We start from the raw sequence: 45,835 nt of genomic DNA, 5'->3' as shown, positions 1-45,835 counted from the left end.
AGGCGATCGCTCTTAGGGATTTCCAAGTAAAAAAATATTCCGTCGCAGAGGGACAAGGGGGACAAGCAAGACAAGGGGGAAAAGGAGAATAACCATGCCCAATGACCAATGACAAATAACCAATGACAAATGACAAGATCCGTTGAGACATGACAATGATTTGGGATAATTAACTGCGTCCATCAGTGTTGATCTGCGGTTTTCAATCGTAACTGTAGGGAAACGCTGATGATTTTTGGATAGTTATCTGCGTCCATCAGCAGAAAGCCCGATCGCCGGCTTTTAGCGATCGCACTTTCTCTTTCAGCGTTGATATGCGGTTCAAAATCCACAATTCACTAAGGGTCATGGATTCTGAAAATTTGTCACAAGATACACTAGCCGAACAGTTGCTGGAACTAGCTATAAAATCTGGAGCAGAAGCTGCTGAGGTGTATCAGTCGCGATCGCTTTCTCGTCCAGTGTTTTTTGAGGCAAACCGACTCAAACAGCTAGAAACCAACCAATCTGAAGGTACAGCATTACGACTTTGGCGAAACGGTCGTCCGGGACTCACGGTGGCTTACGGTTCTGTCTTAGCCGAAGTGATGGTGGAAAAAGCTCTGGCATTAAGTCAACTTAATGAACCGGAAACTGTAGAATTAGGCTCTAACTTTCAACCCTTCTACCAAGATTTAGGGAAAATTGTACCAGTAGAGATTTTGGTAGATTGGGGCAAGGAAGCGATCGCACTCATCCGCGATGCCTATCCCGATGTTGTATGCAATGGTGACTGGGAATGTGATATTGAAACCACCAGACTAGTCAACACTAAAGGTTTAGATTGTCACTATACCGATACTACCCTTAGCTGCTATGTATCAGCAGAATGGGTGCGGGGCGATGATTTTTTAAGTGTTTCTGATGGTCAAACCAAGCGGGGGAAACTGCACCCGAAGATATTAGCTAGCCAAATTTTACAACGGTTAATTTGGGCCAAAGAAAATGTCTCACCCCCTACTGGTCGTGTCCCGATTTTGTTCACTTCTAAAGCTGCCGATATGCTTTGGGGTACTGTGCAAGCAGCTTTGAATGGCAAGCTAGTCTTAGAAGTAGCTTCCCCCTGGGCAGAACGCCTGGGGAGCCAAGTAGTTGCACCCAGTCTTACCCTTTACCAAGATCCAGAAGCCGGGCCTTACAGTTGCCCTTTTGATGATGAAGGCACTCCGACTAAATCTTTAGTATTTATCCAAAATGGTACTTTACAGAATTTTTATGGCGATCGCACCACTGGCCGCCAACTGGGTACTGACACAACTGGAAATGGTTTTCGCCCTGGTTTAGGTAGCTATCCCACTCCTGGATTATTTAATTTTCTGATCCAGCCAGGTTCGGGATCGCTACCAGATTTAATTACACAACTAGATGATGGTTTGATTGTGGATCAAATGCTGGGTGGTGACGGCAGTATTTCTGGAGATTTTTCGATCAATGTCGTAATTCGTAATTCGTAATTCGTAATTCGTAATTCGTAATTCGTAATTCGTAATTCGTAATTCGTAATTCGTAATGACGCTCTCTACGTCCCTTGCGCGTGTCGAAGACAGACGCTAAAAGCGAACGAATACTCGCCAACGTAATTTGTAATTGAGGAGAGTGCTTTTGCATAGCAATCCTAAATAAATCATTTGTGAACAATAAGATCCCTGATTTATCTGGGAAGTTGGGCATATAAGTCTTGAGTCAGAAATCAAATAGGATTTTCTGCTGTAGAAAGTACAGTAATTTTGGTCAGGGGTGCAATTCACAAGTGAACTACTAGCTTATTTACTTATGATAAAAAATACCAATAATCAAAGTAAAAATTATTGGTATTAGGATTGGAATAGCAACTATAAGTCCCCACTTACCAAACTTAATTTCTTCACCCTCAGATTTTAGAAACGCAATCCAACCTACAACTCCCATCAAAACCCAAATAAACCCAAAGGAAAGAAATATAATAAATACTGAATCTTCCATTTTTCACCAATTACATATACATACAAAAACTGGAAATTGAAGAATAATTTAAAAGTCAGAATGGGCTAAACCTTAGCTATCCCCTAACAGAAGTCCGAATCATTTTTAGTGAATCGTCTGCCAAAGCTTAAGAATATTCTCACCACTTCCACCACCGGCAATAGTTTGCCCATCTGGACTAATGGCGATCGCATAAATATATCCAGAACCCGTCTCTAAAGTGCGGATTTGTTTTCCTGTTACCGGATTCCACAGTTTAATTGTCTTGTCACTGCTGCCACTGACAAGGATTACACCATTCGGATTTACGCTGCTTGGCAAAAAGGCGACAGAATTAACCTTATCTTTATGCCCCTTTAAGGTGCGGATTTCCTTCTCTGTCTTCAGATTCCACAATTTAATTGTTTTATCTTTACTGCCACTGGCAAGAGTGGCACCATCAGGGGCAAAAGCAACTGAAAGAATTGAGTCTGCATTTCCCGCCAAAGTGCAGATTAATTTTCCTGTCTTCAGATTCCATAATTTAATTGTCTTGTCCCAGCTACCACTGGCCAGAGTTTTACCATCAGGACTAAAAGCCACAGATCCAACACCATTAGTATGTCCCTGTAATGTGCGGATTAACTTTCCTGTCTTCAAATTCCACAGTTTGATTTTCATATCCTTACTAGCAGTGCCACTGGCAAGAGTTTTGCCATCAGGACTGAAAGCTACAGAAGTCACTCCATCAGTATTTCCCTCTAAAGTACGAATTAACTTTCCTGTCTCCACATTCCACAGTTTGATTGTCTTATCCGCACTACCACTGGCGAGGATCTTGTTATCAGGACTGAAGGCTACAGTCCAAATCCAATTGGAATGTCCTTCTAAAGTGTGAATTTCCTCTTTACTGACCGGATTCCATAGCTTGATTGTCTTATCATCACTAGCACTGGCAAGGGTTGTACCATCAGGACTGAAAGCTACAGAATTGACATCGCTGGAATGCCCCTTCAGGGGTTTGGGCAGAAGATAATTTTCCGAGACGCTTTTTGGTGACGGAATCGGCTGAGAAATAGGCAAAGAAGGTTCAGTTTTTTGATTGGGGGGACTCTGGAAATACCAAACTCCTCCCAATCCCAACACCAAAATGCTAGAACCTAATAGCAGTTTACTTTTTAGCGTGTTATTTAGTTTTGGTGAAACTGGCTCTTGATTTGCTGCTGTAGCTGTAAATGTTGTTGAAAGTATAGTAGGGGGCACTGATGACGAAGGTGGTAGCCCAGGTGTCAAGTCAGCTATGACTTCATCAGCCGATTGGTAACGCTTTTGGATGTCTCGTTGCAACAGCTTATCCAAAACTTCACCCAACTCTATAGATACAGAAACCTTTTCCCTTCCGAGACTGCTCAAATGTTGTCGCCAAGATCCTACCCAACTATAGCCCTCCTGTATCCACAGGTTAGATGGGCGAACCCCTGTTAGTAAATGAAAACAAGTCGCCCCCAAACTGAATAAATCACTAGCTGGGTAAGCTTTTCCATCTTGCATCTGTTCAAGTGGAGTGTAACCGTGTGAGCCAATAACAGTGCCCATCTTAGTCTGCACTGTTGCCACCAACTGCTTGGAGGCTCCAAAATCAATTAGCACTAACCGCCCGTCACTTTGACGGCGAATAATATTTTGTGGTTTGATATCCCGATGAATCACTCCCTTCAGATGAATAAACTCCAGAACTGGCAATAAATCTAGCAAAAGTTCGCGAATTTTTGTTTCGCTATAGCTTCCCCGCATCTGCCATTCCTTAAGCAAGTTTTGCCCATCGATAAACTGCTGTACCAAAAACAGATAGCCATTTTGCTCAAAATAAGCCAATAAAGTTGGTATTTGCGGATGTTCTGCGAGTTCTTGTAGTCGGCTTGCTTCTTGTTTAAATAGCTCAATGGCCTTTGTTAATGGCCCAGTTCCCTGAACTTTTGGGGCAAATTGCTTAACGACACAGCATTCATTCAGCTTGTGTATATCTTCTGCCAAATAGGTTCTACCAAATCCGCCCTCATCTGACAACATCTGAGTCGGACGATAGCGACCTCCCAGCAGGGGGATCAATTCCGCTCTACAACTGTGGCAATAGTTGTTTTTATCAGGATTTAGGGGTTTTTGGCAATCGGGATTCACACAACAGAGCATACTGGGAATCCATTTCAATGGGAGTATATATTCATCTTAAGTCATGCAGTATAATCTCTGTTGTTAGTAAATATCACCGACATACTATACAAATCCCCAATCCCCTTACCTTATTAGGTATTGAACAATTTAAATAACTTGAGAAAAGTTGTAATTGAACGATGCCTTTTGAAGAATTGATTGGCGTAAATTCAAGGTATGAATTCCCGATTTCGTAGTCTGGCAACATCTAGCTCAATTGAGCAAAAATATATCAGCTTCTTGGCAACAATCCGAAAAGCCGCAATTTCAGTTTTTAGCTCAGTATATACTTCCAAAATTGATATTCACTCTAGTACAGTTTGGCAAAAATCCAGTTACCATCTCAAAAAAATTGGGCAAAATGCCCTTGTTAGAGGTAGATAAACTTTCACCACGATATATTAGTCTAAATTGGAATATAAACTTTTAGACTTCAAATTTGTCTATCTAGTCAAGACCAAATCATCAGCAAAGTTAGGAGCGTAATTATGCTACTAGAAACCAAAAACTATCGCCGCAAATTAAATCACATTTTAATTTGTTCCTTGAGTAGTAGTTTGTTGATCGCAAGTAATGTGCTGCCTATAAGTGCTTTGGCAAAACCTCAAAATCCTCAAGACTTGATAATTGCTAAATCACCAGATGAAAGACAACCAGAAGCAGTAGAAAAAGGAATTGAGCAACTTCCGGCTTCTCAAGCGTCAATATCTCCAAGAAAGAAGACATCGGTTGAGTCACCAATACAGGCTAATCGAACATCGTCTACTACAGAAAATTCTCAGCAAACTTCCAGCGCTTCAGATGATGATACCTCTAGACCATCTAGGCGTAGGGCTTCTAATTCAAATTCTAATCGTTCCAATAGTAATGCATCTAGATCGTCTGGAGATAGAGTTTCTAACTCGAATAGCAATCGTTCTAATACTGGCTCCGGGAGGGTTCGCAAGTCAGGTTCTAATATAGCTACAAGTGGAAGTTCGCCAGTTTATTCGCCCGTGACACCTACTTATAAGAAGATTAACTTTGTAGATGTCGCATTAGGCATTCTGAGTAGGAATGACTTTAAATCTGAAGGTAGATATTTTCATTTCTATGAGTTTGAAGGTAGAGAAAATCAATTAGTCCAAATTAGGCTGATTGGCAGTAATGATACACGTAGAACGAATAACTTGAGTTTAAATCCTTTGTTGTTTCTGCACGATCCTAATAACAATGTAATCGTCAAAAAAGGGACTTTGCAAAAAAGCGGTGATGGGGATGATGCTTTCATTTTTGCACGACTGCCGATGAACGGCACTTACAAGATTGCAGTTACTAGCCGAGATCCCGGAGAGATAGGTCGCTATAGTCTGGCTCTAAGGAATGACAGAGCTAGCTATACTTTAGATGAATCAGGTCAACTAAGTGCCAAAAGCTCAACCCTGAAACAAAATGGAGGCGCTTACAATGTTTCTAATTTCCAAGGGAAAAAAAATCAGCTTATAAGTATTCGTGTAGATAGTGTTGATGAAGAATTTTCTCCTTATGTAGCTTTGCTAAATTCTCAAGGAAAGACGATCGCTATAGATAAAGACAAAGACAAAAATGGAGTGTACAGCGCCTTAATTGACCGAGCTAGGTTGCCTGAAGATGATACTTACTATATAGTTGTTACTTCCAAAAATCCACAGGAAAACGGTAAATATAGATTGACTATCTTCTGATTATCCTCTACCAGAGGAGAGATTTTCACTGAGACAACTGCCAAATCTTAATGGTGTTGTCCTCACTACCACTGACAAGGGTCTTGCTATCAGGACTGAAGGCTACGGATGTCACGGTGTTGGTGTGCGCTGCCAATGTGAGAATTTCCTCTCCTGTGGCTGAATTCCAGAGTTTGATGGTGCGATCGCGGCTACCACTAGCAATCATTTTACCATCGGCACTGAAGGCTACGGTTGTAACTGTGTTGGCGTGTCCCGCTAGTGTGCGAATTTCTTTTCCTGTAACTAGATCCCAAAGTTTGATGGTGCGATCGCGGCTAGCAGTGGCTAAAATTTTCCCATCTGGGCTAATCGCTACTGATGTTACTGTTTGATAATTTCCCTCCAGCGTGCGGATTGAGTAACCTTTTGTTAAATTCCAGATTTTGATCGTCTTGTCAAAACTGCCGCTAGCAAGAATCACACCATCAGGGCTGATGGCTACCGATCGCACCCAGAATGTATGCCCTACCAGTGTCCGAATTTGCTCTCCTGTTGCCAAATCCCAGATTTTGATGGTGTTATCATCACTACCACTAACCAGAGTCTCGCTATCAGCACTAATAGCTAGGGCATGAACTGAGTCAGAATGCCCCTCTAAAGTGCGAATTTGTTTTCGCGTTCTTAAATTCCAAATTTTGATCGTGCTGTCATCACTACCACTCACCAGAGTTTTGCCATCTGGGCTGATCGCTACGGCATTTACCTGTTGAGAATAGGCGTTGAGTGAAGAGATTTCTTTTCCGGTTGCGAGATTCCAAAGTTTGATTGTGCCATCGCCCCCACTGCTGGCAATGGTTTTACCATCGGGGCTGATGGCGATGGATAAAACTGAGTTTTCATGTCCTTGGAGGGTATTAGCTAAGGAAACCTTTCCCAAAGTAATCTTTGGCGGTTGACCTAAAAGCGCTTCATTTTTGCCAGAATTATTATGCTGACTTAGCTTGGTGACTAAACTGGTTTGAATCCGGCGAAAATGTTTATACCAAGATTCTTGGAATCCGAACAACAAAATGAAAGCACTTACCAAGATTAAAATTCTCAGTAAGGGATAACTTTTTGGTAAATATGGGGCTTTCGTTGGTGGTATTTTCCCAGATGACTTACCGACTGGTGGTAATGCGAGGAGTTGTTTTGGAGTCAAGTCTCTAAGAACTTCTTCGGCTGACTGGTAACGTTCATAGATATCTTTTTTCAAAAGCTTGTCGATGACAAAATCCAATTCAGGATTTAACGGACTCCGCAAATATTCTCGCCAATTACTCACCCAGGCGTACCCAGATTCCATCCATAACTGAAAGGGCGAATTTCCTGTTAGCAGATGAAAGCAGGTAGCCCCCAAACCGAACAAGTCACTGGCGGGAAAAGCTTTACCGTCTCTAATTTGTTCTAGGGGAGAATAACCGTGTGAACCAATGGATGTGCCAGATTTCTGCTGAACTTTTGCGGTGAATTGCTTTGAAGAACCAAAATCAATCAGACTTAATCGCCCATCACTTTTATGGCGGATAATATTCTCTGGCTTGATATCCCGATGAATGACTTTGCGATCGTGGATAAATTTTAGAATGGGCAATAAATCTAGCAAAATAGATTGAATTTCCCTGGCGTTATAACCCTTGCGCTGTTGCAACTCCTTTAACAAATTCTCGCCATTGATAAACTGCTGCACTAAATATAGACAGCCATCTTGCTCAAAGTAAGCTATCAAAGTCGGAATTTGGGGATGTTCCCCCAGGTCTTGTAGTCGCTGTGCTTCTTCAGCAAACAACTCCATCGCCTTTTTTTGCGACCAAGTTCCTTGAAACTTAGGAGCTAATTGCTTGATAACACAACGTTCATTGAGTTTATCGACATCTTCTGATAGATAGGTTCTGCCAAATCCCCCCTCATCTGAAAGGACTCGGATGACACGGAAGCGATTTCTTAAAAGTGACACCAACGGGGTGCTACAACTTTGGCAAAACTTCTTTCCATTGGGATTCAGGGGATTTGGGCAATCGGGATTTAAGCAGCAGATCATTCTCTGACAGGCGCGACTGCATGATAACTTAGGCTAAGTTTGCCCCGAACTGTCCCTTAAGAAAATTGACTCTCGCTTACTTGTGGTAGAAAACCCTGTTCTGGGGATTGGGGAATTACTTATATAGTTAGCGTTTGTAAATAGTAGTCAGTCTTCCCGATCTGTGGAAAACTACGAGAGCCATAAAATTAATTATTCTTCCGATTATATAATAATCTGAATAAAAATATTTTTTTGAACTGCTAGCCCTAGTAATTTTGCTTGTATATTGACAAGCAACAATTGACTAAGTAATTAAGTGAAACCCCGATTAATTAACCATTACTGACTATTAAATATAGTCACAATGCTTACTAGATTTGTTTTTGATATTTTAAATCGCCAATACTTAAAGTAACAAAAGGTTGTTTGAAAAGTACACCATAGCTAAAAAGGGGGCAAAAACTACTCGAAGTCACCCAATTTATCGAGAGATTTCGGCGGATCTATAAGTCTTTGAGACATCACAAATAACTTTAAAACATCGTCTTTACTTAAGCCTTGCTCGCCATTTCCGAATAGCACTAGCAGTTCTGGCAACAGGTGGCAGGTACACATCAGGAGTTTCGTTAGAGTTTTCGTATTGTGTAATACTTTTATTACTTAATTTTTGGGTAGTTAGACAGTTAGCTAAAGTAGGCAAATAGCTTTCATAACTTAAAGCTTTCATCACTTCATCAGCAGCCTTAAACCGATCGGCTAAGGTCATCTTCACCATTTTTCCTAAAATCTGGGCGAAACTATCGGTAATACTTACTTCTTTTTGCCACCATATCTCACCAGTATTTGGGTGATAATCAAATTCTAAAGGACTTTTAGCGGTCAACATATAAATACAAGTTACACCTAGTGCATAAATATCACTGGCATAAACCGGACGCAGAGAAAATTGTTCTGGTGGCGCAAATCCTCTAGTACCAATAAAGTTGGTATTCATAGCTTGATTGGCAGAGTTTTCACAAGCATCAACCAATTGTTCTTTCACCGCACCAAAATCAATCAGCACTACCCGCCGATCGTACTCACACCGCAATAAATTTTGGGGCTTAATATCCCGATGAATCACATGATGTTTATGAAGATACTGTAATACTGGTAATAATTCTTGTAAGAACTGTTTAACTGAGGCTTCATTTTTAGGCCCAGTTCGCCGCATTTCTTGGGCCAAAGTCAAACCCGGTATGTATTCTTGAATTAAAAAAAACTCCCCATTGGACTCAAAGTAGTCTAATAGCATGGGAATTTGCGAATGACTACCGAGTTGACCTAAAGTTCTTGCTTCTTTTTCAAAACGCGCACATGCCTTTTGCCAACTTTGGGGACTAGTCACTTTCGGACAAAGCTGTTTAATGACACATAGAGGATTCCCTGGTAATACGGCATTTTTGGCTAAAAATGTAATGCCAAAACCACCCCTACCTAGAATTTGCAATATTTCATAGCGATCGCGAAACAGCTTCTTGGAACCACACATCTGACCAAGTTGACTTTGCTGTGAAATGCTCTCTTGAGAATTCGTTATTTTCTGAGAAAAGCGATTCATTTGTATAGAATATCTGCTCTGAAATGTCTCTAATCTTACGACGAATATTTCTTGATAACAGTAATCTTACTGTAACTTTGCTAAATCATCACTACTTTTCTGTTAAAAATTTAAAAAGCAAAAATAAATCTCTGTAGAACTAGCGCTTTTAAAGTAACTCCAAAAATCTCTTTTGTCTCTGCGTTCTCTGCGCCTCTGCGGTTTAAAAGTAATTTATTTGACTAGCAGACACGCAGATAGCACAGGGTAAGAAGTTAAAAACGGTATTGAGTTCTAAGGCACCTCAATAGGAATCAAAGCATTTTCCGGCAAGTAATTACAAAAACGCCCTTCATCTGCAAGCACCAAAATCAAGCGCAGAGGATAATCTGGCGGAACTTGCAAATCTGCCCACGGGACAGCTAATTCTAAACAATTATTTAAGGCTACTTGAGCGCGACTGAAACGGGGCTGCCATTGATAATTGTCTCCAGCTTCCCGAAACTGAATCGATTGCGTGAGCAAGTTAACTTCCAGAAGATGGTGAAAAAGGTAATTAAGTGGGGCTGCATCTGGTAAATCTGCCAAGGGAACCGGGCTATTAACCATTGTTTTTTCTGGATAAAACCACAGTATATTCAACTCTGTTGGCAAATCCTGCCCTGGCGTAGCGCCACTTTTAAAGTCCAGCCGCAAATAGAAATTGAGATGATCTACCCCATACCAAAGTCGCTGGATGACACTGCTATTGTGCATTGTTCCCCGCGCCCCGCCGATTTCTATGCGTCCAGCTTTGTCCCAATCTTGCTCGTCACCCTTACCATCAATGACAGGATGGATAAATCCTTGTGGGGTCTGGTTTGTCTGTGCTTCGTGGATTTCCACTGGTTGCTTGAGATAGGGCGGTACAGGTTCATTTAATGCTTTGTAAATCCCAAATAGGTGTTCTCGAAATAACTGGTCAAAAATGGCATCTTGATTTGAAGAGTGTCCTGCACCAAACCACCAAAACCAGTCTGAACCCTCTGCGGCATACAATGCTTCCCATGCTTCTGGGTTGTTTTCTTCCGTCGCTTCGGGATGACTTGCCAGCATAACTCTAGCTTCTGTCAAGTAATCCCAAGCCCGATTTTTGGCGCGATCGCCAATCCAGGTGGTGAAACTGCCATCCACCCAAGAACCACTATGTAGTTGCCCTGCGGGAATAGTGGCTGTGGCAGGAAATTCTTCCAAAAATTCGGAAACAGTGACGAGTTTAAGGCGCGGTTCATCGCTTAAACTTTGATACAAAGCTTCTAAGAAGGGTTTGCCGTCTTCGGGATAAAATTCCCAGCAATTCTCGCCATCTAAGGCAATGGTAACTAGCCAAGGTCGATCGCTTTGACTATCTCTTTGCATTTTTGCGATCGCTTGCAAATGTCCCACCAAATCTGCTGCTGCCTGCTTTGCTGGCATCGCACTGTAGGTAAAGCCAATCAAATCTGATAATCTGTGGTCGCGAAACACAATTGACAAATCACCCTCTGCGGTTTGCAGGCGATAGGGTTGATACAACAGTTCTGGCTGCTGTACATTCCCGGCCCCATCCCGATGAAAAAAGTGTTTCAGCGTCCACCCTAAGACTGCTTCATCTGAGCATATCCACTTAAATCCTTGGTTAATAATGTGTGGAAGGATTGTCGGGCTAACTGACTGTTCCGAAGGCCACAAACCACGAGGGATTTGTCCAAAGCGGTCTTGATAAAAGTTCCAAGCTTTCCGCAAGTGGCGGGGAATATCTTCTTCCCACTGAAAGCGCTGCTGAGGTAGTGTCATATTGGGCACAGCTACCCGACCAGAGTTAGTATCAGCTAGTAAGGGTAAAATTGGGTGAGTGTAAGGCGTGGTGGTAACTTCTAGTTGCCCCGCCTCTTGCATTTTGCGATGTTGAGGGATAATGCGGCTGAGAATTTCTCGTTGTTTGGAATAAATGCGCTGGCGATCGCTTAAAGTAAAATTCCGACCCTGTTTTAACCAAGTCGCAATTTCCGGGTCATCCCAAAACAGAGGATCGATCCAAGCCAAATTGTGCCAAGCTAGCAAATCACCATAATCTGGCAATTCCCAATTTGCTAAACACCAAGCTTGCCCCTTCTCCTGCCTTTGCTGATACAACTCGGCATAGCGAGGATGGGGGTCAATTAGCGTATGGTGATTGGCATCAAAAAAGTGTTGGATAATAAATTCGCGCTGTTGCTGGGTGAGTTGTTCATCCGGTGTCAAGCAGGCTGTGAGATAAGGGTCAAAAGCAGTCCCAGCAATATAATCTTCGAGTTGTAATATCAGCGATGGTACTAAATTTACAGTTTGGTGTAACTTAGGATACCGTTCTAAGAGCAATACCAAATCTAAATAATCTTTAGTCCCATGTAAACGTACCCAAGGTAGACGGTACTGCTGGCTTGCAGATAGTGAAACGCCACTACCAGGAGATTTGTACAGAGGCTGATGTTGATGCCAGATAAAAGCGATGTACAGAGGATGGGGCATAGCGAGTGACTAGGGGTTAGGAAATGGGGATTAGGTATTAATGATAAATTATGAATGAAAAAATCCATTCTTCCCCAGTCCCCAATCTCCAGTCCCCAGTCTCTACACTACTTGTTCAATTTCCGCAATTTCAGGAATCATTTCTTTTAAGCGACGTTCAATACCCATTCTCAGGGTCATTGCCGAACTGGGACAAGAACCACATGCACCTTGCAGGCGCAGTTTTACAACAGGCCCATCGAGTTCTACGAGTTCCACATTGCCGCCATCAGACATGAGATAAGGGCGCATTTCATCTAAGACTGTTTCAACGTTGTCAATTGTGAGTTCCATAGTTTTAGACCTGCTAAGTTAATGATGGGCATTGGGAATGGAGGTTTGGGAATGGGGAATGGGGCATTGAATAATGGTGATTACTGTACCCTATACGCCGTTACTGGTTAACCATTATCCAAAATTTTATTTTTCATGTTGTCTGGAACAGAGTTTTCGTCTGAGCCTCCTACTTTACTTTAGCTTTTAGGTTCTGCTTTGCAGTCTGACGGAAGACAGGATTTTAAGTAAAAGGGGTGAAAAATCTATTTTTCGCAAATTTGAGTAGAGCAAAACAAAAGCCAACATTTAGGTGTTTGTTGTGTTTTGTTCTTCACAACCCAGCCCATAATTATACAATTGTCTAAAAAACTTTAAAATTTAAAATCCAAAACCTAGTATTACTAATGACCAATGACTAATGACTCATTCAGCACTATTTATAGAGTCGCTATCATTAGACGAAACCATAACTGGTTGTTGATATAGTGGCACGGTGAATGTAACTGTTGAGCCAAGTCCTTCACCCAAGCTATAAAAATGTACCTCGCCGCCCATAGCCTCCACTAGCTTCTGGGATATTGCCAGTCCTAAACCTGTGCCACCATACTGGCGAGTGCGGGAGCCATCTACCTGAGAGAATAATTGAAACAGTTTATCTTGTTTGTCTAGAGAAACACCAATGCCAGTATCTGCCACACGGACTTTCACCATACCAGGAAATTCCTGGTCTTGAAAGTTCGGCTTTGTTTTTTTGAGTACTAAATCGGCGCTGACGGTGACACCGCCCTCATGGGTAAATTTGATGGCATTACCTAGCAAGTTGAGCATCACTTGTAGCAATCGTTGGTAGTTGCTTTGGACTATAATTTCATCGGATGTAGGAGGCATTTGCATCAAAAAGCTGAGGTTTTTCATTTCTGCTTGGGGACGCATGAAACTTTCTACATCGTTGAATAGCTCATCTAGCTTGACTGGAGCGTAAGCTAGCTCCATTTTGCCAGCTTCGATTTTGGCAATGTCCAAAATATCGTTAATGATATTTAGGAGATGTATCGATAAACTATGAGCTTCTGACAAAAATTGGTTTTGTTCTTCTGGGTCATCTGCCATCCCTTCCAAAATCAGCTTTAAAAAGCCAATCATACCGTTGAGGGGGGTACGAATTTCATGGGATACATTAGCCAGAAACTCGCTTTTGAGGCGGGAAGCTTCTTCGGCTCTTTGACGCGCGACTTCTAATTCTTTATATAAAGTAGCATGAGCGATCGCAGTTCCTAATTGATCTGCTGCTTCTTTTGCTAGTTCTAATTCCGATTCTGTTAATGTGTAACATTCATCCTGCCAATTCAAGGCAACCAATCCATTCGCTTGGTCTTGATAGCAAGTTGCAACCACCAAAGTTTTCTGCCGCCCAGACTCCTTGTATCCAGCGACTTCCATCACAACTGGTTCTAGGGTTGTCAAAGCCTGAGTAAAAGCAGGCTCAGAAGCTATATCTATTTCTGAGCCAAGCATTGATTTGAGTTCTGGCTGGCGATACTCAGCCTTAACTTTTACTTTTGAGCTAGAGGGTTGATAAGGACAAATAATACAGCGCTCTAGCCGCAGTGCTTTCCCCAAACTGTCAACTGTTTGCTGCCAAATTATATCTAAATCCAATGTCCTGCGGATATTTCTGGTAATGCGATTTACCAGTTTTTGGTGTTGCTGCGATCGTAAAGCCAACTCTATTTGTGTGGGCGTTTTGGATGCTACACGCGCTTGTTTTTTGTTCAGCGTTGCTTGCACTAACCGTCCCATCACTAAAACTGTAGTGGCAGTTGTTCCTAAACTCGGCATAATCGGACTTATAACTAAGTCCAACTCAAATAATTCCTGGTGGTAGCTAAACCAACACTGAAACCTTTCTGGCACCAAATTTGTCAAAATTCGGTGCAATCGTTCCAAATAATTAACCTTATCCACCGGGACAAAGGTTTGGGTCTGGTTCAGCTCGTCAACTATTTTTTCGGTATTTAACCCCAGGAGTTCGCTGTGCTGCCAACAAAAGGTCAGATAGCGCCCTGCCCCGTCTTGCGTATATACCAACTCGGCTCCTAGAGCTGGTAATGAGCCATCAGTCTTACTGGTAATAGATTCCAGATTTTGGGAAAATACATTTGGCAATTGGGAATTGGCAGTAATAGTCATTAATTGAGTTGGATAGACAAAGGGTATCCGACCGTGATTTTACTAAAGCTGCTCAAATTTTTGCATAAATTTTTACAGCTTTTTTATTTTTGATTATGTATTTCTTAATGTTTTGAAATCCGGGTTGGCAAACTTCACCTTTTTTAACTTGCATTGACTGATGAATGATGGCATCAATCGTTCCATTCACCTCGAGGAGGAACGGGGGTACGCACAGGGGTGCGCGTCAGTTCGTCATCTCTGAGGATTTCACCGCGCAACCACTGGCGAATTGCTACCTCAATCACTTTACTTGGATCGTTGGTGAGATGCTGAATTTGCTCTAGTAACTCGGAATCCAGGCGGACAGCAATTTCTACCTTATCGGCTCGTGTGTTTTCCGCTTCGGTAGTTCTCTCTTGCATATTCATAGGTTTGATATACTGTGAATTGGTTTTGTCTAAAGCTTTGTAAAGTAGTTATATTCATCATTTGGGCTAATTTACTGAAAAATCTTCAAGGGGACAGTTAAATAGTTCCCCAAAATAGCACCAAAGTAACAGCTTTAAGTTTCAAATCGCATTTTTCATATAACTGACTAGACAATGGCTCTAGAATTTTTGCCGATAAATAAGCGATCTTGGGTAATTACGGGTCGCAATTGTCCAAGATACTTACATGATCCCTACATGTAGTTATTTACATTTATTGTACGCTCCCAGATGTTGAATACTAGCAGCGACAAATAGACTTTCATAATATTCTTAAAAGTCCACCTATTTAGATCGAAAGTTAAAGATAGGGTGAAGAGGGGCATTGGGGATTGGGTACTGGGTACTGGGGATTGGGTACTGGGTACCGGGAAATAAATTCTTTTAAGATTTGGTTTGGGTCTGAATCCCCATCCAAATCTTCCCAATCCCCAGTCCCTAGTCCCCAGTCCCCAATCCCCACTAATTGGCTAAGAAAGCATTAAAATACATTAAGTAAATTGCTCTTTTAACTTTGGTTGCTGCTAAGGCAAAGATAGTATATGACTGACGTTCCCGCAGTTCGCATTCGCAATTTTTGTATTATTGCTCACATCGACCACGGGAAATCAACCCTCGCCGATCGCTTGCTACAAGCTACTGGCACTGTTGAAGACCGACAGATGAAGGAACAGTTTCTCGACAACATGGATCTGGAAAGGGAGCGCGGCATTACGATTAAGCTGCAAGCTGCCCGGATGAATTACACAGCGAAAGATGGTCAGCAGTATGTGCTGAACTTGATTGATACTCCGGGACACGTGGATTTCTCTTATGAAGTTTCTCGCTCTCTTGTTGCTTGTGAAGGAGCGCTATTGGTAGTAGATGCGTCCCAAGGTGTGGAGGCGCAAACTTTGGCTAATGTATATTTAGCGTTAGAGAGTAACCTGGAAATTATCCCGGTTTTGAATAAAATTGATTTGCCTGGGGCTGAACCAGAACGGGTAATTGGCGAAATTGAAGAAATTATCGGTTTAGATTGCAGTGGTGCAATTTTGGCTTCTGCTAAAGAAGGAATTGGTATTAATGAGATTTTAGAAGCAGTTGTCGAGCGGATACCGCCACCGCCAAATACCATAAATGAACGCTTACGAGCGTTAATATTTGATAGTTATTACGACAGTTACCGGGGAGTGATTGTGTATTTCCGGGTGATGGATGGCACTGTCAAAAAAGGCGATCGCATCCATTTAATGGCATCCGGTAAAGAATTTGAAATTGATGAATTGGGTGTCCTTTCTCCGACTCAAAAGCAAGTTGAAGAACTGCACGCTGGGGAAGTAGGCTATTTGGGAGCGTCAATTAGAGCCGTAGCTGATGCACGGGTAGGAGACACAATTACCCTCAGTAAGGCGAAAGCGGAGTCACCATTACCAGGCTACGCAGAAGCAAACCCGATGGTTTTTTGCGGGATGTTCCCCATTGATGCCGATCAATTTGAAGATTTGCGGGAAGCCTTGGAAAAGCTGGAACTTAACGATGCAGCGTTGCACTACGAACCAGAAACTTCCAGCGCGATGGGGTTTGGCTTCCGTTGCGGGTTTTTAGGTTTGCTGCACATGGAAATTGTCCAGGAACGCCTAGAGCGAGAGTATAACCTCGATTTGATCATTACGGCCCCCTCGGTGGTTTATAAGGTGATTACTCTCAAAGGAGAGGAACTGTACATCGATAATCCTAGTCGCTTGCCTTCGCCCAACGATCGCGAAAGAATTGAAGAACCCTACGTCCAAGTAGAGATGATTACGCCGGAAACTTATGTTGGCAGCTTGATGGAGTTGTCACAAAATCGCCGTGGCATCTTCAAAGATATGAAATATCTCACTCAAGGACGAACCACACTTACTTATGAGCTACCCTTGGCGGAAGTTGTGACTGACTTTTTCGATCAAATGAAATCGCGATCGCGCGGCTATGCCAGTATGGAATATCACATCATTGGCTACCGTGAGAATCCTCTGGTGAAGTTGGATATCATGATTAACGGCGATCCTGTGGATTCCTTGGCGATGATTGTCCATCGAGATAAAGCTTACAACGTCGGGCGGGCAATGGCAGAAAAACTCAAGGAACTAATTCCCCGCCATCAATTCAAAGTCCCAATTCAGGCATCTATTGGTAGTAAAGTTATCGCCAGCGAACATATCCCTGCTTTGCGGAAAGATGTGCTTGCCAAGTGCTACGGTGGTGATATCAGTCGGAAGAAGAAACTTTTGCAGAAGCAAGCAAAAGGTAAAAAGCGGATGAAATCTGTAGGTACTGTGGATGTACCCCAGGAAGCTTTTATGGCAGTACTGCGCTTGGATCAAAACTAATAGAAAGAAGAATTCAGGAGTCAGGAATCAGAATCGGCTAAACCTTAGCTATCCGCTAACAGAATGAATTGAAGTCCAAGTGGCGGATAGCGATGCGAAAAGCGAGTTTGCGTTAAGTTATGCGTAAGGGCTTTCCAAGAAATAAATTATCCATTTTGTGGGATGGGCAAGATGCCCATCCCAATATTAGTACGGGCAAGATGCCCATCCCACAAGAAAATTTGGGATATTTTTTTATTTGGAAGTCCCTAAGTAAAATATTCTGAATTCTGAATTCTTTTTCAACGTTATCCCTTCTGTGAATATTACGAATTACGAATAATTTGTTTAACAACAACAATAAAACGTTCCATGTCAGCTTGGGTAATAGCTCCCATTGTTGATACTCGGAAGATAGATTGGGCTAAATTTCCCTGTCCAGAATAAATGATATAGTTTTGTGCTTTGAGTTGGTCGTGAAATTCCTCATAGCTGAAACCATCGGGTAAGTAGTAGGCATTCAAGACAACGGATGAACTGCCAAGAGGAAGTAGGGGTTTAATTCCTATTGAGGCTAATCCGTCTCTGACTAGGCTGGCAAGTTGGTTGTAATGGCTGTGTCTGGCACGCCAACCCCCTGCTTCGGTCATTTCTTGCAAAGCTTCTGTTAAGGCATAAAATGTCTGTACTGATTGCGTAAAAGGTGTACCGCCTCGGTCTTGCTGCTGGCAATAAGTTCCTAAATCTAAATATAAAGTGCGGGGAATTGTGTCTACTGGTAGTGCATCCCGTTGCAGGATGACAAAGGACACTCCAGGAACCCCATGCAAACATTTATTGGCTGTTGCAGCGCAAGCAGTAATTCCCCAATCTGCAAAATTTAGTTCCTCTGCACCAAAGCTGCTGACACCATCTACTAATATTTTGATCTGGCGTTCTTGACAAATTGGCGCAAGTTCTAGCAAATTATTGAGGCGACCGGTGGTAGTTTCGTGATGGACAACAGCCAGGTGGGTGATATCGGTGTTTTCATCTAAAAGCTTGACTAAAGCGTTGATATCTATTTCGGCATTCCAAGGATGGGAAAGTGTGATGTAATTGATTTCGTGGATTTTGGCGATTTTGGATAGTCGTTCGCCGTAGACACCGTTTTCAATTACTAGTAATTTCCCATTTCTGGGTACTAAACTGCTGATCGTTGCTTCCATTGCGGCAGTACCAGAACCAGTGAGGAGAACTCCTGCCCAGCGATCGCTTCCAAGACCGTACACTTGAAGTAATTGTTCGCGGATTCTGCTTTGAAGTTGGGAAAATTCTACTTCCCGATGACACAAATCGGGACGTAACAGGGCATTTCTGACGCGATCGCTTAAATTTACGGGGCCGGGATTTAGTAAAATCATTTTGTCATTGGGCATTGGGCATTAATAAATTAAAAATTTGTATTTTGAACAAGAATATCTAGGACAATACGAGATAATTGCACTACCAGCGTTATGTCCATAGATTTACGGGAATTTTATCAGGCTACCGACCCCAGCAGAACTCTGTTTGTTAACAATAGTTCTGATGGCAAGTATTATATAGATTTTTCTTCAGTTCGGGGTGGTGATATTCTGGGCAAGCTGAAGCAGAAAATTACTTTTTTTAAGCCCAATGAACCCACTTGCACTTTATTTACTGGGCATATTGGTTGTGGAAAATCGACTGAACTATTACGGTTACAGGCAGAACTGGAAAAATTAGGCTTCCAAGTGGTCTATTTTGAGTCCAGTGACGACCTGGAAATGACCGATGTTGATATTGCTGATGTGCTGCTAGCGATCGCTCGGCGGGTGAGTCAAAGTTTGGATAAAATTACTCTGGAGCCACCTAACAAATTTAACGAGTTGCTGCAAGGTGCTTGGAAAGTCTTAAACTCCGAGGTGACGGGGGTAAAAGTTAAGGTTCCTAATGTCGGCGATTTTGGTGTAACCTCTGAAAAAGATAAGCTTTCTCTGTCTGTGGGCATTGGTGAAATCACTAGCAAGATGAAAAATGACCCAACGCTGCGAGAAAAACTCAATCAGTATTTAGCACCACAAAAAACTAAACTGCTAGAAGCGATTAATCAAGAATTATTGGAACCTGCGATCGCTAAACTCAAACAGCAGGGTAAAAATGGTCTGGTGGTAATTGTCGATAATCTTGACCGCATAGATAATCGTGTCAAACCTTGGGGTCGTCCGCAGCAAGAATATCTATTTGTCGATCAAGGTGAGTTTTTGACTAAGCTTAATTGTCATCTCATCTATACCATGCCCTTGTCATTGAAGTTTTCCAACGATTACGGAATGCTGACTCAGCGTTTCCCAGAAGATCCCAAGGTGTTACCAATGGTTCCTGTACAAAAGACTGATGGCAGTGTTCATTTACAGGGAATGGCACTGATGCAGCAGATGGTACTAGCAAGAGCTTTTCCTGACATCACACCAGAAGAGCGTTTAAATAAAATTACCGAGATTTTTGATAGTGCGGCTAGCCTAGAACGGTTATGTAAAATCAGCGGTGGTCATGTGCGGGACGTGCTGAGGCTGTTGAATACCTGGATTATGGAAGAAATGAGTCTTCCCCTCACCCGTGACACCTTAGAGCAAGTTATTCGTTCTCGCCGGAATGAAATCATGTTGCCAATTTCTGATGATGAGTGGCAATTGTTACGTCATGTCAAGGAAAGGAAAAAGGTGAGTGATGACCACGGATATCAAAAACTGATCCGCAGTCGGTTTGTATTTGAATACCGCGATGGTGGCGAGTCTTGGTTTGATGTTAATCCCATTTTGGCAGAAGCCAGGGAATTAAGTTTGTAGTAAGCACTTTAGTGCTTATTATTTCCTATCTTTGAAAGCACTAAAGTGCTTACTACGAACTAAACACATAAGCTTATGAGTTCACAGCAACCACCAGAAGATGACCATGTAAACAACGATGTCTACGACGGGCTACGCCAACGCTCTCTGAAACAATTAGCTTGGGCGATCGAATCCTCTGTGGGACAGTTTAAGCTGATATTGGCACGGTGTAATTATGGTAGCTTGCGCGATCGCTTAATCTCCAGACTGCAAGAAATTTGTCAAGTCGAAATTCGTGTATTGGCGGTGCAGCAATCTCGCAAAACTCTTTATACTGCGATTCAGGAAGAATTTGGCGAAGAGATACCAGCTTGTGTAATGGTTGTGGGTTTGGAATCAGTGCAGAATTTATCTGTGATGTTAACTTCTGCGAATCAGGTGCGGGAAGAGTTTCGCAAGAATTTTGCTTTTCCCTTAGTGTTGTGGATTGACGATGAAATCTATAAGCAACTAATACAGCTTGCGCCAGATTTGGAAAGTTGGGCAACTACGAGAAATTTTGAGATATCAACACAAGAATTAGTAGATTTTGTCACCGAAACGGCTAATTCTTGGTTTAGCGATCGCTTAAAATTTAGCGTAGATGTATATGTCAAGCTGGAAAATGAGTTAGAAGCAGCGCAAAGATATTTACTCAATCAGCCAGATGTTTATAATTTAGAACTTCAAGCTAATTTAGAATCTTTATTAGGTTTTCTCAAACAGATAACTAATCAAAAAGATTTGGCGCTACAGCATTATCACAAAGCTTTAGAGCTTTGGCAGCAAAGTAATAATTTAGAACGTCAGATAAAAATCCTCGGTGAAATCGGTTTTTGTTATTATCTCAAAGCTTTTAAACATCAAGATATTAATCATCCTGATTGGCAAGCAACTTGGCATTATGTCCAAGAGGATATAAATTTTATTAGCCGGTTGAGAAGTCCAGATTTAATTGCTAATGCAGTAGTTAAATTCGGTGATATTTTGCGAGACTTGCAAAAATGGGAAATTTTGCAGAGTCTTGCAGAACAAGCTTTAGTAGTACATCAAACTAATAACCAGCTAAGGGAATTAGCCAAAGATTACGGTTTTTTAGCTGAGGTGGCTTTGGCTAAAAGAAACTGGGTTGAAGCAAATCAGCTTGTTCAGCAAGCCTTGAAAATTTTTGCCGCTATTCCCAATGTGGAATCAGCGAGTATATCAGGGGTTGTATCGGAGATTTCCGCAAGAGATTTTAAATCAAAAGATTTGAGTTTATATCAGTTTATTTTAGGTCGTTCTCAATACCATTTGGGTCAAATTCAACAGGCAAATCTCAGCTTAGAAACTGCTAGAGATGTGGGTAATCCCCTAGAAGATGTCAGGCTTTATTTGGATATTCTCCGTTTTTTACAGCAGATTTATTTTGAACAGAAAGAATATCTCAAAGCATACAAAATCAAACAGCGACGGCGTTCTATTGAACAGCAATTTGGTTTGCGGGCTTTTATTGGTGCGGGTAGGTTAGAAGCTACAAAACAGGCGCTTGTAGAGACATTGCGCTCAAACTCTCCCCAAGGAAACATTGCCCCAGAAATTGCTGCATCTGGTCGCCTATTGGATGTAGAACGTTTGATTGAACGCATGGGTCGCCCTGATTATAAGTTGATAGTAATTCATGGGCAATCGGGTGTCGGCAAAAGTTCCCTGGTGAATGCGGGACTGATACCAGCTTTAAAGGATAAAGCGATCGGTGTTCAAGATTATATGCCGGTAGTAATGCGTGTTTACACCAACTGGGTAGAAGAATTAGGCAGGCTTTTGGGAAAAAGTGAGGAGTGGGGAGTTTGTAGAGACGCGATGAATCGCGTCTTTCCTGAATGGCGAGAGTCAGAACTCGGAACTTCGACCTCAGAACTCGGAACTTCGACCTCAGAACTCGGAACTTCAGCCTCAGAACTCGGAACTTCGACCTCAGAACTCGGAACTTCGACTTCAGAACTCGGAACTTCGACCTTTGATATTCAAAATACCCACTCCTTACTTCTTTCTTCTTCTTCACGCCCTAGTGCAGACGCGATGAATCGCGTCTCTACAAAGTTTCTAATCACTCAACTACGCGAAAACGAACAGCGCAACCTGCGGACGGTGCTAATTTTCGATCAATTTGAAGAATTTTTCTTTGTTTACACCGAACCTGCACAAAGGAAGCAATTCTTTGAGTTTTTGGGAGAGTGTCTGAATGTTCTATCGGTGAAAGTTATCTTATCGCTGCGGGTGGATTACATTCATTACTTGCTGGAGTGCAATGATTTGTCCAGCCTGAAGATTATTGGCAATGACATTCTCAGTAATAATGTGCTTTACAAGTTGGGGAATTTCTCACCTGCTGATACGAAGTCAATTATTCACCGTTTAACTGAAAATACTAGTTTTCATTTAGAACCTGCTTTAGTTGAACAACTGGTGCAAGATTTAGCCGGGGAATTGGGTGAAGTGCGTCCCATTGAGTTACAAGTTGTGGGGGCGCAACTGCAAACGGAGAATATTACAACTCTGGCAGAATATCGGCAGCGTGGCACTAAGGACGAATTGGTTAAGCGTTATTTGGATGAAGTTGTTAATGATTGCGGCGTTGAGAATCAGCAAGCAGCAGAAGTATTACTGTATTTGCTGACGGATGAAAAAGGAACTCGCCCGTTAAAGACTCGCGCTGAGTTGGAACGCGATTTGTTGCCGTACTTCTCGGAGATCCCCCCAACCCCCCTTAAAAAGGGGGGCTTAATTTCTTCAACCCCCTTTTTAAGGGGGTCGCCGCAGGCGGGGGGATCGAAAACTAGGGTGGAACACGCTTCTGAAATCAGTAAATTAGATTTAGTGTTAGAGATTTTTGTCCAATCTGGCTTGGTGGTTTTGCTACCAGAAAACCCGGCTGACCGTTATCAACTTGTACACGACTACATCGCCGCCTTTATCCGCCAGCAGCAGGAACCGAAGTTAAAGCAGGTGATGGCGGAACTGCAAAAGGAACGAGAACAAAGAAAAGTGAGTGACGCGAAACTGAATAACTTTCTCAAACGTGCCCTTTTTGGTTCCGTCGCCGCAGTATTAGTATTCGCTGGGTTGGCAGGTTTATCATGGCGATCGGCAAATGAGGCAAATGAGCAAAAAAAACAAGCCGATATGAATGAAATTAACGCTATTAATAACTCTTCAGAAGCGTTTTTTGCCTCTGGACAACATCCAGAGGCTTTAATCGCAGCTTTAAAGGCAAGTGAAAAACTCAAACGCACACCTTCGGCACTAGAAAGAAGCGATACCCGAATGCAAACTGTGGCAACTTTACGGCAAGCGGTTTACTTAAAGCCCAACGAGAAGAAAGAAAACCGCGCCATAGAGGTAAATACCTTAGAAGGTCATAGCAGTCCGGTCAGAAGCGTCGCCTACAGCCCCAATGGACAACAGTTAGCTTCTGCTAGTGAAGACTACACCATCAAAATCTGGGAGGTCAGTAGTGGTAAACTCCTCAAAACCTTCAAGGGTCATAGCCGTTTGGTCTTTAGCGTCGCATACAGCCCCAATGGACAACAGTTAGCTTCCACTAGTGAAGACAACACCATCAAAATCTGGGATGTTAGCAGTGGTAAACTCCTCAAAACCCTCAAAGGTCGCGATTGGGGCTATAGCGTCGCCTACAGTCCCAATGGACAACAGTTAGCTTCTGCTAATTATGACAGCACCATCAAAATCTGGGATGTCAGCAGTGGTAAACTCCTCAAAATCCTCAAGGGTCATACGGGTTCGGTCACAAGCGTCGCCTACAGCCCCAATGGACAACAGTTAGCTTCTGCTAGTTTTGACAACACCATCAAAATCTGGGATGTCAGCAGTACTAAACCCCTCAAAACCCTCCGCGATCATAGCGGTTACGTCTGGAGTGTCGCCTACAGCCGCAATGGACAACAGTTAGCTTCTGCTAGTGCTGACAAGACCATCAAAATCTGGGATGTCAGCAGTACTAAACCCCTCAAAACCCTGACTGGTCATAGCGATAGGGTCTTTAGCGTCGCCTACAGCCCCAATGGACAACAGTTAGCTTCTGCTAGTGATGACAAGACCATCAAAATCTGGGATGTCAGCGGTGGTAAACTCCTCAATTCCCTGACTGGTCATAGCGGTTACGTCTTTAGCGTCGCCTACAGCCCCAATGGACAACAGTTAGCTTCCGCTAGTTATGACAGCACCATCAAAATCTGGGATGTCAGCAGTAGCAAACCCCTCAAATCCATGACTGGTCATAGCGATAGGGTCTTTAGCGTCGCCTACAGCCCCAATGGACAACAGTTAGCTTCTGGTAATGATGACAAGACCATCAAAATCTGGGATGTCAGCAGTGGCAAACTCTTCAAATCCATGACTGGTAATGGTCATCCCGGTTACGTCATAAGCGTCGCCTACAGCCCCAATGGACAACAGTTAGCTTCTGCTAGTAATGACAACACGATCAAAATCTGGGATGTCAGCAGTGGCAAACTCCTCAAATCCATGACTGGTAATGGTCATAGCGGTTACGTCTTTAGCGTCGCCTACAGCCCCAATGGACAACAGTTAGCTTCTGCTAATGATGACAACACCATCAAAATCTGGGATGTCAACAGTGGTAAACTCCTCAAACCCCTCAAGGGTCATAGCAGTTACGTCAGAAGCGTCGTCTACAGCCCCAATGGACAACAGTTAGCTTCTGCTAGTGATGACAACACCATCAAAATCTGGGATGTTAGCAGTGGTCAACTCCTCAATTCCCTAACTGGTCATAGCTATGGGGTCAATAGCGTCGCCTACAGCCCCAATGGACAACAGTTAGCTTCTGCTAGTGATGACAACACGATCAAAATCTGGGATGTCAGCAGTGGTCAACTCCTCAAAACCCTGACTGGTCATAGCAGTAGGGTCAATAGCGTCGCCTACAGCCCCAATGGACAACAGTTAGCTTCTGCTAATGATGACAACACGATCAAAATCTGGGATGTCAGCAGTGGTAAACTCCTCAAATCCCTGACTGGTCATAGCAGTAGGGTCAATAGCGTCGCCTACAGCCCCAATGGACAACAGTTAGCTTCTGCTAGTGATGACAAAACAATAATTTTATGGGATTTGGATTTAGATAATTTATTATTCAGTGGTTGCAATTTGCTGAATGATTACCTCATTGCCCATCCAGAAGTGTTAGAAGAGTTGCAATCGTGCCAAACTCCATCGCGGTTGGCGCAAGGGGCGACAGTGTTAGTCATCCAAGGTGAGAAGTTAGGGCGAAATGAGGATATTAATAGTGCTGTGGAAAAGTTTGGCAAAGCACAGCAGTGGGATGCTAATTTAAAATTATATTCCAAGGTGAAAGTACAAGAGTTTGTCAACAAACGTAAGGCTAAAATCTTAGTTGATGAATCAAACAGTCTCTTACAAGAGAAAAAGTTTAAGGAAGCGCTAGCAGCTTATACCGAAGCTCTCAAGCTCGATCCAAAAGTCGAAATTCCTGCTGATTCTTGGAATAGACTATGCTGGGACGGGAGTCTACAAAAACAAGCCGTTGATGTGTTACCAGCCTGTGATAAAGCCGTTGCACTTGCACCTGAAAATGGCAACATTCGCGATAGCCGTGGCTTGGCTAGGGCGCTGACAGGCGACACCCAAGGGGCAATTACAGACTTTGAAGCATATATCGCCCAGACTCAGAATAAAGATAGTAAAGCACAACGGCAGCGCTGGGTGAAAGATTTACGGGCGGGGAAGAATCCGTTTACAGATGCAGAACTTAAGAAGTTACAGAATTAGGGACTTCCAAATAAAAAAATACTCAACTACTTCTTGTGGGGTGGGCAACATGAGCGCCCATATACAAAGGCGGGCAAGATGCCCACCCCACAAGATTGGGTAATTTATTTGTTGGAAGTCCTTTAGTTAAAAGGGGCGGTTAGAAACCGCGTCTACACGAGGCAAAACCCACCTTCGTGGGTTAAAAATCTTAATTTTCTCTTAGTCCGCGGAGGCGGACTTTGTTTGTGTAGCCGCGAATTCCATTCGCTCTGGCTTTGTAGGTGCGATCGCTCCCATTAATCGGGCTAAAATTGAGTTACATCAATATATGGAATAAACAAATTTGAGAGGATGTTTCAAAAGTCCTCTTGCGGATATTCAAAGTTTTAGATCCTCCTAAATCCTCCTAAAAAAGGAGGACTTTGAGAGGTTTTTGCCCCCCTTTTTAAGGGGTGTTGGGAGGATCGATAAGTGCCTCAAATTACAGCCAACCACTTTTAAAACATCCTCTTGGACATAGTTTCAACGTTAGTGCATAAATTAAGCGAACGGATAGTTTCGACTGCTCTTTTTTCAGTTTTTGTGATAAATCCGGTTAAAATCGCTGACCTATGCCTAAATGCACTTTGCTTTCTCCCTGGTCATTAATGCCATAATCAGCCCGAATTAAGCCTAGTGGTGAATTTAAGCGCACTCCAGCCCCATAACCAAAACCATAACCTGGTTTGCCTCGTACACCGGCAGGATCTCCTAATACAGTATCACCTGAGCCTAAGTCAGAAGCAAAGTCAGCAAATAATACACCCCCGACGATTGGTAAGACGGGAAAACGATATTCTGCGGAAGCTAATACATAACTGCGACCACTTCCAACATCGCCTGAATCGTAACCGCGCACTGAATTGGAACCACCCAAGTTAAAGCTTTCGTAGGGTGGTAAATTTCCAAGGACGGTACCAGCTTGCAGATTCACTGCAAATACTTGTGGCTGTTTGGTGTTAAATAATTGGACTGGTAAATATTGGCTGTAATTGGCTTTGAGGCGATTTAGGGAAATATTTCCTTGACCGATGGGTATAGATTGTTCTGTACTCAAACTCAAAACGGAACCTTGAGTTGGATTGAGGGGATTATCCCGTTGGTCTTTGGTGGCGGTGAAAGATACGGTAGTTAGGTCGTCAATACCTGTTCCACTTGCGGAGAGGGGATTACCCTGAGCATCGGTTGAGGTAATATTACCTTGGCGATCGCGAATACTAGTTCGGGTATAGTTTAATCCTAATGAGGTATTCCAGTCGTCGATTGGTCGCTGTAAGCTGACACTTCCACCAATTTTACCTTCCCGCACTGTGTCGCCGTTAGCTAGCTTAATGTTGTCATCAAAGGTTTCCGAAAGTTCCCGATTCCGAAAACCATTTATAGTGTACCCCAAGCGATCGGGGTTTGTTGTCCGATAGGGGCTGACAAATTTGCTATTAAACTGCAAGTCTCGGCTACTTACACCAACATTCAAGCCTAAAGTATCGTTAATCCCGCCGACATTCCGATCTTGATAGCTGATTGTACCTATCAAACCCTGGTCGGCATTATAACTCCCGCCCAAGTTAACGCCACGCGCCCCAGTTTCTTTAAGTTGATAGACTAAATCAAGTTTTGTCGCATCTCCTTCTAAGGCGACATTCACAGTTTCAAATAAACCAGTCTGATATAACTGTTGGATGTCTTGTTTAACTACATTTTGTTGGAAAATTTGACCAGGTTTTAGTTTGAGTTGCTGTTGCAGAAAATCTGGTTTGGTGCGTCCCCCAACAGGATTACCCTTGCTATCAACGGTTTTACCCTCGTCGTTGACAAAACGAAATTTGATCTCACTCACCAAGCCTTCAGCAACATTCACTGTGAGAATGCCTTGAGAACTGGGTTTAATTGATAGCACTCGTGCTAAGTTATAACCATTGTCGGCGTACCATTTATTAATTTGTGCTACTGCTTGCTGGAGTCCAGCCGGACTGATGGCGGTTCCGATTTGAGATTGCAACTGTTGTTGGGCTACTTGGTAGGTAAGGACTTTCGCACCAGATAATTGCAGCGATCGCACAATCACCGGTTGCACTTGATAAACTACATTTAATCCAGCCTGTGTGCTAAAGCTATTCACACTGACATTGCTAAATAAACCTGTATCCAAAATTGCCGCTACATCTTTTTGTAGTTGGCTTTGACTGGTTTCTCCACCAGCCTTAGTTTTAATGACTTTACGAATGATATCCTGCAATTCTTGATTTGCTCCTACTACCTGGACATCTGTAGCTGTAACTACTAAAGTGTTGTCAGTCGCAGGGGTTTTGGGGGATAGGGAGGGAGTGGGAGAAAAAGGGAGTGGTACGGAAGAATTTGCCTTGTCTACTTTGTTTTCAGCAAGCGGCTTGAGAGTTGGTTTGGCTGTAGGGGAGGCGGAGGATATAGGGAGGATGACTGCTGAGTTTAAGATTACTGGGGAATTTTTGCTTGCACCTGTTTTTACTGCGATGGGATTTTGAGAAAATTGTTGTGCAACTATAGTTTCTGGGGAAGCAATTGTCTCTATGCGTGTGGGAGTGTCTTCAATTATTGGTACTACCAAGTTACCAGCTTTTGCCGTTGGAGTAACAGTTTTAGTAGACGCAGCCGTTGCTTGCTGAGTGACATTGGCAGCAGCTAAAGTAGCTAAAGTAAAAATTGCAGTAGCAGAAACTCGCATAATATTTAACCTAATTAACTGGGAGTTATATCAATTTTGGATTTTAGATTTTGGATTAAAATACTTGACTAAAAAGCAGGTCTTAAGAATTTAAAACAATACATCCTTTCCGAATTTGCTGTTAGTTGTAGAAAAGTAAAGAAATAGCGATAATACTAACTTCCAGCTTCTTCGCCGATTTTCCTTTATACCTCTTACCCAAACAGACAGTTAATTTTGATATTTTGTTTCTATGAATAATGCATCTCGCTTATCTTTAGCTTCTAACTCCCAAACTGCAACTTCTCCTTTACGGTTACTTGTATTAAGTAATGGTCATGGCGAAGATTTAATTGCAGTTCGGATTTTGCAAGAACTCCAACGACAACCAAACCCACCAGAGATATTTGCTTTACCTCTGGTGGGTGAAGGACGTGCTTACGAACAGTTAGATATCCCCTTTATCGGTTCAGTACTGACTATGCCTTCTGGCGGCTTTATTTATATGGATGGCCGCCAATTAGCGCGAGATGTCCGAGGTGGTTTATTACAACTTACTCTCAGCCAGATAAAATCTGTCCGCCGATGGGTGAGTTCTCAAAAAAAATTAGGTTATAAAAGAGCGATTTTAGCTGTGGGAGATATTGTCCCCCTGTTATTTGCAACTTTTAGTGGCACTAATTATGCTTTTGTGGGTACGGCAAAATCTGAATATTATGTGCGGGATGAAGCTGGATTGTTGCCACGTAAATCTAAAGACGCACGTTGGGAAAACTTTTCTGGTTCAGTTTACCATCCTTGGGAACGTTGGTTGATGAGTCGTCGCCGTTGTCAGGCGGTGTTCCCTAGAGATGCGCTGACGACCGAAACATTAAAACAATGGCCAATTCCCGCTTTTGATTTGGGTAATCCCATGATGGATGGTCTGGAACCCACGTTTTCACGCCAACAATTTTATAGCGAGAATGCCCAACAGCAAGAAAGAGTCCGACCTTTTGTGGTGACTCTTCTGCCTGGTTCCCGTCCGCCAGAGGCATATACTAACTGGGAAATAATTATGATTGCCGTATCTGCGTTGATGGCGAGTTTCCAAGAGCGAGGTTCAATCTTTTATACTTCTAGCACAGTAGTATTTTTAGGTGCGATCGCTCCTGGTTTAGACTCTAATATTTTATCCCAAAGCGTGCAATCCCAAGGCTGGCAAATTCAATCAGCATGTCCAATCAAACTTCCCGATCCAAATCTCTTGACATTTAAGCAAAGAAATGCATATATTGTGCTGACACAAAAAGCTTATAATGATTGCTTGCATTTGGGAGATTTAGCGATCGCAATGGCAGGTACAGCCACAGAACAGTTTATCGGTTTGGGGAAACCTGCGATCGCTTTTCCCGGTAATGGCCCACAATATAATCCCGCCTTTGCTGAAGCTCAAAGTCGTCTTTTAGGCTCATCTTTGATTTTAATTGAGCAGCCGACAGAAGTAGCGAAAGTTGTCCAGTCTCTATTCAAAGATCCTGATATTTTGCAGATTATTGCCGAAAATGGTGGGCGACGCATGGGAAAATCGGGAGCAGCAAGAAGGATTGCTGATTGCTTGCAAGAACGATTGGGTTGAAGGGCTATTTAGTAGTTAATCTCCTTCATCTCCCCAATCTATAATCAGCATTCCTCATGCTACCAACCCAGAACGTAAAGCCCTTACAGCAGCTTGGGTACGGTCATCAGCACATAATTTATTTAGAATATTACGAACATGAGTCTTGACAGTACCAACTGTAATATAGAGTTTCTCGGCAATTTGACCATTGCTACATCCAGCTACAATCAACTCTAGAATTTCCAATTCCCGTTGAGTTAGGGGATATGTTTCCAAAACTTGCTCGTATTCTGATGCCAGCGCCTCAATTTTTACAGTCTTCGGCTTGTCAGAACCTTGGCTTTCTCCAGGAATACCTTGCCGCATCTTCCGCAATACCACATTGGCAATTGCCGGATCGATCCAAGAGTTACCGCCGTGAGTTGCTTGAATCGCCTCAGTTAATTTACTGATGCTTGTTTCTTTCATGTAATAAGAATCAGCACCCGCAGCGAAAGCTGCAAGTACAGCATCCTCTGTATGATCCATCGTCAGGATCAGAATCTTTGTTGACGTTTGCCCGCTTTCAGCTTGCTGGCGTTTGAATTTACGGGTTAGTTCAATGCCATCCATATCAGGTAAACCGATGTCTACAACAGCCACATCTGGCTTTGCCGTTTCCAAAAGTTTTAACCCTTGAGTAGCATTTGCTGCTTCACCAATTACTTTCAAAGCGCTGTGAGACTGTAATGCAGCCCGTAGCCCCATTCGCGTTAAGTCATGATCTTCAATTAAAATAATGCTAATTTCATTCATAGTTACACTCGCTCTGACGCTGTTTGCATCTTTCAAAATATTACCTTTTGTAAGTTGCTATCTATTATTTTCCCAAACTCAAGATAGATGATCTTTAAACCAGTCTGCATCCATCGGTAGAAATAATAAATTTCCTATTTTTGAATATTTAGATAGAAGACATATCTAGCTGAAGATATATAGATACTTGGATAAAAAGTATGAAATATTGAGACGAATGCCAAACTTATCCCCCCTTGTTCAAAATTCAGCTTTCAGTTGCCATGTTTTATTAGTTAATTACTATTATCTTCTATAAAGTTTTGAAAAAGCTTAGGAAAATAGACAATTTACAACGGGTCAAAGTTTACTTACAAAAAGATGAACAAAGTTTCGAGGGGTTTTGAACCAATCCTTTAGATTCATCGGCTTGATGGAGCTAATGGGCATCCTTACCTTATACAAGGGAATCAGACGGCGTTTAAATTTGATCGAGGTCTTGGTAATTTTGCGAACAGTGGGAGACTGCGATCGCCAGGAGAATAATAACACAGGACTCGCGATCGCTCAGAAAATGGTCGAAACTCCAGGAGGGAGGATTACTTAAAATTCACAAACCAGTTTTATCTGAATCTAACCAATCTAATGGTTAAAACTGTTCAGGCTTATGGTACACGATAATGGTCTGCAACTCTCACCAATGGGTGACGACGGTCGCTAGCTGACTCATTTAGAATTGTTTTAAGCTGAGTAAAGTATTTTATTTTACTTTAATCGGCTTAATCCTTTGTCTTCAGAGCAAAAGTTTTCGGTTTGTTGATTGCTAACTTTTTTGGAAGCCATTGGTCATTTGGGAGGAGTTTAATTTCAATCCTCTGGTAAATTAACCAGATTGAGGATACAACAGACTCAATTTAACCCAAGGAAATGCCCGAAAGAGTGATTAACATACTACTAGTGGAGGATAAAGAAGTTGATGTGATGAATGTCAAGCAGACATTCAATAAAGTTAATATTATTAACCCGGTTCACTTTTTATATTACGCGGCGATCGCAGACAGCCTCCCAAAGTTACCGTCGAGCAACACTTGGTTTTGCGAAAAGATTTGAAGATGCCAAAGATGGGCGGTATCAAATTTCCCCAAGAATTAGGTTCTGACCCGCAATTGAGAGCAACTCCTGTAGTTGTGATGACTATCTCAAATCAAGTTCAATAGCGAGTGAAAGCTGGAAACTAAAATCTAGCTGAATATGTCTTGAAGCCTTTAACCTTTCCGTCAAGATAATAGCAGCACCCAACAAGTATTGGATATTGTGCAAAATGCCTTAGTCAATCAAGTTACAGATTTTAGATATCCGAAAATCTTATATTATTTAGTTGGATAATCTCAAAAGGGAAATGATATATATCAATATCTGTCTGGCGGCAAAAATAAAAACCGATGGAAGAGACACTGAAAATTTTGGTTGTAGATGATGACGAAGTAGACAGGATGGCAGTCCGTAGCGCTTTGACTGAAGCAGGTGTTCAAATGGAACTGTCTGAAGTCAGTGATAGCAATGATGCATTTTCTGCCTTAAGCACTACTGCTTATGATTGTGTTTTCCTCGATTATCGCTTACCACTCCAGGATGGACTAACCTTGATTCAACAGCTACGTTATTCGGAAATTCAAGTTCCTTTAGTAGTTTTAACTGGTCAAGGAGATGAACAAATTACTGGGGAATTAATCAAAGCTGGTGCTACAGACTATCTTTCTAAGTCTAGGATATCCCCAGAAAACTTGGCACAGGTTTTGAGGAGTGCGATTCGGATTTATCGGGCTGAAATGCAAGCAACTTTGGCAAAAGAGGAACTCATTCGTAAGAATCAGGAATTGGAGAGACAACAGCAACATATTCAAATGCAAAACTTCAAGCTATTGGAGACATCGCGGTTAAAATCACATTTTTTGGCAACGATGTCTCACGAACTCAGAACGCCGATGAACGCGATTATTGGTTTTTCGCAAATACTGCTGCGTCCTAAGTTCGGTCAACTAACTCACCAGCAAGCAGATATGGTTGAGCGCATCTTGAATAATGGGAAGCATTTACTGATGCTACTCAATGAAGTTCTCGACTTTTCCAAGCTGGAGGTAGGACGATTAGACTTGAAGGCGGAAATATTTGATGTATCAAAGATCGTAAATCAGGCTGTAAATGAAATGCGTTCTCTAGCTGATGCCAAAAATCTCTCATTGTTAGTGCAAAACCATTTGCAAAATCCTTCGGTATTTAACGATCCTGTGCGGATAAAACAAATTTTAATTAATCTGCTTTCCAACGCCATTAAGTTTACAGAGTCTGGTGAGATTTGGGTTGAGGTTAAGGAACTACCAGAAAAGAGAGTAGCAATTATTGTTCGGGATACAGGGATTGGCATAGCATCCAGAGATTTTAAACGTATTTTTGAAGCATTTCGACAAGTCGATCAAACTATCACTCGCAAATATCAAGGTACAGGACTGGGTTTAGCAATTGTAGATTCACTGGTACGAATGATGGGCGGCAAAATTTTTCTTGAGAGCAAAGTGGGCATGGGTTCAGTATTTAAAATTGAATTGCCGCGTCAAATCAAATTGACGAATGTAACCGCTAATTCCCCAAATTCACAAGATGATGAGGGGAATTTTTACTCTCCTAAAAATTCCCATCAATCATCTTCTGAACCTAGGGAAGCACCAATAGGATATCCTAAATTTAAAATATAAATTACTTCCAAAAAATAATAAAAGTTGATTAATCATGTCTGTAGTTGAAAATAATAAAATTTATCGTATCCTCGCAGTTGACGACATTCGAGATAATCTTATTTTGGTTCAAGCAATTTTAGAAAGTGAGGGGTATGAAATTGATTTGGCTTCAGATGGAATAAAAGCTTTGCAGCAAGTTGAACAATCTCCACCCGATCTGATTCTGTTAGATGTGATGATGCCGGGAATGGATGGTTATGAAGTCACCCGTCGGATTCGGCAGAACCCTGCACTCTCTTATATTCCAATTCTGCTGATTACTGCCTTTCACGAATCCAGCGTTGTCGAAGGTTTAGATGTTGGTGCTGACGATTTTATTCGCAAACCATTTGATACTGATGAACTACTGGCAAGGGTGCGATCGCTCTTACGTCTCAAGCAGAGTCTCGACGAACAACAAAGAATGGCCCGCCAACGAGAAGACTTTGTTTCTCGTCTGACTCATGATTTGCGAACTCCCCTAGTGGCCGCCGATCGCATGTTGAATTTGTTTGAGATGGAAATATTCTGCAAAATTTCGCCGGAAATGAAACAAGCGATCGCAGTTATGATTCGCAGTAACCAAAATTTGATGGAAATGGTAAACACTCTGTTAGAAGTCTATCGCTTTGAAGCAGGTAAAAAAACGTTGAATTGGGAGGAATGCGATTTACGTGAGATATCTCAAGAAGTAGTCGGCGAACTAAGTCCTCTAACTAGCGAAAGAGGTTTAACTTTAACAATAGACACTAGTAAAATAGAATCACTCGGTAATAATGCTGCTGTTATTATGGGCGATCGCTTGGAATTACGGCGAGTACTAAATAATTTGATCGCAAATGCCATCAAATTTACAGATACAGGAGGCATAACAATCCGCATTTTTGAAACATCACCTCATTCAGGAAATCAAGATTCGGTAACGATTGAGGTAGAAGATACAGGATATGGGATTGCGCCCGAAGATCGGGCAACAATTTTCGAGCGATTTCGCCAAGGCAAACATAAACGCTCAGGTAGTGGTTTAGGACTACATCTATCCCAGCGGATTGTAGAAGGGCACGCAGGAACTATCCATGTCGCCTCTGAACTAGGCAAAGGGACTTTGTTCACTGTGCAACTACCTAAGAACATTTCTTGAAGGAGGCAGTTCTTGCAAGAGGTCTATAAAAGTTTTTTACACTTTTTCTTCAGTAACTAACGTCAAACTAACCCATTCGCCTTTCTCGTTATAGCTGCGAATCATCCTCTGGCGAAGGTTTGGCTGGATTAACCAACCCGCTTCCAAGAATAAGGGTTGACGTAACTGCACCTTGAGGGGAGAAGTTGCAGAAGCACCATCAGGCAACAATAATACTTGTACCTGCTTTTCTGGATCTTGGTCAAAGAGAACGATGGAACCTTTAATGGTAGCAGTTGAGGTAATTGTACGTTCCCCAAAAGAAGTACTTTGAATTAATCGCCCAGCATCATCAAGTTGTATTTTCAGAGTTGTAGAGTAAATATTAGGGGAACGCAAATCTCGATAGATTGTCACTGCTTGTCCTCGCCATTCTCCCAATAAATCATTTATCTCCAAGGGTGGACGTTCTGCTGCTGGAGTTCCGGCTAAATGTTCTCGAATAAGAGTTAGTCCATTTAGATGACCGTTTTTATCAAACAGTTGCACCAAACGTAAGCGGCGATTTTCACGAACAAAAGCGAGTTCTCCACCGAATTCGGAAAATGGCCCTAGCTGAATTAAACCTTCAGAAAATGAACCATTTTCAAAAAATAGCAGACCTCCTCCTACAGAACTAAATTCTCTGATTACATCATCCTTTCCCGAACGACTTAGAGTTAGGCGGACTGTCTGATTATTGTTCAAACTCTCCAGCGAAAGACGACTAGAAGTATCGTTCAGAAGCGTACCTTGGGGAGAAAAATTAGTAAATGAACCTTCCCATATACCGAGATTTTGCAAAAAACATTCCCATTGTGATTTCATAACTATTTTGTCCTTTGTCATTGGTTATTGGTCATTTGATTAGCCTGTAAGTTTAATCTCATATTCGTTCAATACAAAACTTCAGTTGTTATTTTAAAATTTTGAAAATTCCAAGTTCAAAGGACAAATCACAAAGGACAAATGACCAATGACTATCCTTTAGCAAAACATCGGACAGCAAATAAGCTTCCCATTAATCCTACAGCTGCACCGAAACTCAAGAGAATCAAGGGTAATAGTAAAATTTGGGCTGGAGTGAGTTGTACTCCGTTGGTAATAACTTGGATAAACTCAGGTTGATTGGCTAGTAGCTTACCGATAAACTGTTGAATCACAGAAATGAAACTCCAAGCGATCGCACCACCAACTAAACCAAAAGCAATTCCTTGTAAAATAAACGGCAGGTAAATCCAAGCTGAGGTTGCTCCCACCAGTTGCATAATTTCAATTTCCTGTCGTCGTGCCATGACAATCAGCCGAATTGTGGTTGTAGTCACTGCGATCGCTGTTAAGGTCAGAATAATCGTAATTGTTAAAGTAATCCAGTTCAATCCCCGGTGCAACTGGGCAATGCGTTTAACTGCTTCATCGATATATTCCACTGTCTCAACTCCCGGCAACTTAGCCAGTTGCGTTGCTAAAGTTGGTACAACTTGAGAATTACGCGCTTTCACCTTCATCTCATCAACCAAAGGATTCTCACCTAGCTGCTGGGTAGCGCCCTCAATATCAGAAATTCTCATTTCCTTAACTAATTTAGTCCAAGCCTGTTCTTTGGTAACGCTTTGTATCGCCGCAACCTCCGGCATTTTGGCGATCAGTGGCTCAATGTTTTCGACCCGCGTATCCGGTTCAAGATAAACTGATACTTCTAGCTGGCTACCAAACTGATAGAGGAGTTTTTCAACTTGCCAAGAGGTTTGTAAGCTCAAACCAAATAAAAACAGTAACACCGTCACAGTACTTACGGCTGCCCAATTCATCCAACCTCCCCGCAATAAACCGAGGAAAGTTTCTTTAAGCAGATAGTCTAGTTTGGTAAAAGACTTAAACATAATTCGTAATGGGCTACGCCCCGCTTCGCTAACGTAATTCGTAATTCATAATGCCCAATTCCCAATTCCCAATTCCCCACTCACTAAATTGATAGAATGAAAATAGTACGAATTTTCACCACTAGCCATTGAGACTCATGCCTTCTGAAATTGCTGTAGAGAAAAAAAAGTTAAAAAATCCACCTTTGGAGCTTCATTATTTAGGCGATCGCGTGTTGCGTCAAACTGCAAAACGGATTTCTAAAGTAGATAACGAACTTCGCCAGATGGTGCGCGAAATGCTGCAAACTATGTACAGCAAAGATGGCATTGGTTTGGCTGCCCCCCAAGTCGGAATTCACAAACAACTAATCGTCATCGACCTAGAACCAGAAAATGCAGCTAATCTGCCTTTGGTGTTGATTAACCCCACCATTAAACAAGTAAGCCGCGAAATCTCTGTTGCCCAAGAAGGATGCTTGAGTATCCCCAATGTATATCTAGACGTAAAGCGCCCCGAAGTCGTGGAAATTGCCTATAAGGACGAGTATGGTCGTCCCCGGACATTAAAGGCTAATGACTTGCTGGGACGCTGCATTCAGCACGAGATGGATCACCTTAACGGCGTGGTATTTGTAGACCGTGTGGAAAACTCCTTGACTTTAGCCCAGGAGCTATCTAAGAATGGCTTCTCGTATCAAGCGGTGAAACCAATAGCATAGGGGGCGAGTAGTGTATTTAACTCCAAAAAGCGGTTTATTTCTGGGTGGTTCTTGTGTAAGTGCGATCGCAGCTGTCGGTTCGATTTTTGAACTCAGTTACGGACAACCAGATTTGGGTTTCCAAGTCACGGCGATTATCCTCGCATTGAGCATTCCACTCACCGGATTATTTTTCTTTGCCGCAGTTAAGGACGCAAGGGCTAACATGAAGTAAGCATCAGGTACATAAAAAAGGTAAAAGGATGAAGGAAAAAGGCAAAAATTCATTCTTTTACCTTTTATTTATTCGATTCCTCTACGGCTCCCAAGGCTTTGAGAGTATTTATCTGTGCCGATGTTAACCCTGTCACGCCAGTAATATTCATTTTTTCATAAGGTCTATCGGCTCTGAGAGTTTTTAAGCGATCGCCGATCAGTCACAGCGCAGACCTTCAGAAAGTGCGGATAATTCTGACTAACCCCCAATGGTGGGATGCAGGAAAAAGTCGTCGCAACTGGAGATATTACTGCCGCAAGGTTCCTACACAGATCGTGTCTGAAGATTACCTCAGCGTGGTGACAACAGTCATTACTTTTTGGGGCCTATTATCGATGAGATATGCCAGTAAATGTCTTGATTGCAGGTCGCTACAGTTAGGTAAACTCATCTTGGTAATCTTCCTTAAAAAACGGGCATCATAAATTATCAATGTTGAATCATAGATGCCTATGTCCGCCCTCTCGTTCTGGCAATCTTCCCAATCAGCGAAAAAACCTGTGGGTGATTCACCCTCATCCTTCAGTACAAACTCTGGTAAACCTTCGCGCCGCCTGTTAGCTAAGGTAATTGTGGGTGGCACTACTTTATTTGTAGTTGTAGGCGCTTATTTCAGCTATCAGACCGTGCGAAGTATCATGCTAGCCAATCTCAAGAATCAAGTTCTGTCAGAGGTGAAACAGAGCCGAGATGAAATTGATCGCTGGTTAGCAATTCTCAAAGTTAGAGTTGAGATGTTGGCAAACACAGACGTAGTGCGCTCAGTAGATTGGTCGATCGCCAGTAATTACTTGAAGGCGGAACACCAGCGAATTGAAGATTTTTCACTCTTTGCTTTAACCACGCCAGATGGATGGCGAGAGAGTACAGTACCGAACAGTAAGCGGGGAAATGTCACAGATCGCCGCTGGTTTCAAAGGTCGATTGCTGGATATGTTTATGTTGGCGATCCCATGATTGCCAGAGCCAATGGTGTGTCATCAGTCGCCATCTCGTCCCCTATTCGCAGAGATGGCAATCCATCGAGTCCTCCCATCGGTGTCGTGCATGGAAATGTTGCTGTCGATCGCATCAATTATGTCACAGATACACTAAGATACGGCAAGAATAGCTATGCTTTTACGCTCAACTCCGTCGGACAAGCGATCGTACATCCTAACCCCGCCTTCATGACCACGATTGAAAAGCCTGGGATGAAATTGGTTGAGGCCGCAGATCCAGGTTTAGCGGCGATCGCTAAAAAGATGGTAAATCGGCAACAAGGTATTGAATTAGTAACTATTGACAAAACTAAAAAATATGTTGCGTTTCTCCCTCTAAAAGAAGCTAACTGGTCAGTAGCACTCGTCATTCCCCGTGAAAATATTGAATCTCAACTAAAACTCCTAGATAGCATTGCTCTGGCAGTCTTAGCCTTGGCGGGGACACTGATTGGGGTGTTGGTCTATGTCCAATCTGCTGAACAAGACCAACTGAAACAATCAAAAGCCTTAGCAGATGCAGCCAAAGAAATTGCTGACAGCGCCAACAGTGCCAAGAGTGAATTTCTTGCCAACATGAGCCACGAACTCCGCACACCGTTGAATGGCATTCTCGGCTATGCCCAAATTCTAGGACGCTCCAAAGCCTTACCTGACAAAGAACGTCAGGGAGTCTACATCATCCAGCAGTGTGGCTCTCATCTGCTAACACTGATCAATGATATTTTGGATTTGTCAAAAATCGAAGCTCGTAAACTCGAACTTGCCTCCCAAGCTTTTCACTTGCCGTCTTTCTTGCAAGGTGTTGTGGAAATTTGCCATATTCGGGCGCAGCAGAAAGGCATTGAGTTTCACTACGAACCTGATGCTGATTTACCTGTGGGTATCAGCGCCGATGAAAAACGTCTGCGCCAAGTATTGATTAACCTCCTCGGTAACGCCATTAAGTTTACCGATCGCGGTAGTGTTACCTTACGAGTTCAACGAATTGGGCTGGAGTCCGATGTCTACGACGGGCGTAGATGCAGCACGGCTCAACTGTGCTTTACCATCGCCGATACTGGTGTGGGGATTGCACCACCAGATATCAACAAACTCTTCCAAACCTTTGAACAAGTAGGGGAGCAGAAGCGCAAAGTAGAAGGCACAGGGCTAGGTTTAGCCATTAGCCAACAGCTTGTACAGTTAATGGGTGGACAGATTCAGGTCAAGAGTCAATTTGGTGTTGGTAGCGAGTTCTTTTTCGAGATCGTCCTGCCCTTAGCAAGTGACTGGAGTCAACAGCAGACCGCATCTGTGGGTAACATCATTGGCTACGAAGGCCCACAGCGCCATATTTTAGTCGTAGACGATCGCTGGGAAAATCGCGCCGTCTTGCTGAATCTGCTAGAGCCTCTAGGGTTCACGATCGTCGAAGCAGAACATGGACAAGCTGGCTTAGACCAACTCCAGCAACATCTCCCCAATTTAATCATTACTGACTTAGCGATGCCTGGGATGGATGGTTTTGAGATGTTGCGAAATATTCGGGAACAGGAACAACTGCAATCGCTCAAAGTTATTGTCTCTTCTGCCTCCGTCGCGCAAATCGATCAACAAATGAGTATTGATGCTGGTGGCGATGATTTCCTCGCCAAACCAGTGCAAGTGAATGATTTGTTCAGACTGCTGGAAAAACATCTCCAACTCACTTGGAAAACGGAAGACATTCCCGATCGATCGGCAGATGAGCCGCAACCAACAGAATTCATTCCACCCCCCCTAGCGGATCTCCAGGCTTGGTTAGAACTCGTGCAAGAGGGGCGATTGAAGAAGCTGATCGCAGCAGCAGAACAACTGGAGCAAGAGAGCCATCAATACCAACCTTTCACTCAGAAGATCGTCCAACTTGCTAAACAATTTCAAAGCGAGCAACTTGAACAATTCATTCAGCAGTATCTTGCTTAAAAACATGAGGAGTGGGTGGCGCACCGCCTGTGCTGCTGCTTTTAAATATCTGCTACTAGCACTGAGGATGAACCCAGTAGCTATAAGGCTTTCAGCTATCAACACTTTCCCAACTTCAGCGACTAAGGCTTACTATATTTATGTACGCAGCGTCAATATCTACCATCACAGGTTTAGTTTTAATTGTTGATGATACGCCTACCAACCTAGAGGTAGTTTCAGAGACCCTGAGTGATGCGGGCTTTGATATAGCTATAGCCACCAGTGGCGATCGCGCACTACAACAGGTCGAACGCCGCCTCCCCGACCTGATTTTATTAGATGTGATGATGCCTGGAATCGATGGATTTGAAACTTGCCGACGGTTGAAAGCCAATGACCGCACCTGCCATATTCCCATCATTTTTATGACTGCTCTTTCCGATAGTGACAGCAAAGTTAAGGCATTGGAACTAGGAGCCGTAGATTATATAGTTAAACCCTTCTATGAAAAAGAGGTTCTGGCACGAGTCAGTACCCATTTGCAACTGTCTCACCTCACCAAAACCCTCGCATCACAAGTCGCCCAAAAAGCAGCAGAACTAGAAGCTTCACAACTGCAATTGATTCAAAACGAAAAAATGTCTGCCCTCGGTAATTTGGTCGCTGGGGTTGCCCACGAAATCAATAATCCCATCGGTAGCATTGTTGGCAATGTCAATGCAATACAAGATTATTTTAATGATTTGTTAGGTATTATCGATCTCTATGGACGGAAACTCCCGCAACCTGATGCGGAAATTGAAGATGAACTGGAAGCCGTCGATCTAAATTACATTCGAGAAGATTTACCGAAACTAATTCGCGCCATGAAAGAAGGAGGCGATCGCATCACATCGATCAGTAAAAGTCTTCGTACTTTCTCTCGTGGTGATAGCGACAATAAACTATCTTTTAACCTACATGAAGGCATTGATAGTACCATTTTAATTCTCAAACATCGTCTCAATGCCAATGAACAACGTCCAGCAATCGAAGTTGTCATTAATTACGGTGATTTACCTCCGGTAGAATGTTTTCCTGGGCAGTTAAATCAGGTATTTATGAATATCTTAGCCAATGCTATTGATGCTTTAGACGAAGCAAACAAAGGGTATATTTTTCAGGAAAATCAAGCCAATCTCAATAAAATTACTGTGAAAACCTTTGTCGAAAATAATCAGATAAAAATCTCAATTAGTGATAATGCTAAAGGGATGAGTGAAGAAGTCAAACAAAAAGTATTTGACCATTTATTTACTACTAAATCTGTCGGTAAAGGTACAGGATTAGGATTAGCGATCGCCCGGCAAATTGTCGAAAAAACCCACGGTGGTAAACTGAGTTGTAATTCCGTTTTAGGAACAGGTACAGAATTTATAATTGAGATTCCTATCTCTTGATTTCTTCTAAAGCCGCTTTTGAGTGGGTACACCAACAGCGCGGGGAAAATTGACTGGTGTGGCTGCAACCTTACGCAAGTATAAGCAGTGACGAATACTGTCACTCACAGGAGTTGTAAATTTTTCGATCGCTTCAATTATGCCACCCAACTGCTCAACAGTTTTTGCAAAGCTGTAGTTTCCTCATCATTCCAATTATGAAAGAGTTAACGGTTTCTCAAATAACTTCTAAAATAGAAGAATGCTGTTAACTCCGACTCAACTACTGCGACTCTCTCAAGGACAACTCAACTTACTAGAAGTTTGTCCCCGTAAATTTCAACATACCTATCTCGAAAAACTCAATTCGCCCTCAAATCCCGAACAAGAAGAACGGCAAACTTTGGGTAGTCGTTTTCACTTGCTTATGCAGCAGCGAGAAATGGGTTTGCCAATTGATAGTTTTCTGCAAGCGGATGCTAAACTGCAAAGCTGGATGCTAGCTTTTGCCGATGCAGCCCCAGAAATTTTAACGGCTGCATCTGATAATCAAACTTTCCGTGAGAGCGAACACTACCGAACTCTGCAAGTTCAGGATTATTTGCTGACGGTTGTCTATGATTTATTGATTGCAGATAACCAACAAGCGCAAATTCTCGACTGGAAAACTTATCCGAAACCACCCAATAAACGCAAGTTAGAATCCAACTGGCAAACACGCCTTTATCTGTATGTATTGGCAGAAACTAGCGACTATTTGCCAGAAAATATTTCCATGACTTATTGGTTCGTCCAATCGGAGGGCAAACCGCAAAATATTAAATTTAATTACAATACTGCTCAACACACACAAATAGCAAAGAAACTTAATCAACTGTTAAGTCAGTTAACCCATTGGCTGGAAGATTACCAAAATAACCAGCAGTTTCCTCAAGTTGTGGAGGGTAGAAAAACTTGCGATTATTGTCAGTTTGCCAAAAGGTGCGATCGCGATCGCATAGAAGTTAATGAAGAGGCAGTGAAAGACTCATTGCCAAATTTTGACAGCATTCAAGAAGTCTCCCTTTGATTTTATCCTGTATCTCATGGAAACTTAAAAAGTAATATAAAGTCCTTTTTGTAAATCTAAAGCATTTGAAAGCATTTTCATTGTAAGAACTAGACTCGGTAAATGTTCGTTTTTTTCGTTCAATAATAAATTAAGCAATTCCCAGTTCTTATTAACTTGCTCAAGAGATTGGAAATACGATCCCATTTTGCCAGGATCGAAATAATTTCCTGAAATGCCGAAAACTTTCCCTAACAATGGAGATACATCTTTATCCAGTTCATTGAATAGCATATTATAGAGAAGCAACCAATCATAGCCAAGTCCAATATCACATTGAGGATTATAATATTTGGTAATTGCAAAATCACCATACTGACTTATATCCTCTGTCTCTATGATTTCTTTCCATGAAGAATCTAAAGGTTCGCCTTCATCAGGATCTTTAAGGGATGAAAGGTTATTTTCGATAAAACTAATCAATTCGTTCCCTTGGTTAATAGCAAGGGCATTTTCTAAAATATCAGCTAATTCTTGAATAAATATATCGTAATCAAAGAGAAATGCTTTATGTCTCATTGACATTTCTTTAATCCCTTGTTGCCCAAACTTCATATCGTGGTGTTAGCTGGTAAAATAAATTTTCTTAAATAAATGTTTTGTTTATCTCGCTAAAATTTAGGAAGCATCTCATCTATATAAAAAATCACAACTTCTAAATTTATGTCAAGCTTTGACGAAACAGAAGCGATTTATGTGCGCGAATTAGGAATTGATGACATTGCTCCCGTTTATCACTTGGGAGAAGGGTTATTTACTAGCGATTTATACCCTTATTTATACCGCACCTGGGATGAATGGGAGGTGATTGGACTTTACAACACCGATCCTGAATATTGCCTCGTAGCCGAAACAGACGGAGAATTAGCAGGATTCATTTTGGGAACCATCATCACCAAAGCATCCTGGACTTATGGATATATTCTATGGCTAGGTGTGAGTCCGAAGTTTCAGCGTCGGGGTGTAGCAGACAAGTTGGTGGATAAAGTCGTCGCCCGAATGATTGAAGATGGAGCGCGGTTCATGCTGGTAGACACCGATCCCACCAATACTTCAGCCTTAAAGTTTTTTAACCGTAAAGGTTTTGGCAATACTCGCCAGCATATTTTCTTGTCGATGAATTTGAGCAAACATGAATATTATGGCAGATTGATTGATTATGAACACCAAAAAGCTGAAAGAGCCGGTTACAAGCGATCGCGTCCAGCAATTCGCGCCCGCAAAGCTGATAGCGTCGCTAATGAAGTAATTCTTAATCCCCTAGTAGGTGAATCTCAAACAACAGAGGATCAATCCCCGATTTAATCATGCCAGAACAACAGCAGTGGACTATAGCAGCAAGCGAACAACCCCCGGAGTGGTTTATCCAAGCGGTGAGACAGCATACACCCCTATCAAGTGGAATGTATGCAGCGCAATTATTGTGGCAACGGGGAATTAAAGATAATCAACAATTAACAGCTTTTATCAACTATAAAGCTTATCAACCAGCGAGTCCCTTTGAGTTTGGGCAAGAAATGCACTTAGCGATCGCCCGATTGCAACAAGCATATAACGCCAAAGAAAAAATTGCCATCTGGGGAGACTTTGATGCTGATGGGATTACCGCTACATCTGTACTTTGGGATGGATTAGGGCAATTTTTTACACAAAAGACTCAGTTAGTTTACTATATTCCCAATCGCCTGAAAGAATCTCACGGCCTCAATAATCAAGGTATTGATAATTTAGCAAAACAAGGTTGCAAATTAATTGTTACTTGTGATACTGGCAGCACAAATCTTGAAGAAATTATCTACGCCAAACAGCTAGGCATAGATGTAATAGTTACAGACCATCATACTTTACCAACCGAACGCCCACCTGTCGCAGCAATTATCAATCCCCGCTATTTTTCAGGGGAACATCAGCTATTTAATCTTTCTGGGGTAGCGGTAGCTTATAAGTTGGTCGAGGGATTATATCAAACTCTGCCTAATATTGCAAAATATCCGTTAGAAGATTTATTAGATTTAGTAGCAGTAGGATTAATTGCCGACTTGGTGCAGTTAAGTGGAGATTGTCGTTATTTGGCGCAGTTGGGAATTCAACGACTGCAAGCAGATTTTCAACAGCCGCCAGCAGCGCGTCGCCGTCCAGGGGTGGGGCGATTATTAGAATTGTGCCAGAAAAGTGGCGATCGCCCCACAGATATTTCCTTTGGTTTGGGGCCAAGAATCAACGCCGTCAGCCGCATCCAAGGTGATGCCGGTTTTTGCGTTGAATTATTAACCAGTCGAGATGTCAAACGTTGTCACGAATTAGCCGAAGTTACAGAACTCGCAAACACCAGGCGCAAGTCTTTGCAAAAAGATGTGCAAGCACAAGTAGCACAAAAGCTTACTCAATTAGACTTATCAACCACCAGCGTCATCGTTTTAGAAGATGCCCAATGGCCTGCGGGTGTATTAGGCTTAGTTGCTGGACAGATAGCACAAGAAACAGGCCGCCCGACTATTTTGTTGAGTACAGAGG

The 45,835-nt window shown here is 42.4% G+C and carries 33 protein-coding genes and 2 pseudogenes; 18 read left to right on the top strand and 17 right to left on the bottom strand.

Features of this window, described 5'->3' with window-relative positions; all coding sequences use genetic code 11:
* Positions 1 to 182: 182 nt before the first annotated feature.
* Positions 183 to 332 (bottom strand): hypothetical protein, encoded by a 150-nt coding sequence (locus CDG77_RS36575; RefSeq protein WP_181154487.1) that lies wholly within the window; start codon positions 330 to 332, stop codon positions 183 to 185.
* A 15-nt stretch (positions 333 to 347) separates the two neighbouring features.
* Between CDG77_RS36575 and CDG77_RS16990 the strand changes: the two genes are divergently transcribed.
* Positions 348 to 1,493, top strand: coding sequence for a TldD/PmbA family protein (locus tag CDG77_RS16990; RefSeq protein WP_223269839.1), 1,146 nt, complete (start codon positions 348 to 350; stop codon positions 1,491 to 1,493).
* Here CDG77_RS16990 and CDG77_RS36570 read toward each other — a convergent pair.
* The 3 genes from CDG77_RS36570 to CDG77_RS16975 form a co-directional block, all read right to left on the bottom strand.
* Positions 1,468 to 1,647: a hypothetical protein gene (locus tag CDG77_RS36570; RefSeq protein WP_190233988.1), complete on the bottom strand. Its 180-nt coding sequence runs from the start codon at positions 1,645 to 1,647 to the stop codon at positions 1,468 to 1,470. The genes CDG77_RS16990 and CDG77_RS36570 overlap by 26 nt on opposite strands.
* 159 nt (positions 1,648 to 1,806) lie before the next feature.
* A complete protein-coding gene (locus CDG77_RS16980) occupies positions 1,807 to 2,001 on the bottom strand; it encodes a hypothetical protein (protein ID WP_094330521.1) in 195 nt (64 codons plus the stop codon).
* Positions 2,002 to 2,106: 105 nt separating this feature from the next.
* Positions 2,107 to 4,170 (bottom strand): serine/threonine-protein kinase, encoded by a 2,064-nt coding sequence (locus CDG77_RS16975; RefSeq protein WP_094330520.1) that lies wholly within the window; start codon positions 4,168 to 4,170, stop codon positions 2,107 to 2,109.
* A gap of 198 nt (positions 4,171 to 4,368) precedes the next feature.
* On the opposite strand from CDG77_RS16975, the gene CDG77_RS16970 reads away from it, so the two are divergent.
* Positions 4,369 to 4,575 carry a hypothetical protein gene (locus CDG77_RS16970; RefSeq protein ID WP_094330519.1) on the top strand — a complete coding sequence of 69 codons (207 nt, stop codon included), beginning with the start codon at positions 4,369 to 4,371 and terminating at the stop codon, positions 4,573 to 4,575.
* Positions 4,576 to 4,679: 104 nt separating this feature from the next.
* Positions 4,680 to 5,894 carry a peptidase gene (locus CDG77_RS16965; protein ID WP_094330518.1) on the top strand — a complete coding sequence of 405 codons (1,215 nt, stop codon included), beginning with the start codon at positions 4,680 to 4,682 and terminating at the stop codon, positions 5,892 to 5,894.
* A 25-nt stretch (positions 5,895 to 5,919) separates the two neighbouring features.
* Here CDG77_RS16965 and CDG77_RS16960 read toward each other — a convergent pair whose 3' ends face one another.
* The 6 genes from CDG77_RS16960 to CDG77_RS16935 all read right to left on the bottom strand — a co-directional run bounded on the left by CDG77_RS16960 (position 5,920) and on the right by CDG77_RS16935 (position 14,961).
* Complete coding sequence (locus tag CDG77_RS16960; protein ID WP_181154486.1) at positions 5,920 to 7,956, bottom strand: serine/threonine-protein kinase; 2,037 nt, start codon at positions 7,954 to 7,956, stop codon at positions 5,920 to 5,922.
* A 529-nt stretch (positions 7,957 to 8,485) separates the two neighbouring features.
* Positions 8,486 to 9,538 carry a serine/threonine-protein kinase gene (locus CDG77_RS16955; protein WP_094330516.1) on the bottom strand — a complete coding sequence of 351 codons (1,053 nt, stop codon included), beginning with the start codon at positions 9,536 to 9,538 and terminating at the stop codon, positions 8,486 to 8,488.
* 273 nt (positions 9,539 to 9,811) lie between these two features.
* Positions 9,812 to 12,046 (bottom strand): glycoside hydrolase, encoded by a 2,235-nt coding sequence (locus CDG77_RS16950; protein WP_094330515.1) that lies wholly within the window; start codon positions 12,044 to 12,046, stop codon positions 9,812 to 9,814.
* Between the two features lie 102 nt (positions 12,047 to 12,148).
* Entirely contained in the window at positions 12,149 to 12,379 is a 231-nt protein-coding gene (locus CDG77_RS16945) for a NifU family protein (protein ID WP_012408256.1), read from the bottom strand.
* A gap of 405 nt (positions 12,380 to 12,784) precedes the next feature.
* The gene (locus CDG77_RS16940; protein ID WP_094330514.1) at positions 12,785 to 14,551 is read right to left on the bottom strand and encodes an ATP-binding protein; all 1,767 of its coding nucleotides are present in this window, start codon (positions 14,549 to 14,551) and stop codon (positions 12,785 to 12,787) included.
* A 173-nt stretch (positions 14,552 to 14,724) separates the two neighbouring features.
* Positions 14,725 to 14,961, bottom strand: a complete 237-nt coding sequence (locus CDG77_RS16935) for a hypothetical protein (RefSeq protein WP_094330513.1) — start codon at positions 14,959 to 14,961, stop codon at positions 14,725 to 14,727.
* Between the two features lie 602 nt (positions 14,962 to 15,563).
* Between CDG77_RS16935 and lepA the strand changes: the two genes are divergently transcribed.
* Positions 15,564 to 17,375 carry a translation elongation factor 4 gene (gene lepA / locus CDG77_RS16930; RefSeq protein ID WP_094330512.1) on the top strand — a complete coding sequence of 604 codons (1,812 nt, stop codon included), beginning with the start codon at positions 15,564 to 15,566 and terminating at the stop codon, positions 17,373 to 17,375.
* 305 nt (positions 17,376 to 17,680) lie between these two features.
* Here lepA and CDG77_RS16925 read toward each other — a convergent pair whose 3' ends face one another.
* Positions 17,681 to 18,772 (bottom strand): 2-aminoethylphosphonate aminotransferase, encoded by a 1,092-nt coding sequence (locus tag CDG77_RS16925; protein ID WP_223269838.1) that lies wholly within the window; start codon positions 18,770 to 18,772, stop codon positions 17,681 to 17,683.
* A 78-nt stretch (positions 18,773 to 18,850) separates the two neighbouring features.
* Between CDG77_RS16925 and CDG77_RS16920 the strand changes: the two genes are divergently transcribed.
* Both CDG77_RS16920 and CDG77_RS16915 read left to right on the top strand, forming a co-directional pair.
* Positions 18,851 to 20,203 carry an AAA family ATPase gene (locus CDG77_RS16920; RefSeq protein WP_094330511.1) on the top strand — a complete coding sequence of 451 codons (1,353 nt, stop codon included), beginning with the start codon at positions 18,851 to 18,853 and terminating at the stop codon, positions 20,201 to 20,203.
* Between the two features lie 75 nt (positions 20,204 to 20,278).
* Positions 20,279 to 26,038 (top strand): nSTAND1 domain-containing NTPase, encoded by a 5,760-nt coding sequence (locus CDG77_RS16915; RefSeq protein ID WP_094330510.1) that lies wholly within the window; start codon positions 20,279 to 20,281, stop codon positions 26,036 to 26,038.
* 577 nt (positions 26,039 to 26,615) lie between these two features.
* Here the strand turns inward: CDG77_RS16915 and CDG77_RS16910 are convergent.
* Positions 26,616 to 28,760: a BamA/OMP85 family outer membrane protein gene (locus tag CDG77_RS16910; protein WP_094330509.1), complete on the bottom strand. Its 2,145-nt coding sequence runs from the start codon at positions 28,758 to 28,760 to the stop codon at positions 26,616 to 26,618.
* Between the two features lie 232 nt (positions 28,761 to 28,992).
* On the opposite strand from CDG77_RS16910, the gene CDG77_RS16905 reads away from it, so the two are divergent.
* Entirely contained in the window at positions 28,993 to 30,357 is a 1,365-nt protein-coding gene (locus tag CDG77_RS16905; RefSeq protein WP_094330508.1) for a lipid-A-disaccharide synthase-related protein, read from the top strand.
* Between the two features lie 54 nt (positions 30,358 to 30,411).
* Here CDG77_RS16905 and CDG77_RS16900 read toward each other — a convergent pair whose 3' ends face one another.
* Positions 30,412 to 31,134 (bottom strand): response regulator transcription factor, encoded by a 723-nt coding sequence (locus CDG77_RS16900; RefSeq protein ID WP_094330507.1) that lies wholly within the window; start codon positions 31,132 to 31,134, stop codon positions 30,412 to 30,414.
* A 382-nt stretch (positions 31,135 to 31,516) separates the two neighbouring features.
* Here CDG77_RS16900 and CDG77_RS35525 point away from each other — a divergent pair, with 382 nt between their 5' ends.
* The 4 genes and pseudogenes from CDG77_RS35525 to CDG77_RS16885 all read left to right on the top strand — a co-directional run bounded on the left by CDG77_RS35525 (position 31,517) and on the right by CDG77_RS16885 (position 35,028).
* Positions 31,517 to 31,720: a hypothetical protein gene (locus tag CDG77_RS35525; RefSeq protein WP_143857041.1), complete on the top strand. Its 204-nt coding sequence runs from the start codon at positions 31,517 to 31,519 to the stop codon at positions 31,718 to 31,720.
* 320 nt (positions 31,721 to 32,040) lie between these two features.
* A pseudogene (locus CDG77_RS16895) lies at positions 32,041 to 32,443 on the top strand (response regulator).
* Between the two features lie 112 nt (positions 32,444 to 32,555).
* Positions 32,556 to 33,866, top strand: a complete 1,311-nt coding sequence (locus tag CDG77_RS16890; RefSeq protein WP_094330506.1) for an ATP-binding response regulator — start codon at positions 32,556 to 32,558, stop codon at positions 33,864 to 33,866.
* A gap of 34 nt (positions 33,867 to 33,900) precedes the next feature.
* A complete protein-coding gene (locus tag CDG77_RS16885; RefSeq protein ID WP_094330505.1) occupies positions 33,901 to 35,028 on the top strand; it encodes a hybrid sensor histidine kinase/response regulator in 1,128 nt (375 codons plus the stop codon).
* Between the two features lie 36 nt (positions 35,029 to 35,064).
* Here CDG77_RS16885 and CDG77_RS16880 read toward each other — a convergent pair whose 3' ends face one another.
* Both CDG77_RS16880 and CDG77_RS16875 read right to left on the bottom strand, forming a co-directional pair.
* Complete coding sequence (locus CDG77_RS16880) at positions 35,065 to 35,874, bottom strand: DUF3598 family protein (RefSeq protein WP_094330504.1); 810 nt, start codon at positions 35,872 to 35,874, stop codon at positions 35,065 to 35,067.
* A gap of 152 nt (positions 35,875 to 36,026) precedes the next feature.
* Positions 36,027 to 36,929, bottom strand: coding sequence for a cell division protein FtsX (locus tag CDG77_RS16875; protein WP_094330503.1), 903 nt, complete (start codon positions 36,927 to 36,929; stop codon positions 36,027 to 36,029).
* A 137-nt stretch (positions 36,930 to 37,066) separates the two neighbouring features.
* Between CDG77_RS16875 and def the strand changes: the two genes are divergently transcribed.
* The 4 genes from def (at position 37,067) to CDG77_RS16855 (ending at position 42,234) form a co-directional block, all read left to right on the top strand.
* A complete protein-coding gene (def, locus tag CDG77_RS16870) occupies positions 37,067 to 37,630 on the top strand; it encodes a peptide deformylase (RefSeq protein WP_094330502.1) in 564 nt (187 codons plus the stop codon).
* Positions 37,631 to 37,640: 10 nt separating this feature from the next.
* Positions 37,641 to 37,844 carry a hypothetical protein gene (locus CDG77_RS16865; RefSeq protein ID WP_094330501.1) on the top strand — a complete coding sequence of 68 codons (204 nt, stop codon included), beginning with the start codon at positions 37,641 to 37,643 and terminating at the stop codon, positions 37,842 to 37,844.
* A 488-nt stretch (positions 37,845 to 38,332) separates the two neighbouring features.
* The gene (locus CDG77_RS16860) at positions 38,333 to 40,813 is read left to right on the top strand and encodes a hybrid sensor histidine kinase/response regulator (RefSeq protein WP_094330500.1); all 2,481 of its coding nucleotides are present in this window, start codon (positions 38,333 to 38,335) and stop codon (positions 40,811 to 40,813) included.
* 140 nt (positions 40,814 to 40,953) lie between these two features.
* The gene (locus CDG77_RS16855) at positions 40,954 to 42,234 is read left to right on the top strand and encodes a sensor histidine kinase (protein WP_094330499.1); all 1,281 of its coding nucleotides are present in this window, start codon (positions 40,954 to 40,956) and stop codon (positions 42,232 to 42,234) included.
* A gap of 6 nt (positions 42,235 to 42,240) precedes the next feature.
* Here CDG77_RS16855 and CDG77_RS16850 read toward each other — a convergent pair.
* Positions 42,241 to 42,428 (bottom strand): annotated as a pseudogene (locus CDG77_RS16850) (16S rRNA (guanine(527)-N(7))-methyltransferase RsmG); the annotation flags it as partial.
* A gap of 47 nt (positions 42,429 to 42,475) precedes the next feature.
* Here CDG77_RS16850 and CDG77_RS16845 point away from each other — a divergent pair.
* A complete protein-coding gene (locus tag CDG77_RS16845) occupies positions 42,476 to 43,282 on the top strand; it encodes a PD-(D/E)XK nuclease family protein (RefSeq protein WP_094330498.1) in 807 nt (268 codons plus the stop codon).
* Positions 43,283 to 43,306: 24 nt separating this feature from the next.
* Here CDG77_RS16845 and CDG77_RS16840 read toward each other — a convergent pair whose 3' ends face one another.
* Positions 43,307 to 43,876, bottom strand: coding sequence for a hypothetical protein (locus CDG77_RS16840; protein ID WP_094330497.1), 570 nt, complete (start codon positions 43,874 to 43,876; stop codon positions 43,307 to 43,309).
* A gap of 108 nt (positions 43,877 to 43,984) precedes the next feature.
* On the opposite strand from CDG77_RS16840, the gene CDG77_RS16835 reads away from it, so the two are divergent.
* Both CDG77_RS16835 and CDG77_RS16830 read left to right on the top strand, forming a co-directional pair.
* Positions 43,985 to 44,626: a GNAT family N-acetyltransferase gene (locus CDG77_RS16835; protein ID WP_094330496.1), complete on the top strand. Its 642-nt coding sequence runs from the start codon at positions 43,985 to 43,987 to the stop codon at positions 44,624 to 44,626.
* Between the two features lie 2 nt (positions 44,627 to 44,628).
* On the top strand, positions 44,629 to 45,835 hold a 1,207-nt coding region (locus CDG77_RS16830), incomplete at its 3' end, for a single-stranded-DNA-specific exonuclease RecJ (protein ID WP_190233987.1).

The organism is Nostoc sp. 'Peltigera membranacea cyanobiont' 213 (assembly GCF_002245975.1).
GTDB lineage: Bacteria > Cyanobacteriota > Cyanobacteriia > Cyanobacteriales > Nostocaceae > Nostoc.
Note: the sequence above shows the minus strand (reverse complement) of the source record. Positions and strands in the feature narration are given on the sequence as shown.

Excerpts from the sequence above, each read along its gene's own strand:
- CDG77_RS16990 (WP_223269839.1), top strand. The coding sequence starts at position 348 with ATGGATTCTGAAAATTTGTCACAAGATACACTAGCCGAACAGTTGCTG.
- CDG77_RS36570 (WP_190233988.1), bottom strand. The coding sequence starts at position 1,647 with ATGCAAAAGCACTCTCCTCAATTACAAATTACGTTGGCGAGTATTCGT.
- CDG77_RS16980 (WP_094330521.1), bottom strand. The coding sequence starts at position 2,001 with ATGGAAGATTCAGTATTTATTATATTTCTTTCCTTTGGGTTTATTTGG.
- CDG77_RS16975 (WP_094330520.1), bottom strand. The coding sequence starts at position 4,170 with ATGCTCTGTTGTGTGAATCCCGATTGCCAAAAACCCCTAAATCCTGAT.
- CDG77_RS16970 (WP_094330519.1), top strand. The coding sequence starts at position 4,369 with ATGAATTCCCGATTTCGTAGTCTGGCAACATCTAGCTCAATTGAGCAA.
- CDG77_RS16965 (WP_094330518.1), top strand. The coding sequence starts at position 4,680 with ATGCTACTAGAAACCAAAAACTATCGCCGCAAATTAAATCACATTTTA.
- CDG77_RS16960 (WP_181154486.1), bottom strand. The coding sequence starts at position 7,956 with ATGATCTGCTGCTTAAATCCCGATTGCCCAAATCCCCTGAATCCCAAT.
- CDG77_RS16955 (WP_094330516.1), bottom strand. The coding sequence starts at position 9,538 with ATGAATCGCTTTTCTCAGAAAATAACGAATTCTCAAGAGAGCATTTCA.
- CDG77_RS16950 (WP_094330515.1), bottom strand. The coding sequence starts at position 12,046 with ATGCCCCATCCTCTGTACATCGCTTTTATCTGGCATCAACATCAGCCT.
- CDG77_RS16945 (WP_012408256.1), bottom strand. The coding sequence starts at position 12,379 with ATGGAACTCACAATTGACAACGTTGAAACAGTCTTAGATGAAATGCGC.
- CDG77_RS16940 (WP_094330514.1), bottom strand. The coding sequence starts at position 14,551 with ATGACTATTACTGCCAATTCCCAATTGCCAAATGTATTTTCCCAAAAT.
- CDG77_RS16935 (WP_094330513.1), bottom strand. The coding sequence starts at position 14,961 with ATGAATATGCAAGAGAGAACTACCGAAGCGGAAAACACACGAGCCGAT.
- lepA (WP_094330512.1), top strand. The coding sequence starts at position 15,564 with ATGACTGACGTTCCCGCAGTTCGCATTCGCAATTTTTGTATTATTGCT.
- CDG77_RS16925 (WP_223269838.1), bottom strand. The coding sequence starts at position 18,772 with ATGCCCAATGACAAAATGATTTTACTAAATCCCGGCCCCGTAAATTTA.
- CDG77_RS16920 (WP_094330511.1), top strand. The coding sequence starts at position 18,851 with ATGTCCATAGATTTACGGGAATTTTATCAGGCTACCGACCCCAGCAGA.
- CDG77_RS16915 (WP_094330510.1), top strand. The coding sequence starts at position 20,279 with ATGAGTTCACAGCAACCACCAGAAGATGACCATGTAAACAACGATGTC.
- CDG77_RS16910 (WP_094330509.1), bottom strand. The coding sequence starts at position 28,760 with ATGCGAGTTTCTGCTACTGCAATTTTTACTTTAGCTACTTTAGCTGCT.
- CDG77_RS16905 (WP_094330508.1), top strand. The coding sequence starts at position 28,993 with ATGAATAATGCATCTCGCTTATCTTTAGCTTCTAACTCCCAAACTGCA.
- CDG77_RS16900 (WP_094330507.1), bottom strand. The coding sequence starts at position 31,134 with ATGAATGAAATTAGCATTATTTTAATTGAAGATCATGACTTAACGCGA.
- CDG77_RS16890 (WP_094330506.1), top strand. The coding sequence starts at position 32,556 with ATGGAAGAGACACTGAAAATTTTGGTTGTAGATGATGACGAAGTAGAC.
- CDG77_RS16885 (WP_094330505.1), top strand. The coding sequence starts at position 33,901 with ATGTCTGTAGTTGAAAATAATAAAATTTATCGTATCCTCGCAGTTGAC.
- CDG77_RS16880 (WP_094330504.1), bottom strand. The coding sequence starts at position 35,874 with ATGAAATCACAATGGGAATGTTTTTTGCAAAATCTCGGTATATGGGAA.
- CDG77_RS16875 (WP_094330503.1), bottom strand. The coding sequence starts at position 36,929 with ATGTTTAAGTCTTTTACCAAACTAGACTATCTGCTTAAAGAAACTTTC.
- def (WP_094330502.1), top strand. The coding sequence starts at position 37,067 with ATGCCTTCTGAAATTGCTGTAGAGAAAAAAAAGTTAAAAAATCCACCT.
- CDG77_RS16860 (WP_094330500.1), top strand. The coding sequence starts at position 38,333 with ATGCCTATGTCCGCCCTCTCGTTCTGGCAATCTTCCCAATCAGCGAAA.
- CDG77_RS16855 (WP_094330499.1), top strand. The coding sequence starts at position 40,954 with ATGTACGCAGCGTCAATATCTACCATCACAGGTTTAGTTTTAATTGTT.
- CDG77_RS16845 (WP_094330498.1), top strand. The coding sequence starts at position 42,476 with ATGCTGTTAACTCCGACTCAACTACTGCGACTCTCTCAAGGACAACTC.
- CDG77_RS16840 (WP_094330497.1), bottom strand. The coding sequence starts at position 43,876 with ATGAAGTTTGGGCAACAAGGGATTAAAGAAATGTCAATGAGACATAAA.
- CDG77_RS16835 (WP_094330496.1), top strand. The coding sequence starts at position 43,985 with ATGTCAAGCTTTGACGAAACAGAAGCGATTTATGTGCGCGAATTAGGA.